The organism is Rhodanobacter sp. T12-5 (assembly GCF_008329435.1).
Taxonomy (GTDB): Bacteria; Pseudomonadota; Gammaproteobacteria; order Xanthomonadales; family Rhodanobacteraceae; genus Rhodanobacter.
Window position 1 is genome coordinate 228,369 of sequence record NZ_NPKN01000004.1, and the last position, 57,671, is coordinate 286,039.

Genomic DNA, 57,671 nt, shown 5'->3' on the forward strand with positions numbered 1-57,671 from the left:
GAGCATCCAGCCGGTGTACGCGGTGAACGTGTTCGACACCTGCCAGCTGTTTCCCGCCACATGGATGAATGGCATCGCCGCGATCCATGTCGATGCCGTGCGCCTGCCGCGCAACTTCGCGCTGGCGCACGAGCAGAAGCTCGTGGTGTCGCGCCCGCACGCCAAGCCGTTCGGGGAACTGGTGGTGCGTGCCGACCAGTGCGACGGGCCGGTGCTGGCCAGCCTGCCGTTGCCCGATCCCGCGCACGGTGCGCGCAACTTCGCGCTGGATGCCAAGCTGCCGGCGCAGCAGGGCGAACATGCGCTGTGCCTGATCTACACCGCGCCGGTCGACGGTCCGCTGTATGCATTGGGCCGTGTGACTCTGCTGGACAAACCATGATCGGCGATCGTCGCGGATGAAGTAGCCGCGACATATCCGTGCAAGGCGTCTTTTCCGTCGACGCAATTTACTGCGTATCCGATGTGCCTCTGCCCGAGGCCACATTATGGCGTCTACGAGCTTTTTCTTGTTTTCGGCAAACACCTTGCGCCCGATTCGACGCTGGCGCCATACACGCCCAATGGTCCGCAATTTATTTCGAAAATCATTTGGAAATATTCCTATGGATTTTCCATGCCTGTCTTCCAACAATCGCCGCCTGCTCGGAACCCGTGGAGTGCAGGCGAGTCCGCGTGGCCACCGGGACGGTTTTCGCGAGAAATCATGGACGCCAATCCATGGGGTCGTGATTTCCCGGGCGTGGTTGCAGGAGGCCGAGCCGGGTTGGCCTTGAAACCCGGCGCTTATGAGGAAAGACAAGATGCGGAATCTCATGATGAGTGAACTTGCGGTCGTGTCCGGTGGCGAGTTGATGGCCGACTTCGGTGCGGGCATGGGCGGCTACCTCGGTTCAGAAGCAGGAGCGGAAGAGGGTGCGTTGATCGGCCTGGGCTTTGGTGGTCCCATTGGCGCTGCGATTGGCGCGGGTATCGGTGCGGCGCTGGGAGCCTATGCCGGCTCTCAACTTTCCAAGATGCTGTAAGGGTTTCTGGGTGGCTGTCGGGCAACCGCCAGCTACCCATTGGACAAAGATGGACGCCTTTTCATGAGAGTTGTTGGATGCGGTTTGCGGCGGCAATTTGAAGATGCGTGGAAAATGCGGTTCTACGCGATGCTGGTGGCCGTTCTGGCGACGCTGCAATTCTTGCTGGCCGGCAGATCGGCGATGCACGGGCTGATGATTGGGGGCGTCTTCGGCATTCTTGGCCACTGGCGCGCGACCTGGGTGTCGTCCGCGCGGGTTCAAGGCAATTCGGTCAGGGCAGACCTGGTTCGCCGCCTTGAAACGATGGGCTATTGCATGACTCGTGGACCGGGAGAGTTGACGCCGGATCTTCCGCGCTGGTCACGATTCGATTCCCAGAATGTCCAGCTGAAAACGATCGATGGAGCCGTGGATGTTTCGGGTCCGTACTACGTATTGAAAAGGTTGGCCAGGAACGTGGCTGTAGAAAGCTAGCCCGGTCATCGATCCGCTTTCGACGGTGGTATCGCGGTAAAAGCCGACGGGCATCGGCGCAGGCGGCACGTCTCAGCGCATTGCCATGCGTGCCTGCGATGGCGCCGACGTACGGAGCAACAAGGCGTGCTTCGCCCGTTGCAGCTCGGAGACGGGAAGTTCGGCCAGCGGCACGGTCTTGCCGCCGACCAGCGCGGCGATCGGCATGCCGTCGCGGTACAGCACGCGCGAGCCGGCCAGCGCCGGCACCTTGTCGCCGACCAGCACGGTGCCGACCAGGTTCAGCGGATCGCAGCCGCTGAGGCAGACCAGTTCGCCGTCGTCCGCGCGTGAGCGCACCGCGCGCAACGGCGCGATCGCCTCGGGCAGGGCGAACTGCTCGCCGACCAGGCCTTCGACGAAGCGCCCGCCGCGGATTTCGCCGCGCGCCTCCAGCCGGTGGTACACGCGCAGCAGTTCGCGCCACGACGGCAGCCACGGCGCCTCGCGCTCCAGCAATTTCCAGAACACCACGCCGTAGCGGCGCAGCAGGGTGCGGGCGATGTGCTCGATGGCGTCGGGGTCGGTCTTGCCGTTGCCCGGCGCCGCGGTGCGCGCCAGCGCCCAGCGCCCCGCATCCTCGATGCCGCCGAACTGATGCCGGCGCAACCGTCGATGCCGCCCGCCGTCGCGCTTCGCCGCCGGCAGCAGCAGGGCGCGCAGGCCGGCGAAGCTGTCGGCGCTGGCCCGTCCGGCGGCAACCAGTTCGCCGAGCGCGTCCTCCAGTTCAGTGCGCAGAAGGTGGGCGGTATCCAGCAGTTCGTCGAAGAACAGTGCGCCGTGTTCGCGCAGCGCGTCGGCGACGGCCTGCGCGCGCGACGACAACAGGATCTCCTGCGTAGCGTCGCCGGAAGCAACGGACGTCCAGACGGCCATGTCGCGTCGTGGCAGCAGCACGATCGGTGTGCTGCGTACCGGGCCGCCACCGCCACCGCCGCCGCCGCCGGTGCGCAGGCGCGCCCAGCCGACCCGGCCGGCGCGGCACAATTCATCCAGCCAGCTGATCGAATAGTCCTCGATGCGCGCCGGCAGAAGTTCCGATTCCCAGGCGCCGGCCGCTGCCTCGTAGCCTTCCAGCTGCGCCAGCGTGGCCACCAGCGCGTCCGGTCCGCTCAGCCGGGTGGCCGCCGACACGTGCTGCCAGTCGAACAGGAAGCGCATCAGTGCGCGCCGGCTGACCGGCTCGATCTCGCGACGCAGGCGGCCGATGGTGTAGCGGTGGATGCGCGCCAGCAGGTGCCGCTCGCACCATTCGGTGTCGCTGGCATTGGCCGTGAAGCGGCCCTGCATCACGTAGCCTTCGGACTGCAGCCGCAGCAGCGCCTGCTCGACGTCACCGGCGTCGACGTGGATGGATTGCGCCAGTCCGTTCACGGTGACCGGGCCGAGTCCGCCGAGGCGGTGGCGCACCAGTTCCAGCAGTGCGTCCTCGCGCGTCCAGGACTGCGCGGCGTATTCGGCGGGCGCGGCAATCGGCGGTTGCATGGGGGCGGCGGGGTGCAGCGTCTGCCACAGCGGCAACTGCTCGGCGGAGGTCCACACGCCGCGCGCGAGCTCTTCTGTGGGAGCGGCTTCAGCCGCGGTGCTCTTGCCTTCGGCTTCCAATGCAAAAAGCATCGCGGCTGAAGCCGCTCCCACAGGTGGCATCGCGAACAGGGTGGCGCGCCTTGCCTTGGCCAACACCTGCAACTGCTCGCTCCAGCCCCGGTTTGCTGTCACTTCCCCGGTCGTGACGAAGCCCAGCAAAGTCAGCGCCTCGTGCATCTCGTCGGCGTCGCGCACCTGCGGCCAGGCTTCCTCGCGCACGGCGGCGATCGCGTCGGGATCGAGCCGGCCCAGGTCGTCGGCGCCGTCGGCATTCCAGCGACGGGTCTGCACGGCCTGGGTGCGGCGTTCCTCCAGCGGCGCGTCGTCGAGGAAGGCGTACGGCGCCGCGTTCAACACCTCGGCGGCGAGCGGGCTGGGCGCGGTGAGGTCGCGCGCGACGACGGCGATCTCGCCGCCTTCGAGCTTGCGCAGGATCGCCAGCAGCCCGTCCACGTCCATCGCCTCACGCAGGCAGTCGTGCAGGGTCTGGTTGACCAGCGGGTGATCGGGCACCTCGCGCTCGCCCACGATGTTTTCCAGGCAGGCGACCTGGTCGGGGAAGACCGCGGCGAGCAGGTCCTCGCTCTTCATCCGCTGCAATGGTGGCGGCGTCCTCTTGCCGCCGGTGAAGCGCGGCAGCGCCAGTGCGGTCACCGCGTTCCAGCGCCAGCGCGCCGGGAACAGCGGAGCATCCAGCAGGGCCTGCGTCAATACGTGCTCGGCGGTGTTCGAGTGCAGGTAGTGCGCCACTTCCTCCAGCGGAAAGCTGTGGCTGGTCGACAGCGACAGCACGATCGCGTCCTCGGTCGCCGCCGCCTGCAATTCGAAGTTGAACTGGCGGCAGAAGCGCTTGCGCAGCGCCAGCCCCCAGGCGCGGTTGATGCGGCTGCCCCACGGCGTGTGGATCACCAGCTGGGTGCCGCCGGATTCGTCGAAGAAGCGCTCCAGCACCAGCGTGTGCTGGCTCGGCAGCACGCCGAGCGCGGCTTTCGCGCGGGCGAGGTAGTCGACGAGTTGCTGCGCGGCGGCGTCGGGGAGGCCCAATTCCGCACGGAGCCATTCGAGCGCTCGGGTATTGCTCCCCTCTCCCGTCGGGAGAGGGGTTGAGGGAGAGGGTTCGGGCGAGCCGGAATGTTCGGCGACAACCGTACCCTCACCCCTGCCCCTCTCCGAAGGGGAGAGGGGTTCAAGCCGCGCGGAGATTTCCTCGCGCAGGCGCGATACGCCGAGCGACAGCTCGTCGCTGCGCCCCGGCGCCTCGCCCAGCCAGAACGGAATGCTCGGCGGCGCGCCGTGCGCGTCCTCCACGCGCAGGCGGTCGCGTTCGACGCGCTGGATGCGGTAGCTGGTGTTGCCGAGCTGGAAGATGTCGCCGGCCATGCTCTCGACCGCGAAATCCTCGTTCACCGTGCCGACGATGATCGCCTGCGGTTCCAGCACCACCTTGTAGTCGGCGGTGTCCGGGATGGTGCCGCCGGAGGTCAGCGCGGTGAGCCGCGCGCTGCGCCGCGGGCGCAGCCGCCGGTTCACCGCGTCGCGATGGATGTAGGCCGCGCGCGGTCCCTGCCGGGTGGTGAAGCCCTCGGCCAGCATGCGCACCACCGCGTCGAAATCGGCGCGTGCGAGATCGCGGTACGGGTACGCGCGACGCACCAGTGCGTACAGCGCGTCCTCGTCCCATTCGGCGCAGGCGACTTCGGCGACGATCTGCTGCGCCAGCACGTCCAGCGGCTGCGGCGGCATGACCAGCGCGTCGAGTTCGCCGCGGCGCACGCAGTCGAGCAGGGCGGTGCATTCGATCAGGTCGTCGCGGGTCGCCGGGAACAGCCGCGCCTTCGGCGTGCCGTCGATGCTGTGGCCGGAGCGGCCGGCGCGCTGCAGGAACGCGGCGATCGAGCGCGGCGAGCCGAGCTGGCAGACCAGGTCGACTTCGCCGATGTCGATGCCCAGCTCCAGCGACGCGGTGGCCACCAGCACCTTCAGTTCGCCGCGCTTGAGCCGTTGCTCCGCATCCAGCCGCAGTTCCTTCGCCAGGCTGCCGTGATGCGCCGCGACGGCTTCCTTGCCCAGCCGCTCGGACAGGTGCCGCGCCGCCCGCTCGGCCATGCGCCGCGTGTTGACGAAGACCAGCGTGGTGCGGTGCGCCTGCACCAGCTGGGCGAGGCGGTCGTAGACCAGCTCCCAGCTGTCGTTCGACATCACCGCTTCGAGCGGTACCGGTGGCACTTCGATGGCGAGGTCGCGCGGGCGGCTGTGGCCCGTGTTGATGATGGTGCACGGATCTTCCTTCTCCCCCTCGGGGAGAAGGTGGCCCGAAGGGTCGGATGAGGGGTGGGTGCTCGCGGGGGAGTCACATTCGTTAGCCGCTTTGTTGTGGCTCTTTCGCGACTCCGAACCCTCATCCGCCCTTCGGGCACCTTCTCCCGGAGGGAGAAGGGAGTGTTGAGCGCCGACCAGAAAGTCGGCGACTTTTTCTATGGGCTTCTGCGTCGCCGACAAGCCGATCCGCAGCAGGCGCCGCTGGCACAGCGACTCCAGCCGCTCCAGCGACAGCGCCAGGTGCGAGCCGCGCTTGCTGCCGGCGATGGCATGGATCTCGTCGACGATCACCGAGCGCACGCCCGCCAGCATGGAGCGACCCGAAGCCGAGCCGAGCAGCACGTACAGCGACTCCGGCGTGGTCACCAGGATGTGCGGCGGCTGCTTGCGCAGCAGGTTGCGTTCGACCTGCGGGGTATCGCCGGTGCGCACCGCGGTGCGGATCGCCACGTCGGGCAGGCCGAGCTTTTCGAGCTCGGCGCGGATGCCTTCCAGCGGCGCTTCCAGGTTGATGTGGATGTCGTTCGACAAGGCCTTCAGCGGCGACACGTAGACCACGCTGGTGGCGTCGGCCAGCACGCCGCCGTGCGCCACGCCTTCGCGCACCAGCGCATCGATCGCGGCGAGGAAGGCGGTGAGCGTCTTGCCCGAACCGGTCGGCGCGGCGACCAGGGTGTGCTGGCCGGCACGGATCGATGGCCATGCGGCCGCCTGCGCCGCGGTGGGCGCTGGAAAGGTCCGGCGAAACCATGCGGCGACGGCCGAATGGAAATCGTCCAGCGGGCTGGGTTTCTCGCGCATCGACGGGGTTTCGTGCGGCGGCGGGGATGGCCTCATCCGATCATATATGGGGGGCCTCGGCGGACGCTCAATCCGCGGCGCCGGCCGGGTGCGCCGTGGAGGGGTGCCATGTCAGTATTCAGCTTCCACCGGCACGCGCCGGCAAAAGGAGGATCGGGTGCAACAGCGGCGGCAAGCGATGGATCACGACGTCAGCGGCGAAACCACCGGCTGGCTGAACATGGCCGACGGCCAGCGGCTGTTTCTGCGCAGTTGGCCGCTGGCAAGGCAGGCACGCGGCGCGGTGCTGATCGTGCATGGGCTGGGCGAACACAGCGGCCGGTACGAACGCCTCGCGCAGTGGTTCAACCAGCGCGGCTACGCGGTGCGCAGCTACGACCAGCGCGGCCATGGGCTGACGCCGGGTCCGCGCGGCGCGCTGCGCCATGGCGACGATCTGCTGGAAGATCTGGCGACGGTTTATCTCGACTACGCTGCCGGCCTGGCGCATCCGCCGCTGCTGCTCGGCCACAGCATGGGCGGCATGGTTGCCGCGCGCACGGTGCTCGACGGCCGCATCACGCCGCCGGCGCTGCTCCTGTCCTCGCCCGCGCTGCGCAGTTGGGAGCCGGCGTGGTTGCGCCGGTTGGCGCGGGTGCTGGCACGGGTCACGCCGTGGCTGCCGCTGCGCAATGGCCTGAACTTCGACAAGCTTTCGCACGATCCCCGCGTGGTCGCCGCCTACCGTGACGATCCGCTGCGCACCGGCTGGATCACGCCGCGGCTGGCCGATTTCATCTTCCGCGCCGGTGCCGCCTGCATCGCCGATGCGGCCGACCTGTCCGTGCCGACGCTGCTGCTGGTGGCGGACAGCGACGACCTGGTCGATCCCGCCGGCAGCCGTGCCTTCGCACGAAAGGCGGCATCGACCGGGCTGCTGACCACGCGTTTCTTCTCGACGCTTTATCACGAGCTGTTCAACGAGAACGACCCCGGTCGCGCGCAGGTGCTGATGCAGCTCGCCGACTGGCTCGGTCGGCACGCTGTCCCTCCGCGTAGCTAGCCACGGCAGCGCGACGCCTGGCCGGTTTCGGCGACGCCGCGGCGGGTGTCCCGGCACTGCGTCACAGGGCGACGGGCGCGCGCCCGATCCCCGCCAGCAAGTTGCCATGAATTGCAGCGATACTTGGGGCGAACTCAGGGAGAGACTCATGTCACGTCGGTCGATCGTGTGCATTTCGCGCGCCGCGCTCTCGCGCGTCGCTGTTTCGTTGTTGCTGTGCCTGTCCGTCGGCGCCTGTCACCGCGGCAGCGACACCGGCAAACCCGCCTTGCAGGGTGCGCCGGCTGTGGCGGCGTCGACCCGGGATGCCGTCGTGAAGCAGGCGTTCGGGCTCGAATCGGCCAGCTCGAAAGCCGCCGACTCGCGCACCGCGCTGACCCTGCGCTTCAACGCCACGCTGGCCTCGGCGCAGGCGTTCGACGCGCTGATCGCGGTGACCGGCCCGAACGGCGAAGTGGTCAGCGGCAGCTGGAGCCTCGACAACGACGGCAAGACGCTGAGCTTCCCGTTCGTGCAGGCGAACACGCGCTATGTGGTGCAGCTGAAGGCCGGCCTGCTCGCCGCCGACGGCCGCACCCTCGGCCACGAGGTGAAGCACGACGTGTACTCCGGCAACCTGCCCGCGGCGGTCGGCTTCGCCTCGCACGGCAGCGTGCTGCCGGCGCGCGGCACCCGCGGCCTGCCGCTGGTGTCAATGAACGTGCACGACGCCGACGTGGAGTTCTTCCGCGTGCGCGACGACGCGCTGTCGGACCTGTTCTGCAGCTACCCGCGCAACGGCCACCGCGACAGCTACGAACTCGACCACGACGTCGCCTACTACAACAGCTGCGGCGAGGGCGACGAGCGGCGCAGCCGCATGCCGATCACCGAGATCGCCGATTCGGTCTACGCCAACCACTACACGCTGGGCGGCGAGCCGAACGAGCGCACCGTGACCTATCTGCCGGTGCAGAACATCAAGGAACTGGCCCAGCCGGGCGTGTACATGGCGGTGGTCAAGGCCGGCGGCACGTTCAAGGACGGCTACGACACCGCCACCTTCTTCGTCAGCGACCTCGGCCTGCACCTGCGCGTGTACCGCGACAACGTGCTGCTGCACGTGGCCTCGCTGCGCGACGGCACGCCGGTGAATGCGGTGGACATCGAGATCCGCGATGCGGCCGGGCGCAGCAAGTTCAAGGCCTCGACCGGCGCCGACGGCAACGCGCTGCTCGCGTACAAGATCAAGGCCGCCGACGTGCTGGTGGCGCGCCACGGCAAGGACGTCTCGGTGCTGCCGTTCAACCGGCCGGCGCTGGACGTGTCCAACTTCGACATCAGCGGCCGCAGGCAGGCGCCGTTCGAGGTGTACGCCTGGTCCGGCCGCGACCTGTACCGTCCCGGCGAGACGCTGCGCGCCTCGGCGCTGCTGCGCGACGACGACGGCAAGCCGATGAAGGCGCAGTCGCTGTTCGTGCGGGTGAAGCAGCCGGACGGCCGCACCCTGGTGGAAAAGCGGCTGGAGCCGCAGCAGCTCAACTACTTCGAGCTGAGCCAGGCGATCCCCGCCGACGCGCCGACCGGTTTGTGGCAACTGGAGTTCCGCCTCGATCCTTCAGCCAAGGAGACCGTGCAGGCGTTCCCGTTCCATGTCGAGGAGTTCCTGCCCGAGCGGCTCAAGGTGGATCTGTCCAGCCCGCAGCAGCGGCTGGCGCCGGGCGAGCCGCTGAAGCTGAAGGTCGCCTCCAGTTACCTGTACGGCGCGCCGGCCGATGGCAACCGTTTCACCGCGAAACTGCTGGTGGCGCCGGAAGTGCATCCGCTGGAGAAGATGAAGGACACCTTCTTCGGCAACCCGCTGGTCGAGCTGCCGAAGAGCACCGACGACGTGGTCGATGCGAAGCTCGACGCGCAAGGCGTGCTGGAGCAGGACGTGGCGCTGCCCGACGACGTGAAACCGGTCGCGCCGCTGGCGGTGACCCTGTCCGGCAGCGTGTACGAAAGCGGCGGCCGCGCGGTGACCCGCCTGCTCAAGCGCACCTACTGGCCGGCCGACGCGCTGGTCGGCGTGCGCCCGCTGTTCGATCCGAAGCAGGGCGCGGAAAGCGAAAGCCCCGTCGGTTTCGAGATCGTGCGCGCGAACGCGGACGGCGAGCTGGTCGCAGGCAGCCACCTGAAAGTGCGCCTGCAGCGTGAACTACGCGACTTCTACTGGCTGTATGAGCGCGACGGCGGCTGGCAGTCGAATGCGAACCAGCGCCTGCAGCTGATCGAGGAAAAGGACGTCGACGTCGCCGCCGGCAAGTCGGCCCAGGTGGAATTCCCGGTGCAGTGGGGCAGCTACCGCGTCGAGGTGTACGACCCGGCCACGAAACTCACCACGGTGTTCCCGTTCTTCGCCGGCTACAGCTGGGACGACGAGAACCTCGGCAAGGAGGCGCGCCCGGACAAGGTCAAGCTGCAATTGGACAAGGCCCGTTACCGCGCGGGCGACACCATGAAGGTCATGGTGACGCCGCCGCACGACGGCCCCGGCGTGCTGCTGGTGGAATCGGACCACCTGCTCTACACGAAGAACATCGACGCGAAAGCCGGTGCCACCTTCGAGATCCCGGTGACCAAGGAGTGGGAGCGCCACGACGTCTACGTGACGGCGCTGGTGTTCCGCGGCGGCGAGGCCGCCGAACACACCACGCCGGCGCGCGCGATGGGCGTGGAATACGTGGCGATGGACCGCAACGACCGGCGCATCCCGCTGAAGCTCGACGCGCCCGCGCTGATGCGCCCGGGCAATCCGCTCGAGGTCGGCGTGCAGGCCACCGGTCTGGCCGGGCAGAAGGCCTTCGTCACGCTGTCCGCGGTCGACCAGGGCGTGCTCAACATCACCGACTACCCGGTGCCCGACGCGTGGGCGTGGCTGTTCGCCAAGCGTGCCTTGAGCGTGGATGCGTACGACCTGTACAGCCGCATCATCGAGGCGATGGACGGCGCCGAGGCGAAACTGCGCTACGGCGGCGACATGAGCGGTGCGGCGTTGCCGAAGGCCACCCGGCTCAACCCGAAGGTGCAGATCGTCGACCTGTTCACCGGCCCGGTGGCGTTCGACGCGCAGGGCAGGGCCACGCTGCACGTCGACGTACCCGACTTCAACGGCAGCCTGCGCCTGGCCGCGCTGGCGTACACCGACAGCCGCTACGGCAACGCCGACGGCGCGGTCACCGTGCGCGCGCCGCTGGTGGTCGAGCCGAGCACGCCGCGGGTGATGGCCGCGGGCGACCAGGCGATGATCAGCCTCGATCTGAAGAACCTGTCCGGCAAGGACGGCACCGCGAAAGTGAGCGTCAAGGGCGGCGGCCCGATCACGGTGGACAAGGCTGCGCAAAGCGCGGCGTTGAAGGATGGCGCCGGCACCACCCTGCACATGCCGGTCACCGCCGGCGCGGGCGCCGCGGTGGCGACGGTGGACATCCACGCCGAGCTCAACGATTACAGCGTGGACCGCCACTTCGAATTCGCGGTGCGCCCGGCCTGGCCGGAAACGGTGAGCACCACGCCCATGGCGCTGGAGGCGGGCAAGCCCGAGCACCTCGGCGCCGCCGCGATCGCCGGCCTGCTGCCGGCCACGGTGAACGCGCGGATCACCCTGAGCACCTTGCCGCCGCTGCCGTACGCGGCTGCGCTGCGCGACATGCTGCGCTACCCGTACGGCTGCATCGAGCAGACCACCAGCAAGGGCTACGCCGCGCTGATCCTGGACGGCCCCACGGCCAAGGCGCTGGGTGCGCAAGTGATGAGCGACGACGTGCGCAAGGCCGCGGTGGACGGCGCACTGTCGCGGATCGCCTCGTTCCAGGCCAGCAACGGCCACTTCAGCTTCTGGGGCGGCAGCAGTCCGATCGTCACCTTCACCACGCCGTACGTGGTCGACTTCATGCTGGACGCGCGCGACGCCGGCTTCGCGGTACCGCAGGACGTGCTGCAGAAAGCGCTGCAGCGGCTCAACGACGACCTGCTCGCCGGCGGCCACCCGTACTACGAGTACGAGCAGCACGACCACCTGCGCATCGCCGACGAGGCGTACTCCGGCTTCGTGCTGGCCCGCGTCAACCGCGCGCCGCTGGGCACGCTGCGCGCGATCTTCGACAACGAACGGCAGAAGCTGGTCGCCCCGCTGCCGCTGGTGCACCTGGGCATCGCGCTGAAGCTGATGGGCGACACCGAGCGCGCACAGAAAGCCGTGGACGAGGCGTTCGCGTGGAGCAAGGAGCGCCCGTGGTACGTCGGCGACTACGGCTCGGACCTGCGCGACCTGGCGCTGATGGTCGCGCTCACCCACACTTACGGCATGAGCAAGCCCGCCTACGACGCCAAGCTGGTCGACTGGGCGCGCAACGCCAGCGCGAACGTGCGGGTGCGCCAGCAGCAGGACAAGGATTACCGCTGGTCGTGGTCGTACCTGAGCACGCAGGAGCAGGCGGCGATCGCCCGCGTGGCGGCGACATTCGATGCGAAAAGCAATGCGCCGCTGGCCGCCACGCTCACGGTGAACGGCAAGACCGAATCTGCCCCGGACCAGCGCGTGTGGAGCCGCGCGCTCAGCGTGGCCGAGCTCAACGCCGGGGTCAGCGTGCAGCCGACCAGCGACGCGGCGATTTTCGCCACGCTCGACGTGGCCGGCATCCCGCAGCAGGCACCGCCGGCCGACGCCAGCCAGATCGACGTGCGGCGCAGCTACTTCACCACCGACGGCAAGCCGTGGAGCGGCAGCCAGCTGAAGGAGGGCGACACGCTGATCGTCGAACTGAGCATCGAGGCGCGCATGAACGTCCCCGATGCGCTGGTCACCGACCTGCTGCCGGGCGGGCTGGAGGTGGAGAACCTCAACCTCGGCGGCGCGCAGTCGTGGTCCGGCGTGGTGATCGACGGCATCGAGCTGGACGAGCACGCCTCGGCAGCGCAGATCGTGCACGAGGAATACCGCGACGACCGCTACGCCGCCGCGCTGAACCTCAGCCGTGGCGACAAGGCCCGCGTGTTCTACCTGGTGCGCGCGGTGACGCCGGGCACCTACACCGTGCCGCCGCCGCTGGTCGAGGACATGTACCGCCCGGCGATTCGCGGCATCGGCAAGGTGGAGCCCGCGAAGATCACCGTGGTCGAACCGTAACGCCACCGTGCATGCATATGTGTGTGTAGGAGCCCGCTGGCGGGCGATGCCCTTGCTCTGATGTCCGGTTCGGAAATTCAAGACAAGAGCATCGCCCGCCAGCGCGCTCCTACAACAAAGGGCGCATGAACACTCCAGTTTCCACAACCGGTTCCCGCGCATGGCGCTGGCTGCGCGCCAGCGGCATCGCCGTGGCCGTGCTGCTGCTCATGGCGGTGATCCTCGACCGCCTGTTTCCGCTGCATCTGCCCGCCCCCGACACCGGCAGTACGGTGGTGCTTGCGCGCGACGGCACGCCGCTGCGCGCGTTTGCCGACAGCGACGGCGTGTGGCGTTACCCGACCACGGCGAAGCAGGTCTCGCCGCTCTATCTCAAAGCATTGCTCACCTACGAGGACCGCTGGTTCTACCGCCATCCCGGCGTGAATCCCTACGCGCTGCTGCGCGGTCTCGCCGGCGGCCTGCGCCACGGCCGCATCGTCTCGGGCGGTTCCACCTTGACCATGCAGGTGGCGCGGATCATCGAACCGATCCCGCACAGCTTCCGCGGGAAGCTGGTGCAGATCCTGCGCGCGCTGCAGCTGGAGGCGCACCTGAGCAAGGCGCAGATCCTCGACCTCTACCTCAACCACGCACCGTTCGGCGGGCCGATCGAAGGCATCGAGGCGGCCTCGTGGGCGTACCTGGGCAAGCCGGCGACGCGGCTGTCGCACGCCGAGGCGGCGCTGCTCGCCGTATTGCCGCAATCACCGAGCCGGCTGCGGCCGGATCGCCATCCCGAGGCGGCGCGCGCCGCGCGCGACAAGGTGCTGCGTCGCATGCGCGACCTGGGCGTGTGGAGCGCGGATGAAGTGCGCGACGCGGCGATCGAACCGGTGGTGGCGCGTTCGCTGCGCGCGCCGTTGTCCGCGGCCTTGCTGGCCGAACGCCTGCACCGGCAGCAACCGCAGGCGCGACGCATCGCCAGCACCATCGACGCGAACCTGCAGCGCGCGGCCGAGGACCGGGTCAGTGCGTATCTCGCGCGCCTGCCGGCGCACACGTCGGCGGCGCTGCTGGTGGTCGACAACGCGACGCTGGAGGCGCGCATCTACGTCGGCACCAGCGACTTCGCCGATCCGCAGCGGCATGGCTACATCGACATGGTGAACGCGCCGCGCTCGCCCGGCTCGACGCTGAAGCCGTTCCTGTACGGCCTGGCGCTGGACGACGGGCTGATCCACTCGCAGAGCCTGCTGGTCGATGCGCCGCAGGATTTCGGCGGCTACAAGCCGGGCAATTTCGATGAAGCGTTCAGCGGCCCGGTCAGCGCGGCCGAAGCGCTGCAGCGCTCGCTCAACGTGCCGGCGGTGGACGTGCTGGACCGGGTCGGGCCGAACCGCTTCGTGGCGCGGCTGGCCAATGGCGGGGTCGACCTCGGCCTGCCCGCGGGTGCGCAACCGAACCTGTCGATCATCCTCGGCGGCGCGTCCACGCGACTGGAAAACCTGGTCGGCGCGTACACCGCGTTCGCCAACGGCGGCATCGCCGGCACGCCGCGCTACACCACGGAACAACCGGCGCGCCCGCGCCGGCTGCTGTCGCCCGGCGCGGCGTGGATCATCCGCGACATCCTCGCCAGCAATCCGGCCGACGTCGAAGGCGGCCCGCTCGCCGGCGCGATCAACCGGCACGCCACGGTGGCGTGGAAGACCGGCACCAGCTACGGCTACCGCGACGCCTGGTCGATCGGCGTCACCGACCGCTGGACCGTCGGCGTGTGGATCGGCCGCCCGGACGGCACGCCGTCGCCCGGCCAGTACGGCGCGGTGACCGCGTTGCCGCTGCTGTTCCAGATCGTCGACATGCTGCCCTCGCGCGGCGGCCACGCCGGCGCGCAGCCGGCCAGCGTGAAGTCGGTCGAAATCTGCTGGCCGCTCGGCGGCGCGGTCGCCGCCACCGATCCCGCGCTGTGTCGCCAGCACCGCAGCGCATGGGTACTCGACGACGCGCTGCCGCCCACGTTTGCCGAACGCGACCTCGGTGCGTGGTCGTCCGGCCTGCTCACCCTGCGCGTGAACGAAAAAGGCCAGCGCCTGAGCGGTGCCTGCCACGCCGCGCATGAACACACGATCCAGCTGGCGCGGTGGCCGCCGTTGGCCACGCCGTGGCTTGGTCAGGATGACCGGGAAAGCTCCGCGCTGCCGCCGCTTGCCCCCGGTTGCGCCGCCGATTCGCTCGATCGCGCCACGCCGATCCGCATCGCCGGCGTGGCCAACGGCGTGACCCTGCGCAAGGCGCCGAACAGCGACCGCCCGCTGCGCGTGACCCTGCGCGCGCTGGGCGCGCAAGGCAGCGTGCAGTGGCTGCTGGATGGCCGGCTGCAGGGCGACAGCGACGGCGCGGCGCCGCTGAGCTTGACCCTGCAGCAGCCGGGCCACCACACGGTGACCGCGCTGGCGCGCAGCGGTGCCTTCAGCTCATTGCAGCTGAACGTCGCCGATTGACCGTGCCGCGCCGGCGGCGACACGGCAGTCGGAGTCGAACACCATCCGCGGCACATGACGGCATCGACGGCGGCGAACTGCGGGCGAACGGTGTTGTCTGAAGCGCGCGGAGCCGGGATCATCCGGTATTGCCTGCCCACCCATGAACGTGCCCGGCCAAACCGGCCCGGCAGGTTCATGATGTGGCCCATCCACGTGCCGTCGGAAACCCTCATGCGCATCCTGCTGGCCGAGGACGACCCTTCCATCGCCGAGGGCATCTGCGCCTCGTTGCGCCATGGCGGCCATGCGGTGGATCACGTGGCCACCGGCAGCCTTGCCGACGCGGCCATGCGTGATCACTGCTACGACCTGCTGGTGCTGGACCTGGGCCTGCCCGTGCTGGATGGCAGCGAGGTCCTGCAGCGCCTGCGCCAGCGCGGCAAGGGTCTGCTGGTACTGGTGGTGACCGCGCGCGACAGCCTGGCCGAGCGCGTCCGTGTGCTCGATCTGGGCGCCGACGATTATCTGGTCAAGCCCTTTGCGCTGAGCGAATTCGAGGCGCGCGTGCGGGCGTTGTTGCGGCGGATCGGCAGCCAGGGCAAGCCGGAATTCCAGCTGGGTCGATTGCGGCTCGATCTTCCCGGCCACCGTGCCTGGATCGGTCAGGTGCCGCTCGAGCTGACGGCGCGGGAATTCGGCCTGCTGGAGGCCTTGGCGATGCGCGCCGATCGGGTGACCAGTCGCGCACAGTTGATCGAGGCGCTGTGCGACTGGGATCAGGAGCTGACCGACAACGGGCTGGACATTGCCATCCATCGCCTGCGCCGCAAGCTCGAAGGCAGCGGTACCGGCGTGCGTACCATCCGCGGCCTTGGTTACCTGCTGGAAGAAGTGGCCGATTCCGCGAGCGGTTCGGCATGAAACCGTTGTACTCGCCGCCCGCGCGCCCCAGCCTGCGCCGCCGCCTGCTGATTTTCCTGCTCATCCCGATGGCGGCCTTGCTGATGCTCGATGCCTTGCTCACCTATGGCGTGGCCCTGGCCTACGCCAACCGCGTGCACGACCGCGACCTGGGCGACGACGCGCTGACGCTGGCCAAGATGCTCAACAGCGGCCAGTCGGGCGGCGTGCTCTCGCAACAGGCCCGCTTCCTGCTCGAGTACGATCCCGATGGCCGCAGCTACTTCAGCGTGAACAGCTCGCGCTACGGGTTGGTGGCCGGCAGTGCCCGATTGTCGAAACTCGCGCAGGTGCCGAGGCCCGATGCCGCGCCGGGGCTGTACGACGTCCAGCTTGACGGCCACGCCCTTCGCGCCGCCACCGTGCGCACGGCCTCGCTGCGCGACCCGGCCGGCAGCCTGACCGTCACCGTCGCCGAAACCTTGCACGATCGTCGCCAGCAGGCGCAGGAAATCCTCCTGCTGGCGATCCTGATGCAGACGCTGCTGATCGCCAGCGTGTTGTCGCTGGTCTGGTTCGGGGTCAGTCGCGGCCTGCGCGTGCTCGATCCGTTGACCGCCCGGCTGGCCGCGCGCTCGCACGAGCTGACCCCGATCGACGGTGCCGACGTACCGCAGGAAATCCAGCCGCTGACGCGCACCATCGATGCGCTGTTCGGTCGCCTGCGCGGCATGCTGGCCCTGCACGACCGCTTCATCGCCGATGCCGCGCACCAGTTGCGCACGCCGCTGACCGGCCTGAGCCTGCATGTGGATCGCGCGCTTGCCGACCCGCGCCCGGAAACCGTCACCGACGCATTGACCCACATCCAGCGGTTGACCCAGCGCGCCGCGCGCACGTCCTCGCAATTGCTGGCCCTGACCCGCGCGCAGGCGGTGCCGGGGGAAACCGGAGAACTGCGCCTGCTCGACCTGGGCCAACTGATTCCCGAAGCGGTGACACAGCGCGTGCACGAAGCGATCCGCGCGGGAGTCGACCTCGGCTTCGAGGGCAGTCGGCGCCCGCTGCGCATCCTCGGCGATGCGGCCAGCGTGCAGGACCTGCTGGACAACCTGATCGACAACGCCGTGCGCTATGCCGGCCGTGGCAGCACCGTCACCGTCCATCTGCAGGCGCTCGACGATGGTGGCGCCGCGCTCAGCGTCGAGGACGACGGCCCTGGTGTGCCGCCGGCACTGCTGCCGCGGCTCAGCGAGCGCTTTTTTCGCGTCGCCGACAACAGCGAAGGCGGCAGCGGACTGGGGTTGGCGATCGTCCAGCGGATCGTCGAGCGACATCATGCCCAGGTGATCTACCGGCTCGGCGAAGTACACGGATTGCGCGTGGAAGTGCGCTTCCCGCCGCCGCCCCCGACGGCAGCATGAGGGGTGCATGATGCGCCGGGTATCCGCGACGAGTCGAGCGTCCGTGTTTCTGCGTTTCATCACCATCGTTAGACTAAACAAAGATTCCGCCACGACAATGACGCAGATGATCATCCTCGAACCCCGGCAAAGGCATCCACGCCGCATCGTCGCCACGGAAGATTCCACGCCGTGACACGTCGATCGAGCGAGGCCACACCCGGCAACCGACGGCGCGCATGCCTGCTCGGCATCCTGCTGTGCGGGCTGGCCGGTTGCGCCGCGCCGCTGCCCAGGCTGGCACCACCCGTACCGGCCCAATGGCAGCATGCGATGGCCTCGAATCCGGCCAAGCCGACCGACCTGCACGGCTGGTGGCATGCCTTCGCCGACCCCGAACTCGACGCACTCGTCGATCGCGCGCTGGCCGACAATCTCGACGTGGCGCAGGCCGTCGAGCGACTGCGTGCCGTGCGCGCACTGCATGATCGCGCGCACGCCCGCTATCAGCCGGCGCTGCGCGCCAGTACCAATGATGTGGTCGATCCGGACGCCAGCGCCTCGTACCTCCTTGTCGGCTTCGACGCCAGTTGGGAACTGGGCCTGTTCGGCCGCGCCGAAGGCAGTCGGCGCGAAGCGCAAGGGGCACTGGATGCCGGCATCGCCGACCTGCGCAGCGCCCGGGTGTCGCTGGTCGCCGAAGTCGTACGCGAATGGATCGAGTTGCGCACCGCGCAGCAGCAGGAGCAACTGCTGTCGAAAATCAGCAAGGCCCGCCAGCACGAATGGCAACGAATGCAGGTGCGCCGACGGCTGCAACTGGTGTCGTCCGGTGCCGTGGATCAGGCACAGGCAGCCTTTGCACAGTCCGAGGCAGCCATGGCCGCACCACGACAGGCGATCGACGCCAGCGCACAGCGACTGGCGGTGTTGCTCGGCCACAATCGGCCCGACCCGGCGTGGTTGCAACCGGGCACGCCACCCGAACTGGGCGCATGGAAACTCGACAGTGCCCCGGCCGACCTGCTGCGCACGCGCCCCGAAATTGCCCGCGCCGAAGCGGACGTCTTGCAGGCCGCCGGTGCGCAGGCGCTGGCCCATGCCGATCTGTTCCCCCGCATCGGCCTCGGTGGCTCGATCGACTGGTCCACCGACATCGACAACAACCACAAAAAGTCCAGCACGCCCAATGCGATCGACTCGTTCGGGCCGGAAATCAATATTCCGCTGTTCGACTGGGGCATCCGGCAGGCCGCCCTGCAAGCGAAGGATCACGAATTGAAGGCCAGCGTACTGGCGTATCGGCAAGCCGTACTGCAAGGCGTGGCCGAAGTGGAAACCGCGCTCGGCAACCTGCAGCAGCAACAGCAGCGCGAACAGCACAGCACGCTGGCGTGGCAGGCACTGCAGCGCGCCGATCGGGCGATGCACACCCGCGTCGACTTGCATCTGGACAGCCCCTCCGACCGCAGCGACAGCCAGATCGCCCTCGCCCAGGCCGCGATCGAACTGGCCGATGCCCGCGCCGGACGCAACCTCGCTTACGTGGCGTTGTTCAAGGCACTGGGCGGCGCGCCCCTGCCGCCGGTCGACGACACGGCAACCTCGCCACCTGCCTCCGCCACTCCCGACGGAACGCGCCGCTGATGGTCGCCCTCGCACGCAAGACGTTGATCTACGAATGGCGCCGCTTCCTGCCGGCGATGCTGGCGGTGGGCTTCGCCGGTCTGCTGCAACTGCTGCAAATCGCATTGGTGCTGGGCATCTTCGGCAGCACCAGTCTGTACATCACCGGCTCATCGGCGGATGTCTGGGTGGGTTATCCCGGTACCCAGAGCGTGGGTTCGGGCCGCACGATCAGTGCCGACGTGGAATCGCGTGTCCTGATGGATCCGGCGGTGCAGCGGGTCGAGCCGTACATCTGGGTCGACGGCGACTGGCGTGGCGTCGGCGAAACCGGCGGCGTCTCGGTGTTCGTCTCCGGTATCGATCCGGGCGCCAATGGCCTGATGTTCTCCAAGGCATTGCCGCCCAGCCTGCGCGCGCGCCTGGTCGAACCGGATGCTGTCGTCGTCGATCGTTCCGCACTGGATCAACTGGGTGTCGACATCGGCCAGACTGCCACCATCAACGGCCATCCGGTGCGGGTGGTCGGCATCAGCAGTGGCCTGCGGGCGCTGGGCGGCGTGAACGTGCTGTGCTCGCTGGATACCGCGCGGCGGCTGAATGACGATCCTGCCGACAATGGCCCGACCTATCTGGTCGCCAAACTGCGCGACCCGAGCAAGGCCGGGGCGGTTGCTGCGCGCCTGCGCGGCGCCACCGCGTTCGGTCCCTACACGACCTGGAGCGCCGACGATTTCGCCCGCCTCTCGGTGCTCTACTGGCTGTTCGATACCGGCGCCGGCGCCGGCGTGCTGTTCCTGGCCGGCATCGTGTTCCTGGTCGGCGCGGCCATCACCAGCCAGACCCTGATCGCCGCCGTCAACGGCTCGGTGCGCGAATATGCCACCCTCAACGCGCTCGGCGTGGGCGTGGCGGCCTTGCGTCGGGTCGTGCTGGAGCAGGCATTCTGGGTCGGTGCGCTGGGACTGCTCGGAGCCAGCGTGCTCGGCCTGCTGCTGCTGATGCTGGCGCGCAGCCAGGACGTGCCGGTGGTGCTGAACGTGCCGGCCGCGCTGGCCTGCATCGTGCTGGTGATGGGGCTGGCCGCGGTCTCCGGGCTGGCCGCCATGCGCAGCTTGCGCCGCGCCGACCCCGCCACGTTGCTGAGGTAGTCGCGATGCATCCCGCCACCGCCAGCCAACAGATTTCCGGACCCGCCCTGTTTGCCGAAGGGATCAGCAAGGCGTTCGTTTCCGGCCAGCAGCGCACGCAGGTGCTCGACGGTCTCACGCTGGGCATCGAGGCCGGCGAGCTGACCCTGATTTCCGGACCGTCCGGTTGCGGCAAGAGCACCCTGCTGGCGATCCTCAGCGGGCTGCAGAAAGTCGACAGCGGCCGCGTGCACGCGCTCGGCAGCGAACTGGGCCAGCTCGACCCGCGCGCGCTGGAACGCTTCCGCCTGCAGCACACCGGTTTCGTGTTCCAGGGTTTCAACCTGTTTCCGGCACTGAGCGCGTTCGAGCAGGTCGAGTTGCCGCTCAACCACATGGGCCTGTCACGCGACGAGGCGCGCCGTCGCGCCCGGGTCTCGCTGGAGGAGGTCGGCCTGGCGCATCGCATGCGCTTGCGGCCGTCGGAATTGTCCGGTGGCGAGAAGCAGCGCGTGGCGATCGCCCGGGCGCTGGCGAAGGAGCCCGAGCTGCTGTTCGCCGACGAGCCGACCAGTGCGCTGGATGCCGCCAACGGGCAGATGATCATCGACATCCTGCATCGCATCGCGCACGCCCACGGCACCACGGTGTTGTGCGTCAGCCACGATCCGCGCCTGGTGGTGCACGCCGATCGGGTGCTGGCGATGGAGGACGGCCGCATTCTCAGCGACCGACGCACGCATGCGGCGGTCACGCAATCCAAGGAAATTCCCTCATGACATTTCGTCCACCCCGCCGCGCCGGCAGCGCGCGCCTGCTCCGGCTTGGCTGCCTTGCGCTGTCTGCCGCGTGGCTGCTGGCGGCCTGTTCCCGCTCGAACGCTCCGTCGAGCGGCGCGGACGCCGCCCCCGCGTCGTATGCCGCCGTGGCGCGTGGCCGGATCGATATCGAAGGCGGCCTGCTGGCGCTGTCGATGCCGCGCGAGGGCACGCTGGCCAAGGTTGCCGTGCATGAAGGCGATCACGTCAGGCGGGGTCAGTTGCTGGCCGAACTGGACACCGAACCGGCCACGCTGGCCGTGGATGCGGCGCAGGCGCAGTTGGCGCAGGCGCAGGCACAGCTGAAGTTGCTGGGCATCAAGCAGGCTGCGGCGAAACAGCGCGCGCACCGACTGGCTGCCGCGGTCGCCGCCGGTGCCGGCGACGGCCAGAGCGCGGACGACGCTGGCGAGGCGGTCGCCCAGCTCGATGCCGAACAGGCTGCCGCACGCGCGGCCGTGAGCATGGCCAGCCAGAAGCTGGACGAGGCGCGCTACGAGCTGAAGCAACGCAGCCTGCGCGCACCGTTCGACGCCGACGTGGTGCAGGTGTCGGCGCAGCCCGGCGCCACCGTGTCGCCATCCTCCGGAGCGCTGTTCACCCTGCTGCCGCAAAAGCCGCGGATCGTTCGCGCCGAGCTCAACGAGAGTTTCGTCGGCGCGGTCCACCCCGGCATGCCGGCCGACGTGGCCGCCAGTGGCGATGCCGACAGCGCGCATTGGAGTGCCCACGTATTGCGCGTCGGCCAGGTGTATGGGCCGGCGACGCTGGAAAACGATCCGCAGGTGCGCGCCAATGCCCGCACGGTGGAATGCGTGCTGGCGTTGGACCAGCCCAATCCTGATGAAGCCCGGCCTGATGGGGGCCGCTCCGATCAAATCCGGAACCTGCGCATCGGCCAGCGCGTGCTGGTGCGCTTCGGCACGGCGAAGGCCGCGACCCCGGCCGTTTCGAAAGACTGAGGAAACCGCCATCTGCCAAGCTCGACCCTGGCAAGGGCCGTTCCCGATCATGCGATCGGGAGCCCGCATGTACAGGTCAACCGCGTGATCCAGCAAACCGACTTTTTCTTCGAGGGTGGCCGCAGCGGCGTGCTGCTGATCCACGGCCTCACCGGCACGCCAATGGAAATGCGGCTGCTCGGCAAGGGGCTGAACCGCGCCGGTTTCACCGTGCACGGCATGCAGCTGGCCGGGCACTGCGGCGACGTCGAGGATCTGCTCGCCACCGGTTGGCGCGACTGGTACGCCAGCGTGGAACGGGCCGCGGACGAACTGCTGGGCAAGGTCGACCATCTGTTCGTCGCCGGCCTCTCGATGGGCGCGCTGCTGGCACTCAAGCTAGCCGCCGACCGGCCGGGGCAGGTGGCCGGCGTCGGCGTCTACGGCGCCACCTTCCGCTACGACGGCTGGAGCATTCCGTGGCTGGCGCGGCTGTCGTTCCTGTTGCCGCTGTTGAAGCGGTTCGGCATCGGCCGGGCTCGCAGCTTCATGGAGCAGCCGCCCTACGGCATCCGCGACGAACGCCTGCGCGCCCAGGTCAGCACGGCGATGCTCGGCGGCGACAGCGCCGCCGCCGGCCTGCCCGGCAACCCGTGGTATTCGCTGGCGGAGATGCATGGGCTGGCCGCCGACGTGCGCCGCCAGCTTTCGCAGGTGAGTGCGCCGTGCCTGGTCGCGCACGCGAGCGAAGACGACGTCGCCAGCCTGAAAAACGCCGAACTGGTGATGCGTGGCGTGAGCGCGCCCACCGAGCTGCTGCTGCTCGATGACAGCTACCACATGATCACCATCGACAAGGAACGACGCACCCTGATCGAGCGATCGGCCGCGTTCTTCGACAGCATCGCCGCGTCGACCGGCGCGCAACGCGCCGCCGCCTGATGATGCCGGCGGCGGGCGCCATCTCCAGCGTGGTCGTCGGCCTGTGGCTGCTCAACATCGTGCTGGACACCGGCGGCCAGCTGGCCTTCAAGGCCGCGGCCGGCGACGAGCATGCCGGCGACGGCTTCGCGCGCTGGAAACACATGGCGGCGCGGCCATGGCTGTGGCTCGGCATCGGCTGCTACGTCATCGAGTTCCTGGTGTGGATCGCGTTCCTGTCGCTGATCCCGCTCTCCGAAGGCGTGCTGCTGGGGTCGATCAACATCGTCGCGATCATGCTTGCCGGACGCTTCCTGTTCGGCGAAGAACTCACCCGATTGCGGGTGCTCGGCATCGCGCTGGTCACGCTGGGCGTGGCGATCGTGGGGATCGGCGGATGAAACGTTTCTACCTGTTCGGCTTCCTGTTGCTGATGGGGTTCGACACGCTGGCGCAGATCAGTTTCAAATACGCCGGCACGCAGGCGCTGCCGGTGGAGGCGAGCCTGGCATGGCTGCTGCGCGTGTTCGGCCAGCCGTGGGTCTACGGGGCGGTGATCGGCTACGTCGGCGCATTCTTCACCTGGATGGCGCTGCTCAAGCACGCGCCGATCGGGCCCGCCTTTGCCGCTTCGCATCTCGAAGTGGTGTCGGTGATGCTGCTGTCGGTGTGGCTGTTCGGCGAACACCTCAACCTGGCCCGCGTGCTGGGCGCGATGGCGATCATCGCCGGCATCGTTTGCCTGGGCCTGGCCGAAAGCCGCGAGCAGGCGACCGACGCGACGTCCGCTACGGCACAAGCCTGAGCGCCCGGCTACGCTGCGCGCATGTTGCCCCGTCGCCACCACGAACTGCCGCCTACCGCCGGACTGCCGCTGCGGCTGCGCGACCTGCGACCGGGCGCGCCCACGCTGGGCGCCGACATCGCCGCGCAGCTGGGCACGCCGCCGCTGCAGCTGGAATGTTCCGGCACGGCATGTCTGCTGATCGCCCTGATCACGCTGAGCGAATTGCGACCTGCGCGCCGCCGCGTGGTGGTGCCCGCCTTCACCTGTCCGCTGGTGGCCATCGCCGTGCACCAGGCCGGGCTCGAACTGCAGCTGTGCGACACGCGCCCCGGCCACTACGACATGGATCCGGACGCACTGCGCGCCGCCTGCGACGAACGCACGCTGGCGATCATCCCGACCCACCTGGCCGGCCGCGTCGCCGACGTTGCCGGTGCCGTCGCGGTTGCGCAAAGCGTGGGTGCGTACGTGATCGAGGACGCCGCGCAGGCACTTGGCGCACGCCGCGACGGCATCAGCGTGGGGCTTGCCGGCGACATCGGCTTCTTCAGCCTTGCCGCCGGCAAGGGCCTGTCGATCTACGAGGGCGGCCTGCTGCTGGCGCGCGATCCGCCGGTGCGCGAACGCCTCGCGCACACCGCCGCGCGCACCGTGCCGCGCAGCTTCGGCTGGGAATGGAAGCGCTGCCTCGAACTGCTCGGCTACGCCGCGCTGTACCGCCCCTGCGGACTGCGGCTGGCTTACGGCAACCCGCTGTGTCGCGCCCTGCGCCGCGGCGATCCGGTGGCTGCCGTGGGTGACGATTTCCCGCTGACGGTCCCGCTGCACCGCGTCGGCCGCTGGCGCCAGGGTGTCGGCGCGCACGCCGCCGCCCGCCTGCCGGCGTTTCTCGATCGGCTCGCCGCGCAGGCACAACGACGGTTGCCGCGACTGCGCCGGATCGATGGCGTCGAGGTACTCGACGATCCCGTCGGGGCGCGCGGAACCTGGCCGTTTCTGCTGCTGCTGCTGCCCAGCCCGGAACGCCGCGACGCTGCACTGAGCGAGCTTTGGCAAACCGGCCGCGGCGTCAGCCGCCTGTTCATCCACGCGCTGCCCGACTACGCCTATCTCGAAGGCGTGGTTCCCGTGCAGAACGTGCCGCATGCCCGCGATTTCGCCGCGCGCAGCCTCACCATCAGCAACAGCCCATGGCTGGACGACGACGACTTCGAGCTCATTTGCCGCACGCTGGAAGCGGTATTGGCCTGAATCAGGCGGACCGCGCCGAGATGGCGTCCAGCAGTCGCAGGTTCAACGCATGCTGCTGTGCCTGCCAGCCGGCCAGCTGCTCGGGATCGATCGCAGGCTGTTCGTCCATCGCGGAGAGTTTGCGCTTCCACCAGCTGCGGTAGCGGTAATGCGAGACTTCACCGTTGATGTCGCTGCCGAGCAGGCCGTGACGAAGGCCGTCGATCAATGCCAGCGCGTGGGAAACCTGCAGTTGTCCCTGGTCCCAGTTGGTTCGGGCCACCTCGGGCGCGAACGCATCCTTGTCGATGGAGAGGTAGCTCGGCGCCTGCTGCGTGCGTTGCGCTTCGGCGAACGCGTCGACCATCGCATCGGCGGTATCGAAACCATGGAATGCGTGTGCCAGACCCAGCCGCGCGGACCAGCCGGTGTCCACCCCGATGCTCCAGTAGCTCAACTTGCCGCGGCGCAGCGGGGCCAGGTAGTTTTCCCACGCGTGGCCGGCGCCGATGTCGCCGGAGGTGATGCCGAGCACATGCACGTGGCTGACCTGCGGCAGCAGCGCCACCTTGCGCACCCACGAACCGCAATGCACGCCGAACGGAAAGCGCATGTTGTCCGGATGGTTGTCCAGCACCACGACCTGGAAGGGTCGGGATGCGGAAAGCCGCGCTATGAGCGGCCAGCTCAGATGGTGGAAGTCGCCGCTGCCGGTGAACACCGTGCCGTATTCGGCGGGCAGCAGCTGGTCCAGCATCGTGCGGAACCGCCGCATGGTCGCCAGCGAGCAACCGAAACGGATCGATTCCTGCCAGTGTTCCAGTGGCAGCACCAGCCGACCCGGCAGTGCCCCCACCGAACGATCGATGTCGAGCACGACAGGGCGGTTCGCCAGCTCACTCATCGGTGACCTCCGTGCTCGCCTGCCACTGCCGATCGCTTTCGAAATGACCGCCGAGCCGGCGCAGCAGCATGCGCAGCAGCGGGTTGCGCGCATACACGGCGTGGCGGGTGAAGGTCATGCGCGCACCGAGAAAGGATTTCACTTCGGGATCGGTCCAGCCGGCAACGTAGTGGGTGAGGCCGCGTTGCCGCGCATAGTCGAGATTGTGCATCCAGCTGACAAAGTACAGGTTGTGCTCGCGCGCCTGCGGGTAGGCGAAGCCGACGTACTTGTCGATCAATTTCCCGCCGTGTTCGTAGCAGAGGTTCCAGCCGATCATCCGGCCGGCATGGCGATAGACGAACACCACGCCGCCGCTGTCGGCATCCTGCAGCAGCGCGCGGAAGAACGGCGCGGTCAGCCGATCGAAATGGATCTCGCTTTGCGCGTACACGTTGTCGAACAGTGCGTAAAACGTGGCCAGCGTGGCGGCGTCGTCGAAACGCGCGTCGCCGGTGGGCACCGCCTCGATCTCCAGCCCGGCCAGCGAGCGCAACTTGCGCCGGATGTTCTTCCGCCGGCCGGACGACAGTCGCGCCAGATAGTCGTCGGTCGAGGCGAAATCGATCGGCACCCACGCCAGCGCCTGTCCCTCCAGCAGCACATAGCCCTCGTCTTCGCAGGCGCTGGCGAAGGCGCGCGCGTACGCGTTGTCGGCATCGTCGAGCAGCGGCGAATCCTGCGCGATGTCCTTGACGATCAGCAGCCGGCATTCGCGCCCGTAGGCGGCCTTGAGGCCTTGCGCCAGCGCGGCCGGCGATACGTCCGCCGGCAACGGCGCGTATTCGGAGACGGTGGTGCCGGCAAAGCGCGTGCGCCAGCGCAGCAGGCAGCTCCATCGACGATACAGCGGCAGGCCGGCCACACGCCGGCGCAGCGCATCGTCCGCCGTGGTCAGCAGGTCGAACGGCGCCACGAAGCCCGGCATGCCTTGCGGCGAACGATCCACCACAAAGCCGGCTGGCGGCTCCGCCATGAATGCCGCGAGCAGCGCGTCCGGTTCCAGTTGTGAAATGAAAGGCATGAGTAAGCGAGTGTGCCTAGACTATAAGGGCCAGCTTGCGCGAGGCACCTTGCGTGAGCCTTCCATTGTCGCCTGCCACCAAGGACCCTGTCATGACCGCAACGATCCAGCAACAAGTGTTCGAGATCATCGCCAAGCAGGCCAAGATCGAAGTGGCGACGATCCGGCCCGAATCCACGCTGAAGGATCTGGGCGTCGCCTCGCTGGAGGCGATCGAGATGATCTTCGACATCGAGGAGCACTTCGATATCAACTTCCCGGAGCAGCAGGGCGCCAACTTCGATACCGACACCGCGCAGAGCCTGGTGGACGCGGTGCAGAAGGCGCTGGACGACAAGGCCGCCGGCGAAGGAAGCAAGTAATGCCCACCGTGTCGACGCGCCGGGTAGTGATCACCGGCATGGGCGCGATCAGCCCGCAGGGCGTGGGCGCCGCGGCGCTGTGGCAGGGTCTGTGCGAGGGCCGCAGCGCGATCGGCCCGCTGCGTCATCCGGATGCCGCGCGCCTGCGAGTGAAGGTCGCCGCCCAGGTACCGGCGGACTTCGATCCCGCTGCGCACATCGACGAACGCGTCCTGCCCCTGCTCGACCGCACCTCGGAATTCGCACTGCATGCGGCGCGCGAGGCCGTGACCCAATCCGGCCTGGACTTCGCCAGCGGCGGACTGGGCCTGCGCACCGCAGTGATCGTGGGCACCGGCGTCGGCGGCGAGACCACCCAGGACGAACAGAGCCGGCGCCTGTACGGCGAGAACGCGCAGCGCGCGCACCCGCTCACCATCGTGCGGCTGATGACCAACGCCTCGGCCAGCCAGATCAGCATCGCCTGGGGTCTGCGCGGGGCCACCTATGCCGTGGCCAGCGCCTGCGCCTCGGCCAATCACGCGATCATCCAGGCCGCGCAGCAGATCCGCTACGGCCTGGCCGACGCCGCGGTCACCGGCGGCACCGAAGCCTGCATTACCTACGGCGCGCTGAAAGCGTGGGAAGCGATGCGCGTGCTGGCCGACGACACCTGCCGGCCATTCAGCGCGAACCGGCGCGGTCTGGTGCTGGGCGAGGGCGCCGGCATCTTCGTGCTGGAGTCGCTGGAACACGCCCAGGCACGCGGCGCCACCATCCTCGCCGAGCTCGCCGGCACCGGCATGAGCGCGGACGCCAGCGACATCGTGATGCCCAGCGCCGAAGGTGCTGCCTCCGCGATGCGCCAGGCGCTGGCCGAAGCCGGACTGAACCCGCAAGACGTCGACTACATCAACGCCCATGGCACCGGCACGCCGGCCAACGACGCCACCGAAACCCGCGCGATCCGCCTCGCCTTCGGCATCCACGCCGACCGCCTCGCAGTGTCTTCCACCAAGTCCATGCACGGCCACGCCCTGGGCGCCTCCGGCGCGCTGGAACTGGTCGCCGCCATCGGCGCGCTGCGCGACGGCGTAGTGCCGCCGACCGCGAACCTGGACAAACCTGATCCGGCTTGCGATCTCGATTACGTGCCGAACGTGGCGCGCGAGATGCCGGTGCGGGCGGTGCTCAGCAATTCGTTTGCGTTCGGCGGGTTGAACGCGGTGCTGGCGTTGAAGCGGGCGCCGTAATCGGGAAATCTCGATCTCGTTTGCCCGTCATTCCTGCGAAGGCAGGAATCGCACTTCAGTCGTCGCGCAAGACAACGCATGCCCTGTAGGAGCGCGCTTGCGCGCGATGCTCTTGCTTGGCGCTTGCCGCCCATCGGGCAACCGCTCCTGCGTTGCCTCAACTCCGGCATCCATGCCGTCGCCTGCCCTGGCGAAAAGGAGCCGACATCCCTGTCGTCTCCCGCTGCGCGGCCTGTCGTCCCCGCCTCACCGCCGCACAGGGGCCCCGGTAGAGCAGCGGGCCTTCCTGGCCCGCACTTTCAGAAAAAGCCGGTGTTGATTGATCGAGGAGATTCGTGGGGAAACCTCAGACTCTGCCTCCTGTTTCCGAGGCAAGGACGCCGAACGGGACGCGATTCAACTTCCTCCGTCCCGCATTCGCGTGAACAGCCGTTCGACCTTGGGCGCCAGCAGCGCGGTGTACCTGAGGGCATCGGCGTGTGACAGATGCGACCACTCCGGCGGCTTGAAACCCTGCAAATCCGGATAGTCGCTGAAGACGAGACCCGGCGAACCGCTGCGCTTGAGCAACACGTCCCAGGTGCTGGCGGGCGGTTCGGCATGATCCTCGAAGGCGCGATACGGCCCGATCACCGGCTGGCGCACAAACACCACCCGCGCACCACGCGCGCGCAATGTCTGCACCGCCTTCACGGCCCTGTCGATCTGCGCATCGGCGATCTTCTGGCGCTTGGCCGACGTCTCCATTCCCGGTCGCGGCGGACCGCTCCACTGCTGCGCCCAGATGCGGCGAGCCGTGTCCCGGTACGCCTGATCGTCGACCACTTTGGGCCACATGTAGGTATTGCGGTCCCGATCCGACAGCGACAACTTGCGCACGTCCTCGTAGGGATGCGTGCCGGGTCGCACCGGCCAGGCCTGACGCGCCAGCACGGTTCTCAGCGCGTAGTCCTCATCGTAGAAGGCCAGGTACGGCTCGATGAAATGCATCGACAGCGCGGTACCCATGCGATCGTTCGGCGACTGCTTGCGCCAGTTACTGATCGCCGCGGCGCGACCGGCATAGCCGCTGAAGAACAGCGAGGTAGTCACGCCTACCAGCACGCGGCCGTGGAACTTGGGATCGGCGGCCAGGTCCTCCAGCGCCGGCAGCGAGGAGGTGCCCTCCAGCGACAACTGGATCGGCTGCTCGCCGGTGACCTGCTTCCACACCGGCAACTGCATGTCGAACAACGTGCGCGAGGAACCGATCAGCACCAGCGCGTCACCCTCGCCGTGGTCGATGCGGCGGCGCTGCTGCGCCCACTGACCGTCGCTGTTGCGGTAGCTGGGAGTGACCCCGTACGCGCGCCAGTGCCATTCCCAGGCGCCGGTCAGCAGCACTGCCAGCAGCACGGCGCTGATCCAGATCGGCCCCCAGGCGCGGTCCGGGATATCGCGCTCGGGTACCGGCTGGGCCACGCCTGGCCGGTCTGCCGCGGTCTGGCGCACGAAGCCCGGCCGAGTGGCGATCGGCTCACTGTATTCGTCAGAACTGGAAGTAGATGAACGCACTGCCTTCCCCCTGTGCAATGACGATCAGGAAGGCCATCAGGCCCATGCCCAGCGACAGCGGGATCACCGGCACTCTGAGCAGCACCGACTCCAACGTGCGCGTGCGCATCCACCAGTGCGCCGCCACGATGCCCGTCACGATCAGCAGCGTGGTGGTGACCAGCATGGTCGACAGGATCGGATCGGCGCCGCCGTGCGCGCCGAACATGCCGGTCAGTACGTCCCACGCCTTGCCGAAGGTCCTGGCGCGAAAGAACACCCAGGTCACGTTGACCAGCATCCAGGTCAGCATGCCCAGGGCAAACAGCATCAAGGGGCCGGGACGATAGCCGGCGAAACGACAGCGCAGGACGCGCTCGACCGCCAGATAGGTGCCGTGCAGGCCACCCCACACCACGAAGGTCCAGCCGGCCCCGTGCCACAGGCCACCCAACAGCATGGTGCCCATCAACGCCGCGTAGGTTCGGGCCGGTCCGTGTCGGCTACCACCCAGCGGGATATACAGGTAATCGCGCAGCCACGACGACAGCGTGATGTGCCAGCGGCGCCAGAAATCAGAAAAGCCCACCGCCGCATACGGAAAGCGGAAATTGTCGGGCATGGCAAAGCCCAGGCACATCGCCACGCCGATGGCGATGGTCGAGTAGCCGGCGAAGTCGCAGAAGATCTGCCCACTGAAGGCCAGCGTGCCCATCCAGGCATCCAGCGCGCCGGTCGCCTGGCCGGCGTTGTAGACCGCCTCGGCCGCCTTGGACAGGAAGGTATCGGCCAGCACCACCTTCTGGAACATGCCCACCAAAACCAGCACCAGGCCGAACTGCAGTTGCCGGCGCGAGGCGCGGTGCGCGTGCTCGAACTGCGGCACCAGCTCGGTCGGACGCATGATCGGGCCGGCCACCAGATGCGGGAAGAACGTCACGAACAGCGCGTAGTCGAGGAACTTGCGCGCCGGCAGCGCGCGCTTGTGGTAGATGTCCAGCGTGTAGGACAGCGTGGCGAAGGTATAGAAGGAGATGCCCACCGGAAGCACGATGTCCCACTTCGGTGGAACGTAGTGCACGCCGTAGACCGACACGATGTCGCTGAAGTTCTCCATCAGGAAATGGCCGTACTTGAAGTAGCTGAGCATGCCCAGGTTGGCCACCACCGACAGCAGCATCCAGGCGCGGCGCACCGCAAGGCGCTCGGCATGCACCAGCTTCTGCGCGGCAAACCAGTCCACCACCGTGGAGATCCACAACAGGATCACGAACGGCGGGTTCCACGCCATGTAGAACAGGTAGCTGGCGATCAGCAGGTTGATCTTGCGCGTACGCCAGGCGAACGGCATCGCGTGCATCACGAGCACGAGCGAGAAGAACACCAGGAATGCCAGTGAATTGAAAACCACGACTCCCCCTCGTGGTCTTGGCCAATCCTGCGCTTATACGCCCGGTCGCTCAGGCATGACAAGAAGTTTCGCGTAGCCGAGACGGAGGGAAGTTGAGCAGAAACATTCCGGCCGCCCGGTGAGCTGGCGAGACACCGGACGCACCAGGTGCAAGGTCGCCGGGCAGGACGCGATTCAACTTTCTCCCTCCCGTGTTGGCGCTCGCGCCGGATTGACCGGAAAAGTGCTGATATTTTCGTTTGTGGATGAGCATCTACATGATTAATAGATCGAACCTGGCAGGCTGCTGAAATATTGTTTGACAGGTCCAGGAAAATTAATCCGCGACCATAGAAGCAGACGCAAGTGATTGATGGTTCGTTTACCTGGCTGCCGAAATGGTGAAGAAAAAAAACCAATTTTGGAGCGAAGCAGGAGTATTTCAGCAGCCTGCCAGGCCTTAACTTCCTGCCTTCGCGACCTGGTCATTCGAGAACGAGCAGCACTGGTCAACTTTGAACGAGCGGCAACACGTCAGCTTTGCCCCGCGCATTTGAAGAGGTCGAACGGCAGCTCTTGACCGGTCACCGACCGTGGGGGCGATCCTGCCTTCGCAGGCATGACGGGGAGAGTTAGAAAGTCGCGGGCACGAAAAAAGGCCCGGCGGTCTCCTGACGGGCCTTCGATTCACACCGCGCGAATCAACCCTTCTTCGCTTTCGTCAGCAGCTGATCCAGCAGCGCGATCGCCAGATCAATCTCCTCGTGCGTGATCTCCAGCGACGGCGCGAAGGTGATCACGTTCTTGTACCAGCCGCCCACGTCGAGCACGAGGCCGATCTTCTTGCCGTTGTGTTCGAGGTCGCCGGCCAGGCCGATGTCGACCATCCTGTCGAGCAGCGCCTTGTTCGGGGTGAAGCCGTCGTCGGTGCAGATCTCGGCGCGCAGCGCGAGGCCGAGGCCGTCGACGTCGCCGATTTCCTTGTGGCGCTTCTGCAGGTCGCGCAGGCCTTCGAGGAAGTGCGCGCCTTTCTTCGGTACGCTGGTCTCGTAGTCCAGCTCGTAACCCATCTTGATCACTTCAAGGCCCAGCGAGGTGCCCAGCGGATTGGAATTGAACGTGCTGTGGGTCGAGCCCGGCGGGAACACGGTCGGGTTAATCAGCTCCTCGCGCGCCCACAGCCCGGACAGCGGGTTGAGGCCGTTGGTGAGTGCCTTGCCGAACACCACGATGTCGGGCGTCACGCCGAAGTTCTCGATCGACCACAGCTTGCCGGTGCGCCAGAAACCCATCTGGATTTCGTCGGAGACCATCAGGATGCCGTACTGGTCGAGCACCTTCTTCAGGCCCTTGAAGAAGCCCGCCGGCGGGATCACGTAGCCGCCGGTGCCCTGGATCGGCTCGACGTAGAACGCGGCGTACTCGCACTGGTTCGTCTTCGGGTCCCACACGCCGTTGTATTCGGTCTCGAACAGGCGGGCGAACTGGTTCACGCAGCTGTCCGAATATTCTTCGGCCGTCATGCCCTTCGGGCGTCGGAACGGATACGGGAACGGCAGGAACATCGCGCGCTCGCCGAAGTGGCCGAAGCGGCGGCGATAGCGGTAGCTGGAGGTGATCGACGAGGCGCCCAGGGTGCGGCCGTGGTAGCCGCCCTCGAAGGCGAACATCAGGCTCTTGCCGTTGCGCGCGTTGCGCACGATCTTCAGCGAATCCTCGATCGCCTGCGCGCCGCCGACGTTGAAGTGCACGCGGCCGTCGAGGCCGAACTTCTTCTTCGCGTCCAGCGCCACCGTCTTGGCCAGCTCGATGCGGCTCTGGTGCAGGTACTGGCTGGCCACTTGCGGCAGCAGGTCGATCTGGTTCTTCAGCACGTTGTTGAGGCGCGGGTTGGCGTAGCCGAAATTGACCGCCGAGTACCACATCTGCAGATCGAGAAACGGCGTGCCGGCCGTGTCGTACATGTAGCTGCCTTCGCAGGTACGGAAGATCTTCGGCGGGTCCACGTAGTGCACGGTGTCGCCGAACGAGCTGTACTTTGCCTCGTCGGCGAGCAACTGGGCGTCATCGATCACCACGGAGGTGTTCTTGTCGAAAGCATTCATCGGAAGTCCGGAATCGGGAAGTGGGAAACAGGAAGAGCGTGCAAAGCAGTGCCGATCAGGGCGTCGCCGCCGCCACGGGCATCGCGGGGCGATCGAGCAGGCTGCCGTCGAGCAGCTGCGGCAGGAACTCGAGCGCATCCTCGAAACCGGTGATCGGCACGTAGGGAATGCCGGCGGCACGGCAATGCTCGATGAGCCGATGTTTGGCAAACACGAAATCGACGGTATCGGCGGCGCAGAAATCCGACGCGCCATCGCCGATCAGCAGCGTCTTCGCGCCGCCCTCGCGGGCCTGCGCCACGCAGGCGCACTTGCAGGTGCCGCTGCGGCAGCCGTCTGCCTGGAACGGCGAGGTCAGTTGCCATTGTTTCGGCGGCTCGGCCGGCGCCAGGTGATTGGCCGCCAGCGGCAGGTCGTCCAGGCCGTAACGGCCGAGGATCCGGTGGATCGCGTAGTCGAGGCCGTCGCTGACGACCCGGATCGGCACGTTCAGTTCGCGCGCCCTGGCGACGAAACCGGGAAAGGCGTGGTCGATCCACACCTCGCTCAGGTGCGTGTCCAGTTCCGCGCGGGTCATCTGCAGCAGGTCGACCTGGCCGGCCATGCATTCGCGCGAGCCGATGCGGCCGGCGCGCCAGTCCTGCTCCAGCACCTCCCAGCCCGGGCGGCCGAAGCGGTCGAGCAGCGAGTCGATCACGTCCTCGACGGAAATGGTGCCGTCGAAGTCACACAGGATGGTCCAGCCAGGCACGGGCATCGCGAACTCGGGTCGATAATGGTCGAACCCAGCTTAGGAAGGCTGCCTTTCCAGCTCCTTTCCGGCGGGTCGCGCGCGCGACATTGCGCCGGCCACACCCCGCGTCTAAGCAAACCGAAAGCTGACATGCGTAGCTTCAGGCGGTATCCGCCGGCCACTCGGGAGAGACAGACATGCGCGCGCTGTCGTCACTGTTGCTTTGCATCGCCATTCTCGCACCGGCCGACGCGCTTGCATCGGGCGGGCCGCTGGGCATCGACCATCGCATCCACTACGACAACAGCGGCATCTGGAAGCGCTCGAACCAGACCGTTCTGATCTACGGCACGATCACCACGGTGGTCGGCGGTGCGCTGGCCTTCGGCGACCAGGACAAGCTGGGCGACACGTTCTGGCGCTCGGTGGACGCCCTCGCGGTGACCAGCATCGGCACGGAGGGCCTGAAGCTCGCCTTCCAGCGCGAGCGTCCCTCGCAGACCGCCAACCCCAACCACTTCTTTGCCGGCACCCATGCGCAGAGTTTTCCCAGTGGGGAGGTCGCGGCGATGTCGGCGGCGGTCACGCCGTTCATCGTGAACTACGGGCCGGACCACCCGGCCGTCTACGCTCTGGCGCTGCTGCCGGTCTACGACGCCTTCGCGAGGGTCAAAACCCGCGGCCACTGGCAAAGCGATGTCCTGGTGGGCGCGGCGATCGGAACCGGAGTGGGCTTGTGGGCGACGCGTCGAAATTCCCCGCTGATCATCGGCTGGCTGCCAGGCGGCTTCCAGGTCGGCTTCATCCACCATTTCAAGTGATGCGAGGCAAGCGTCCGGCCAGCGATCATCCGGCTCCGTTCCCGCGTCGCGGCCTTGCGTCCTGCATGCTCGCCGCGATCGTCAGCTTGGCCGGCTGCGCCACCTATACCGACCTGCCGCTGGACACCGGCGCCGGCGCCGCCGGCGTGTCGCAGCTCACCGCGCCGACATCGGTCATGCCGCTGCCGGCGCTGTCCACGCATCGCTTCGATCCGGCCGATGGCCTGGACGTCACCGAGGTGGCGATGCTGGCCGTTGCCAACAGTCCCGATCTGCGACTGAAGCGCGACGAGCTCGGCATCGCCCGGGCGCAGGCGTTTGCCGCCGGCTTGCTGCCCGATCCGCAGTTGGGCTTGTCGGGGGATTTTCCGCGCCGGTCCGGCGCCGGTCTCGTCACCGGCTACAGCCTTGGCCTCAGCGAAGACATCAGCGCCTTGCTGACGCGTTCCTCGCGCCGGGCGGCAGCGCGCAGCCAGGCCAGCCAGGTCAACCTCGACCTGCTGTGGGCCGAGTGGCAGACGGTGGCGCAGGCGCGGCTGCTGTTCGATCAGGTAGTGAACCTGCACGCGCAGCAGGCCCGGCTCGCGCGCGAGCAGGAGGCCCTGGCCACGGTCAGCGGCTACATCCATGCCGCGCTGCAGGCGGGCAACCTCACCTACGACAGCGCCAGTGCCGGCTTGAACGCCGAGGCCGACGTGCACAAGCGGTTGGCCGATACCGCGATCGCACTGCATCAGGCGCAGAGCGATCTGCACCGCCTGCTGGGCCTGGCGCCGACGGCCCGGCTCGACCTGGTCGGTGCGCCCTATGCCAGCCAGCCCACGCCGGCGCAGGTGCAGACGGCGCTCGATGACCTGCCGCGGCGGCGCCCGGATCTGCTCGCCCTGCAGGCCGGCTACCAGTCGCAGCAGGCCAGGCTGCGCAGCGCGATCCTGGCGCAGTTCCCGGCGCTGAACATCGGCTTCAACACCGCGCGCGACACCAGCGCGGTGTATACCAACGGCCTCGACATCGGCATCACCCTGCCGCTGTTCGACCGCAACCGCGGCAACATCGCGATCGAACGGGCGACCCGCCAGCAACTGCATGACGACTACACGGCGCGCCTGCTCGACACGCGCAGCGACATGCAGAGGATCAGCCGCGACCTGGCCACGCTGGATGACCAACTCGCCACGCTCGCCGCACATGCGCAGCAACTCGACCAGGCCCGCGCATCCGCCGAACGCGCCTGGCAGGCCGGCACGCTGGACTGGCCGACCTATCTGGCGATCCGCGGAAACGCCCTTGGCGCCGATCTCGACCTGCTGAGCACACGGCAGCAACGCGCCATGCAGTCGATCGCGCTGGAAGCGCTGCTCGGCAACACCGACCTGGTCAGTGCCCCTCCCGCCTCCACGCAAGCATCCACGCCATGAATCGTTCCTCCATCCTGCTCGTGCCGTGCGTCGTCCTGCTGTGCAGCCTGTTGTCCGGCTGCGGCAAGTCCGCGCCGGACGACGACGAGGCCGCCACGCCGGCAGGCGAGGTGGCGGTCACCACCGCCGTGCCGATCCAGCGAACCTTCCACGACAGCATCGAAGCCTGGGGCAGCGCGGCCGGCGACCCGCAGCACGCGCGGTCGATCAGCCTCGCCCACGGCGGCCAGGTCACCGCGCTGCAGGTGACGGCAGGTCAGAGCGTGAAGCGCGGGCAGCCGTTGCTGACGATCGCCCCGGACCCGGCCGCGCGCAGCGCGTATCAGCAGGCGCAGACCGCGTCGAACCTGGCTGCCGGTGAACTCAAGCGCACCGAACAACTGGCATCGCAGCGGCTGGCCACCCAATCGCAGCTGGCGACCGCGCGCAAGGCGCTCGCCGATGCGCAGTCGGCGCTCGCGGCGCAGCGCGCACTCGGCGGCGCCGCCACCGAAACCATCGACGCACCGGCCGATGGCGTGGTCACCGGCTTGCAGGTCGGGCTCGGCGAACGGGTCGCCGCGAATGCGCCCCTGCTCAGCTTCACCCCGGCCCACGCCCTGCTCGCCGTGCTCGGCGTGCAGCCGGAAGATGGTGCGCGGCTGCGTCCGGGCATGCCGGTGCAATTGCAGCCGGTGTATGGCGCGCGGCGCACCTTTGCCGGCACGCTGCGCATGGTCGGCCAGTCGATCGATCCGCAGACCCATCTGCTCAACGCCCAGGTCGAGTTGCCGGCCGACGCCAGCGCCAGCCTGGTCGCAGGCGCGCCGCTGGATGCGCAGATCCGCACCGCGGATTTCACCGCATGGTCGGTGCCGCGCGCGGCCGTGCTGCATGACGAACATGGCGACTACCTGTTCCAGCTCGAACAAGGCCACGCCAGACGGGTCGAGGTGAAACTGCGCAGCGCCCAGGGCGACCCGGTCGGCGTCGACGGTCCGCTCGACGCGAAGGCGAAGGTCATCGTGCTCGGCGTATACGAACTCAACGACGGCGACGCGGTGCGGGAGTCGGCCAAGTGAGTCTCACCGCATGGATGCAACGGCATCGTCGCTCGCTGCTGTTCCTGGCCCTGATGCTGGCGCTCGGCGGCATCGCCAGCGCGTTCCTGATGCCGGTGGCGCTGTTCCCCAACGTGTCGTTCCCGCGCGTGCAGCTGACCCTCGACGCGGGCGACCGGCCGGCCGACCAGATGGCGATCGCGGTGACCACGCCGGTGGAGGAGGCGGTGCGCCGGGTGCGCGGCGTGCGCGACGTGCGTTCCACCACCAGTCGCGGCAGCGCGGACATCGCGATCACGTTCGACTGGGGCGCGGACATGGCCGCCGCGCTGCAGGAGGTCAACGGCGCGGCGAGCCAGGTGCTGCCGCAGCTGCCGCCCGATACCCGGCTGTCGACCCGGCGCATGGATCCGACCACCTTTCCCGTGCTGGCCTACAGCCTGCGTTCGCACACGCTGTCGCCGGGCGCGCTGCACGACCTCGCCGAATACCAGTTGCGCCCGCTGCTGAGCGGCATCGACGGCGTCGCCCACGTCGACGTGCAGGGCGGCGACGTGGCCGAATTCCACGCGGACGTCGACCCGGGCAAGCTGCGCGCGCTCGACCTGAGCCTGGCCGAGGTGTCGGCCGCGGTCAGCCACGCCGCCACGATCCAGGCGATGGGGCGGGTCTCCGATCACTACAAGCTCTACCTGTTGCTGGCCGACAACCAGCCGAAAACCGTCGCCACGCTGCGCGACATCGTGTTGCGCGCCGGCCCGGCCGGCGTGGTGCGACTGGGTGACGTGGCACGGGTCAGCCTGAGCCACGTGCCGCAGTGGGTCCGGGTCAACGCCGACGGCCAGGACGCGGTGCTGCTGCAGGTCTACCAGCAGCCGGCCGGCAACAGCGTGCAGATCGCCAGGGATGTGAAACAGCGCCTCGCCGATTTCGCGCCGCAGATGCCGGCGGGGGTGCGGGTCGCCAACTGGTACGACCAGACCCAACTGGTCACCGGCGCGGCCAGCAGCGTGCGCGACGCGATCCTGATCGGCATCGTGCTCGCCGGCCTGGTGCTGTTCGTGTTTCTGCGCAATACACGGGTGATCCTGATCGCATTGATCGTGGTGCCGGCGGTGCTGGCGATCACCGTGCTGCTGCTGCGCGTGCTCGGGATGAGCTTCAACATGATGACGCTGGGCGGCATGGCCGCGGCGGTCGGGTTGATCATCGACGACGTGATCGTGATGCTCGAGCACATCATGCGCCGGCTCAACCAGGGCGAGGGCCAGGTGCATGAACGCATCGCGGCGGCGGCGTGGGAGTTCACCCGTCCGTTGACCGGCTCGAGCGCCGCTACCGTGGTGATCTTCCTGCCGCTGGCGTTTTTGACCGGCGTCACCGGCGCGTTCTTCAAGGCGCTGTCGCTGACCATGGCCAGCGCGCTGATCATTTCGTATCTGCTGACCTGGGTGGCCGTGCCGCTGCTGGGCGAGCGCTTTCTCGATCGGCGTCACCTCGCCGAACATCCGCCCTCGCGCTTCACCACGCGCATGATGGACGGCTATCAGCGCGTGCTCGATCGCTGGCTCAAGCGCCCCGCACTGGTGTTGCTGCTGGTGGTGCCGCTGCTGCTGGTTGGCGGCTTTGCGTATACCCGAGTGGCCACCGGCTTCATGCCGCAAATGGATGAGGGCGGTTTCATCCTCGACTACCTGTCCAGGCCTGGCACCTCGCTGGAGGAAACCAACCGCCTGCTCAACCAGGTCGAGACGATCATCCGCGCCAATCCCTACGTCGACACCTATTCGCGGCGCACCGGCCTGCAGCTCGGCGGCGGCCTCACCGAGGCGAACCAGGGTGATTTCTTCGTGCGCCTGAAGAGCGGTTCGCGACCCTCGACCGAAGAAGTGATGACCCAGGTGCGCACGGCGGTGGAGCAACAGGTGCCGGGCCTGGACATCGACCTGGCGCAATTGATGGAGGACCTGATCGGCGACCTGGTGGCAGTACCGCAACCGATCGAGATCCAGCTGTACGGTGACGACCCGGAACAACTGAATGCCACCGCCACCAAGGTTGCCGCGACGATCGGCAAGATCGCCGGCGTGGTCGGCGTGCTCGATGGCATCAACCCGGCGGGCGACGCGCTGACCGTGCAGGTCGACCCGGCCAGGGCGGCGCTGCAAGGGCTCGATCCGACCGCGGTCACCGACCAGGTCGCCGCTGCGATCGACGGTACCGTCGCCGCGCAGCTTCCGGTCGCCGGCAAGGTGGTTGGCGTACGCGTGCGCCTGCCGGATGGTGCGCACCAGCGGCTCGACCAGGTGGCGGCCTTGCCGATCCGCGCCGCGGACGGCCATCTGTTTCCGCTGTCGCAGGTGGCGACGCTGAAGCAGGTGCAGGGCCAGCCGGAAATCACCCGCGACAATCTCAAGCGCATGGTGGCGGTGACCGGACGCATCAGCGGGCGCAGCCTCGGCGCGGTGATCGGCGACGTCAAGCATGCGCTGGCGCAACCGGGCCTGTTGCCGAAGGGCATGTACTTCCAGCTCGGCGGTGTCTATCAGCAACAGCAGCAGGCATTTCGCGGCTTGACCATCGTGATGCTGGCGGCGATCGCGCTGGTGTTCACCCTGCTGCTGTTCCTGTACGAAAGCTTCCGCGTGGCGCTGGCGATCCTGGCGATGCCGCTGCTGGCGCTGCCCGGGGTGTTCGCCGGGCTGTGGCTGACCGGCATCGAACTGAACATCTCCTCGATGATGGGCATGACGATGATCGTGGGCATCGTCACCGAGGTGGCGATCTTCTACTTCTCGGAACTCCAGCAGACCGAATTGGAGCAGGCCGAGCAGAACGTCGCCCTGCACGATGCCTTGCACGAGGCCGGCAAGCACCGCACCCGACCGATCCTGATGTCCACCCTCGCCGCGATCCTGACCCTGCTGCCGTTGGCGCTGGCACTCGGCCAGGGCTCGCAGATGCAGCAGCCGCTGGCGGTGGCGATCATCTCCGGCATGTTGCTGCAGTTGCCGCTGGTGCTGCTGGTGATGCCGGTGCTGTACGCGCTGTTGCGTCGTCGCGACAAGGCGACTGCCAGTCAAAGTTCAACCGGACCTGCACTGCCAGGCTGATTCTTCCTGCCCTCGCTCCAAGGTGGCTGCCATGAAAAAACTGATTTGCTCGCTCCTGCCGGCCTCGCTGTTGCTGCTGACCCTCCCCGTGGCCGGCCACGCCGCTGCGCCGGCCCATGCACCGCGCCTGCTGTCGAGCCTGCCGCTGGGCGGCGCGGGCGGCTGGGATTACCTCAGCTTCGATGCGCCCCATCGACACCTGTTCGTCAGCCATGGCGATCGCGTGCTGGTGATCGATGTCGATCGACACAAGCAGGTCGGCACGATTGCCGACACGCAGGGTGTGCATGGCATCGCGATCGCCGACGATCTGCAGCGCGGCTTCACCAGCAACGGCAAAAGTGCCTCGGTGACCGAATTCGACCTGGGCAGTTTCAAGACGGTGGCGACCATCGGCGGCACCGGCGAAAATCCCGATGCCATCGTCTATGACAAACCCTCGCACCACGTATTGACGTTCAACGGCAAGAGCCACTCGGCCAGCGTGATCGATCCGGCGAAGGCCGCGGTGGTCGCCACGATCGACCTGCCTGGCAAACCCGAGTTCGCGGTGTCCGACGGTGCCGGCCACGTCTACGCCAACATCGAGGACAAATCCGAGCTGGTCGAGATCGACACCGCCAGCAACAAGGTGCTGCACGTGTGGCCACTGGCCCCGTGCGAGTCGCCCAGCGGGCTGGCCATCGATACCCGTCACCATCGCCTGTTCTCGGTCTGCGACAACCGGCGGATGGCTGTCACCGATGCCATCGACGGCCACCAGGTCGCCAGCGTGCCGATCGGCGACGGTCCGGATGCGGTGGTGTTCGATGATGCCGAGTCGATGATCTACAGCTCCAACGGCGAAAGCGGAACGATCACCGCGGTGCATCAGGACGATGCCGATCACTACCGGGTCAGCGCGACCATCCCCACCCGGGTCAGCGCCCGCACCGAGGCACTGGATCCGAAGCTGCACCGGCTTTACCTCTCCGCCGCGCGCTTCGGCGCCACCCGTCAGCCGAATGGCCGACACACGATCGTGCCAAACAGCTTCGGCATTCTGACGGTGGGGCGACCCTGATCATCGCGACCCATGGCCCGGACCGACTGGGCCAGATCGAACGCAGACAGTTCATGGAACCCACTCACGCCATGCGTGAGATGGGTCATGGCACGGGGCCCCGCCAGTCAACCCGCGCGGTACCACGCGGCGAGATGTGCAGGGACCCACCCTGCGGGCGATGCCTTTGCCATTGGCGCAAACAGCCTTCGCCCACGGGGGGGCTCCTACAAAATGCGCGAGGACAACATGTTGCTGCACCATTGTGCAGCCGCCGTCGCCACGCCCACGGCATCCATCCCGCGCGTATCCAGCGCGGCATTGGCGCCGCCATAGGGAGCGTACTTGGCCGGGTCGGTGACCGAAAACAACCCCAGCGTGGGCGTACCGCTGGCGGCAGCCAGATGCATGACGCCGCAGTCGGCGCTGATGACGCCATCCATGCAGGCGGTCATGGCCGCCATCCGATGTAAATTGCGTGAATAGTACGGAGTCAGTCGCGAGCCCAGTTGCGAGCGGCCATGGGCCGCCAGCAGATCAATCAACCGCACCTGCGGACACAACAAACTGAAGGTATCCACGAAACTTTGCCACCAGTCCTCGCTGTAGCACTTGGCGCCGGTCGCATTGGGGAAGATCGCCAGCGTTGCCCCGCACTGTTCGCGCGAGCCCCCGCACAGCCTTGCCAGGACCTGGGCCGCCGCGTGCTTTTCATCGGGCGTCAGATCGAGATTGAGTGGTGGATAGTCCGGTTGCGACGCTCGGCCACAAGCCTGACGCAGCAGGAACACACTGCGATGCGCCAGATGGTCGGGCCACGTCAGCGCGAACCACGCGGAGGCGGGATTCAACTTCGGGTCGGGAAATCCCAGCTTGTAACGGGCCTGCGCCAGCGCCAGCACGATGCGACCGGACTGCGATCCGTTGCAGGCATCGATGGCCAGGTCGTAACGGCATCGCCGCATGGCGCGCAGCACGCCAATCGACAGCCACAGATGGCGGGCGATCTTTCCCGGCAGCACGAACACGGTGCGGACGCTGAACCGATGGGCATACAGGCAGTCGGTCGCGTAGCTTCCCAGGATGTCGATTTCGGCACCAGGGTAGAGCGCCTCGATTTCCGCAATCAACGGACTGATCAGCACGCTGTTGCCGAGCCGGTGGTTGGGCCGGCACACCAGGACCCGGTGAATGCCGGCTTGCGGCAACCCGCCAGGTTCGCACAAGGCGTGGCCGACCCGACGAAACCTGCGGCGCAGGATCGAGGCCGCCCAGGCACGCCCCCGCGCATCCCATGAAATGGACGCTTTCCGGTTGTCGTCATCCGGCAGTGGCGCGGCGACGAGAGAACGGAGGGTGTCGAGGATGCTCATGGCAACAGCATGGCGCTCGTCGCTTTCAGCACGCTTATCGACTCGTAAGCATATGGTTAACCGGCTGGCAGCAGGCACTGCCGGTTCCTCATGCGATGGCACGAGCGCTCAGCGCCGCCAAGGCTCGCCGGCAACCTCATGCGCAGCGGTAGCAGCCGTGCAAGGCGGACCCGGGCAAGCCGGTCAGGCTTCCCGTGGAATGCTCACTTTCACCCGCAACCCGCGGCCGAACGGCGAATCGAGCAACTCGATGCTGGCGTCATGCAACTCGGCGGCGCGTTGCACGATCGACAGACCCAGGCCGTAGCCTTCGCCGCGACCGGTGGGCTCGCGGTGGAAGCGGGCAAACACCGTGGCACGCCGCTCCGGCGGGATACCCGGGCCGTCGTCGGCCACATCGATGAAGGTGAACTGCGCGTCCTGCGACAGCGTCAGTTGCACCTGGCCGCCCGCCGGCACATGACGCATGGCGTTTTCGATGAGATTGCGCAGCAGGGCCCCGAGCGCCGCCTCGTGACCACGCACCCAGATCGCCTGGTTGTCGTGGGTGAACCCCAGCTCCGCGCCGCTCTCGGCGATGACCGGCGTCAACTCCTCGATCACATCAATGGCCACGCCGACCAGGTCGATCGAACGGCACTGCTCCGAAGCCATGCCCGATTCCAGCCGGGCCAAGGCCAGCAACTGCTCGACCCGCCGCGCTAGCGCCGCCACGTTGTGTCGCGCACCGGCCAGACTCGTGGTGGCTTCCGCCGGATCGCTGGTCGCGGTGGCGCTTTCGATGTTCAACATGATCGAGGCCAGCGGCGTGCGCAGCTCATGGGCGACATCGGCACTGAAACGGTGCTCGCGTTCCAGCGCATCGGCCAGGCGTTGCAGCTGTCCGTTCAGTGCGTCCAGTACGGGCCGCAATTCCAGCGGCGCGTGTTCCAGCTCGATCGGCTTGCGGCTGCCCAGCGGGCGCGAGCCCAGCGCTCCCGTCAGCGATTCCAGCGGCCGCAGTCCGCGCTTGACCGCCCACCCCACCAGCAAGCCCAGCAGCGGCAGGCCGATCAGCAAGGACAAGGCATGGTCGAACCACAGCGCCCGCAGGATGTCGTGACGGCTGTCGTAGCGTTCGCCGGTGCGGATCACCACGCCATCGGGCTGGTCCTTGAGGGTGAACAGACGCCAGCGATATCCGCTGGCGTCGATGTCCCGAAAATTCGCATCGTCGGCCTGGGGAGGCGGCAACGCGGAAAGATTGGTGGTGGCCATGATCAACCGGCCAGAGGCATCGAACACCTGAAATCCGACTTCGGACTCGAACGAATACCGGCGCCGCTGCACGGCCGGAGCTTCCGGCACTTCGATCGGCACCAGCTTGTCGTCCTGATCGCGGCCGTGCAGCGCTTCGGTTCCTTCCTGCCCGATGATGACCTGCAGCGTGCGGGCGGACTGCGCCAGTCTTCCGTCGGACAGCTCATTGACCTCCTGCATGGTGCGCCGGAAGCTGAGCACCGCCAGCGGCAACAGCACCGCGATCATCACCAGGATGATCAACCAGCGCAGCCGGCCGCGCAGGCTCGACCTGATCATTCAACCTCCCGCGGGATCATGTAGCCGAATCCGCGCACCGTGCGCACGGTGTCGTAACTGAGCTTTCTGCGCAGCGTATGGACCAGTACCTCAAGCGCGTTGTCGCCGACCACGTTGTCCAGACCATACAGCGAATTGATCAGGCTTTCGCGACGCACCAGTTTTCCGGCGCGTTCCATCAGGATCTGCAACAGCGAGAACTCGCGCTTGGTCAGCTCGATCCGCTCGCCGCGAAACAGCACTTCGGACGTGCCCAGGTCGAGACTCAGCGCGCCGATTTCGATGCGATTGACGGCCAGGCCCTGCGCGCGGCGGGTCAGCGAGCGGATACGCGCCCCCAGCTCCTCCAGATGGAACGGCTTGATCAGGTAATCGTCGGCCCCCGCATCGAGCCCCCGCACGCGCGCATCCAGCCCGTCGCGCGCGGTCATCACGATCACCGGCGTCTTGACGTGGGTGCGTCGCGCCTCGACCAGCACCTCGAGGCCGTCCTTGCCGGGCAGGCCCAGGTCAAGCAGCACCAGGTCGGCGGTCTCGTCGCGCAGGGCGATCAGCGCCTCGCGGCCGTCGCGCAGCCAGCTGACCGTATAGGCGAGGCGCTCCAGTGCGCGCTGGATTGCCGCGCCGAGTTGCGGATCGTCCTCGACCAGGATGATGTGCACGGGCGGTTTCCCTCGATCGTGGATACAACAACGTGGGGCCCGAATGGCCATAACCTCTCGGCGTGCCGGGATTATCCATTCCTCCGCTTACGAAGTGCTTAAGCCCGTCGGAGTCGAAATGCACGCGATGGCTTGCCCGGAATCATGGCGCATCCGGCGCGCGCACCACCAGGATGTCGCCGGGCACCTTCACGATGCGCGACGAGTAGCGTGGCGCTGCGGTTCCGGCAGCCCGCGCACCGGGGGATCATTCCGCCGTCTTCGGTTGCTGCGGCACCTTGCGGATCTTGTCCAGCGGATAGCCCAGCGCCTGCACCCGGGCCAGCAGCGCGTCGTAGTCGGCCTGCGGGATGGTCGGCGTGCGCGCCATCACCCAGGTGTAGTCGCGTGCATCGCGGGCCACGATGACCTGGCTGTAGTCGTCCTTGAGGTAGGCCACGACGTACTGTGCCTTCAGCGGCCAGAACACCTGCACGCCCCACACCGCGTTGCCGCTGTCGGGCTCGACGATGCCGGTGGAGTGGATCTCCTTCTTTTTGCCGTCGAAGCTGCCTTCGCGGAAATGGAACGAAGTGGCGACGTCGCCATTGGGCTTGAGCGTGTAGACCTCGACAGCGTCGTACGCATTCTTTTCGAAGCGGGTCGGGATGGTCGCGATCACATACCAGTTGCCCATGAAACGGGGCAGGTCGACGTGCGCCACCGGTTTGATCGGCGGCAGCCGGCTGGCACAGGCGTTGGCACTCAGCAGCACGGCACAGGCCATCAGCAGGGTCTTGGAAAGTTTCATGGTCGTTCCGGACGAAGGTGGTGGTAAGGAACGTGGAGTCATGGCCGCACGAAGCGGTAGTGCGCGACCAGCCACTCCTGGCCGTCGGCGTAGCCGAACAGTTCGGCGCAGGACATCCAGAACATGCGCCAGCGCTGGAACCACAGTGGTGCGGCCCTGGCGCCATAAGCCTGGCCCAGCACCTGCATCACCTGCTCGCGATGGGCATCCTGGTTGGCCAGCCAGTGGTTGGCGGTGCGCTGGTAATGCGTGCCGTCGACCAGCCAGCGCTGCTCGATGTTCAGCGCCGACTGGAACCACAGCAGCGTGTCCGAGGCCGGCATCAGGCCGCCGGTGAAGAAGTGCCGGCCCATCCAGTTGTCGTCGCCGGTGGTCTCGAACGGGTACATCGCGGTCTTGTGCGCGAAGATGTGCACGAACAGCTTGCCGCCCGGTCGCAGCCACAGAGCGATGCGTTTCATCAGCACGTCGTAGTTGCGCATGTGCTCGAACATCTCGATCGACACGCAGCGGTCGAACTGCGCCGCTTCCAGTTCCAGCGCATTCACGTCGCAGGTGAGCACGCGCACGTTGAACAGTCCGCGCCGGCGGCACTGCGCCTCGATGTGTTCGCGCTGCGGCCTGGAGTTGGACACCGCGGTGATCCGCGCGCCGGGATAGCGCTCGGCCATCCACAAGGTCAGCGAACCCCAGCCGCAACCGAGTTCCAGGATCGACTGGCCGTTGGCCAGTTCGGCGCGCTCGCCGTACAGCCGCAGCATTGCCTCTTCGGCCTCCTGCAGCGACTCGTCGCCGCGCGGGTAGTAGCAGCTGGAGTATTTCAGGCGTTTGCCCAGGCACAGTTCGAAGAACGCCGGCGGCAGCTCGTAATGCTGCGCGTTGGCGGCATCGGTATGGATCGCCACCGGGCTGTGCCGCAGCATCGCGATGCGCTCGGCATAGCGCGCGGCCTGGGCGTCGAGGCCGCCGGCCTGTTCCTCGCGCAGGCGTTGCGCGCACAGCCGGCGAATGCCCTGGCGCAGCAGGGCATCGGGAAGTCGGCCGCGTTCGGCCATGCCCAGCAGGCCGGGCGCAGGGCGCTCGCTGGCCAGTTCATGGGAAGCAACGGTGTTCATCGTTCAGTCCTCTTTGGAAACCATGGAATCAGCGTCGGCGTGCTGCGCTGGTAGTCGCGATAGTCGTCGCCGCGGCTGCGCAACGCCTGCGCCTCGGTGTACGGCACGCCGCTGATCCAGCGCAGGAACACGTACATCACCAGCGGGCCGGACCAGGCCAGCCAGGCGATCGGCGAACCGACGACAAGGCAGACATAGGCAAACCAGTGCAGCCACTCGAAGAAATAATTCGGGTGGCGCGAGTAACGCCACAGACCTTCGCGACAGGTGCGACCCTTGTTGGCCGGGTTGTTGCGGAAACCGGCCAGCTGCGCATCGGCGATCGCCTCGCCGATCACGCTGAGCAGCCAGATCGCGGCTGCCGCGGACAGCCACCATCCGGACAGGTGCGGGTTGCGCGCCACTGCCACGAACGGCAGCGCGAACAGCACGATCAGCAAGGCCTGGAACTGGAAGAAGGCGAAGAACTTCCACTGGCTGCCGTGCCAGTGGGCGCGCAGGTTCTGGTAGCGGCCATCCTCCGGCTCGCCGCGCACCCGTCGCCACAAATGGACGGCCAGACGGCTGCCCCACAGGCCACCGAGAACGGCCAGCAGCAGCCGCGCCCACGGCGTGCCGCTGCCGGTGATCGCCAGCAGCACGGCGCTGCCACCCACGCCCGCGGCCCACAGCACGTCGACGATGCCGGCATTGGCGCGGCTGCGCTGCCAGCGCCAGCCCAGGCTCATCATGGCCGCCGCGAGCGCCCACACGATCAGCAGTTGCCAGCAGGCATTCATGCGGCATGCCCCCGTGCCGGCCGGGACGAAGCGGTCGTGCGCGACGACATCGAGACGCGCTTCGCCAGCCAGGCCAGCGCGGGGGTCGCCAGCGCCCAGCCGATGGCCAGCGCCAGCAAGCCGCGCCACGTCGGATCGGCAAAAGTCACCACGTGCCAGCCGCGTGCCGCGCCGAGATAGGCCAGCGGACCGCCGAGAAGCCCCAGCAACGCCGCCAGCCACAGGCGGTTCTGCAGGTGGCGCAGCGACTGGCTGAAGGTCAGCGCAAAAGTCACCCACAATGCCAGGATCCATGCCGGTGCCAGCGCCAGCCCGGGCCAACCGCTGGCGTAGCTGGCCAGGCCGCAGCGGATCAGCGCGCTGTCGAACAGGAAGCCGAGCACCAGTGCGGCCGCGATCAGGCTGAGGTCGACGCGGACGTTGCGCGCCAGCAGCAGTTGCGCCCCGGCGTACACCAGCATGCCGAGCACGCCCGGCCAGACCAGGCCGTGGCCGGCACCGATCACCGCGGCGAACCAGACCGCCTGGTAGCCGAGCAGGCTGAGCCAGAAACTCATACCGGCAGCTCCACGTGGCGGCTGATCTCCGGCAGCAGCGCGGCGCGACGATTGCCGGGCTTGGCCAGCAGCAGTTGCGCCACGCCGATCGAGCGCTCGCGGAAGCCGCCCTCGCAGTAGGCCAGGTAGAACTCCCACAGGCGAATGAAGTGCTCGTCGAAACCCTGCGCGCGCACCTGCGCCAGTTCCGCCATGAAGCGTTCGCGCCAGGCCTGCAGCGTCAACGCGTACGAACTGGCGAAGTCCTCCAGCTGGATCAGGGCCAGGTCGCTGGTGCGGGTCTTCGCCGCCAGCAGGGCGTTGATCGACGGGATGAAGCTGCCGGGAAACACATGACGCTTGATGAAGTCGACCGACTTCAGCGCCTGCGCGTAGCGATGATCCTCGATGGTGATCGCCTGCAGCAGGGCCAGCCCGTCGGGTTTCAGCAGGGCACCCAATTTTTCGAAATAGACGTCCAGATACGGCGCACCGATCGCCTCGACCATCTCGATCGAGACCAGCTTGTCGTACTGCCCGTCGAGGTCGCGGTAATCCTCCAGCAGCAGTTCCACGTGCGCGCGCATGCCGGCGGCCGCGACGCGTTTGCTGGCCAGCGCATGCTGTTCGCGCGAGATCGTGGTGGTGGTGACATGGCAACCGTAATGCGTCGCCGCGTACAGCGCGAAGCCGCCCCAGCCGGTACCGATCTCGATCACCCGGTCGGTGGGCTGCAGGTCCAGCTTGCGGCAGATCCGTTCCAGCTTGCGCGCCGAGGCGGTCTCCAGCGTGTCGGCCGGATCGGTCCAGATCGCCGACGAGTACATCAGGTCGCTCGACAGGAACAGGCCGAAGAAATCGTTGCCGAGGTCGTAGTGCGCTGCGATGTTGCGGCGGCTGCCGTTGCGGGTATTGCGGCGCAGCGCATGCCAGCCGCGCATCGCCATGCCGCCGAGGCGGGCCAGCCCGCTTTCCAGCCCGTCGAGCAGGTCGCGGTTGCGCAGCAGCAGCTGGATCAGGCCGACCAGGGCTTGCCCCGGACTTGATCCGGGGGCGTCGCACCGCCAGTGGCCGTCCATGTACGACTCGCCGGCACCGACGCTGCCGTTGCGCGCCACCGCGCGATAGAACTCGGGGTCCAGCACGTGCAGGTGGATCTGCAGGTCGGGATGCGCGCTGGCCGGATCGCCCAGCTCGACCGTGCCGCAGGCGTCCTTGAGCACCAGCCGGCCGTGGCGCAGTCCGCTCATCCGGTCGAGCAGTCGCTGGCGCAGGAAGCGGTCGATGGCGCCGAAGGGGGCGTTCCCGCCCGGGAGGGTGCTGCCGATGTCGTTCATGTCAGGTCTCGGGACTCTTCAGTCCGGATCATGGGAATGCAGGGACGGATGGTCGTGGACGGGGTTGCGCTTCAGCCACAGGCGCAGCGCCTGCCAGTGGATCGCAGCCACCACCTGCGCGGTCATCAGCGGATAGCGCCACAGCACGCGCGCCAGCGACGCGCCGGTGAGCGGACGGCGTTGCAGGGTCAAGGTGGCGTCGAACGTGCGCTGGCCGCCGCGGCTCACGTCCATGTGCACGCGCAGGTCGTCGCCCGGCACGGTGAAGCGCCAGTCGTATTCGCAGTCCATCGGCATGAACGGCGACACGTGGAAGGTCTTGGGAAAGCTCCAGTGAAGGCCGCGACCGAGTACCTGCGCGTTTTCGATCGGCAGCACGTACGCGTGGCGCTCCTTCCACGGCGTGTTGGTGATCTCGGCCACGACGGCCACCAGGGTCACGCCGTCTTCGGCGAAGCAGTAGTAGAAGCTGACCGGGTTGAACACCAGGCCGACATAACGCAGGTGGGTGAGCAGCCGGATCGGCCCGACCGGGCGATGGCCGGTGGCCTGTTCGACGCGCCGGCGTACCGCCTCGGCCAGCGGCAATTCGGTCGGGCCGAGATAATCGCTGCGGCGGAACTGCGCCACGTTGCGATGTTCGCTGGACCACAGCCAGCGGTTCGCGAACACCTGCTCGACTTCGGCCAGGTCCAGATAGAGCTGGGCCATGCGGTAGTCGAACGCGTGCGCGTGCGGCGCATGCCGGCGATGGCGCACCACGCCCTCGTAAACCGCGCTGGCCAGTTGCAGTTTCGTGCTGGCGGGTTTCACGGTCATGCCGCCAGCTCCTGCTTGTGCATTTCGAGCGGTTCGAGCGGGCCCCCGCCCAGCGGCCAGTGCACGCCGAGCGCCGCGGCCACTTCCACCGCGCTGCGCATGCCGTCTTCGTGGAAGCCCCAGCCCCAGTACGCGCCGGCAAACCAGGTGCGGCGCCAGCCCTGGATTTCGGCCTTGCGCACCTGCGCGTTGACCGCGGCCTGGGTGTAGACCGGATGCTGGTAGCGCATGCGCGCCAGCACCTTTTCCGGGTCGATTGCCGCTGTGCGGTTGAGCGTGACCACGAACGGTTCGGGCGAGTCGATGCCCTGCAGCAGGTTCATGCAGTAGCTGACCGTGCAAGCGGCATCGGGATCGCGCGGCAGCCAGGCGTTCCACGCGGCCCACGCCTTGCGCCGGCGCGGCAGCACGCTGGCGTCGGTATGCAGCACGGTGTCGTTGGCCTGGTAGGTCATCGCGCCGAGGATCGTTTTCTCGCGCTCGTTCGCGTCGGCGAGCAGGGCCAGCGACTGGTCGCTGTGGCAGGCCAGCACGATCTGCTCGAAGCGCTCGCTGCCGGCGGCGCTGTCCACCTCGACCCCGTCGTGGTGGCGGCGAATCGAGAACACCGGGCAGTTCAGCCGCTCGTGCACCGGCCAGTGCGCGCGCAACGCGGCCACATAGGTCGACGAGCCGCCCTGAACCACGCGCCACTGTGGCCGGTCGCTGAGCTGCAGCATCTGGTGGTTGGCCATGAACTGCACCAGGTAGCGCGCCGGAAACTTGAGGATCTGCGTGGGCGGCGACGACCACAGCGCCGACGCCATCGGGATCAGGTGCTCGTCGCGAAACGCCGCGCCGTAGCCATGCTGGCCGAGGTAGTCGCCCAGCGTGGTCATGTCGTCACGCTGCAGCAGCAGCGCCGGGGCCTCGCGGTAGAAGCGGGCGAGGTCGCGCACCATGCCCAGGAAGCGCGGCGACAGCAGGTTGCGGCGCTGGCAGAACAGCGTATCCAGCGTGGCTGCGTTGTACTCCAGCCCGCTCGCTTCGCTGTGCACCGAGAAGCTCATCGTGGTCGGCTGCGAGGCCACGCCCAGCTGCGCGAACATCCGCGTCAGCAGCGGGTAGTGCGCCGGGTTGTGCACGATGAAGCCGCTGTCGATGCGATGGCGCCGGTCGGCCTGTTCCACCTCATGCGTATGCGTGTGCCCGCCGAAATAGCTGTTCGCCTCGAACAGGGTCACGTCATGCTTGCGCGACAGCAGCCACGCCGAGGCCAGCCCCGCGATGCCCGATCCGACCACGGCGATGCGCATGGCCTAGCTCCTCGCCCTGGCCAGCACCCAGGCGGGCACCGGCTTCAGCCCGCGCACCAGACCCAGCATCGACATCAGTTTCAGGCCGTACCAGGTCAGGTCCACTTCCCACCAACGGAAACCCTGGCGGCTGGAGCCGGGGAAGAAGTGATGGTTGTTGTGCCAGCCTTCGCCGAACGTGAGCAGGGCCAGCCACACGTTGTTGCGGCTGTCGTCCTTCGTCTCGAAACGGCGCCTGCCGAACCGGTGCGCCAGCGAGTTGATCGTCACGGTGGCGTGGAACAGCACGATGGTGGAGACGAAGAACCCCCACACCAGCATCTGCCCGCCCGAGGTACCCAGCTGCGGCGCCACGCGCTGCAGCAGCGCGCCGAGCCCGTACATGGCTACGGCCAGCAGTACCGGCACCAGCGTGTCGTAGCGATCCAGCACGCGCAGCTCCGGATACTTGGCCAGATCAGGCACCCGCGACAGGTCGGTGCGGAAATTGCGCGGGGTGAGGAACCAGCCGACATGGCTCCACAGGAAGCCGTGTACCCCCGGCGAATGCGGATCGGCAGGCGTGTCGGTGACGCGATGATGATGGCGATGATGTGCCGCCCACCACAACGGCCCGCGCTGCACGCAGGAGGCGCCGATGGTGGCGAACACGAACTGCACCGCGCGCGAGGTCTGGAACGTGCGATGCGAGAAGTAGCGGTGATAGAAACCGGTGAGCGCGAACATGCGCAGCGCGTACAGCGCGGCCGCAACGATCAGCGCGACCGGCGATACGCCCACCAGGATCACGCCCAGGCAGGCCAGGTGCATCGCCACGAACGGCGCCGCGCGCAGCCAGTCGATGCGGTCCTCGCGCGCCTCGTCCACTTCCACCGCGGCGCTGGTGTCGAACCAGCGCCGCACGCCGCGCATCAGCCACGAACGCCGCGGACTGGCACGATCGGCCATGCCGAGGGTCGAGGTGTCGAGCCGCTCAGGCGTTGCAATCACGGGTGGATCGGGGAGGGTCATGGCAACCTGGCTGTCAGCGGTTCAGTGAGAGATACGCAGGAAGCGGCCCGCTGGATGCATGCGCCGGCAGCGCGCCGGCTTCACGTCGAATCACCGTCGTCCGTGCGATGAAGCGGATCCGGAACGCCGCCGTCCACGTACCCGGTCACACCAGCAGGAGATACGCATGTCAGGCACCAGACAGATCATCGGACTGCTCGGCTGGCTGCTGCTCAGCTTCGCCGCCGCCGCGATCGGCGCGGCCGCCTCGATACAGGCCGCCGCCTTCTACCGGCAGATGGCGCAACCTTCCTGGGCACCGCCCTCGTCGGTGTTCGGCCCGGTGTGGTCGCTGCTGTACGCGCTGATGGGTATCGCCGCATGGCTGGCCTGGCGCGAAGGCGGCTGGCGCCGCCAGCGCGGTGCGCTCGGGCTGTTCGTGCTCCAGCTGGCGGTCAATGCACTGTGGAGCTGGCTGTTCTTCGGCTGGCGGCAGGGCGCATGGGCGTTCGCCGACATCGTGCTGTTGTGGCTGTTGATCGCGGCCACCGTGGTCGCCTCCTGGCGCGTGCGGCCCTTGGCGGGCGCCCTGCTGCTGCCGTACCTGGCCTGGGTGAGTTTCGCCGCGGCGCTGAATTTCGCCGTATGGAAACTCAACCCGGGCTGGCTGGGCTGAGTTGCCCGGAGCCGTGCCCATGCACCGCAAGCCGCTTCGGATGCGCGCCGAAGAACCATCCGGCTGGTCAGCGGAGCCGGCGACAAGACCATCGAACGAGCGGGACATCTTCGGGAAGGACCCACTGCCCGCGCCCTTTTCCGCGATGCTCCTGCCAGGGCAAGAGGTTGAGCAACAGGTGTGGACCACACCTGCATGGTGAACGGATTCGCCTCGTCGTCGGAAAACTTTCACGCAGGCGCACGCATGCTGGGCTGATGTGAGCACTTCATGTTCACCGCAAGGCGAGTCGCGCGACAACCGCGGCTATTGAATTGCGCAACGAGTGAAAAATCGCAAAATGGGTCATCAATCGAGTCGTTGCCGCATCCATGCGGCACACGCCCTGGGTGAGCCAAGGAGTTCGCATGTTCAGTACCGATCTCGCCTTGCCCGAGCGGCAGTCCATTGCCGACCCATCGTCGACGCTGGAAACCGTGTCTCGCCCTCTGCTGCGCGTGATCCAGCATCACCGGCATGGAAACCAGTTTCGTGACCGCGATTGCCTGGGAAGCGCAGCGGCAGGACGTGCTGTTCAGCCTGAACACCGGGGAGTTGCAGATCGTCGAGAAAAGCCAGACCGACTGGCGTGACTCGATTTGCCGCTCCATGTTCCTCGCAAGCCAGGCGGCCAGCATGGACGTGGGCGGCGACGTGGTGGCGACGGGCGACGCGCAGACAGCGGGCATCAAGAGCTTCGTGGCCGTGCCGATACTGAATTGCGCAACGAGTGAAAAATCGCACAATGGGTCATCAATCGAGTCGTTGCCGCATCCATGCAGCACACGCCTTGGGTGAGCCAAGGAGTTCGCATGTCCAGTACCGATCTCGCCTTGCCCGAGCCGCAGTCCAGCGCCGACCCATCGTCGGCGCTGGAAACCGTGTCTCGCCCTCTGCTGCGCGTGATCCAGCACATCACCGGCATGGAAACCAGTTTCGTGACCGCGATTGACTGGGAGGCGCAGCGGCAGGACGTGCTGTTCAGCCTGAACACCGGGGAGTTGCAGATCGTCGAGAAAAGCCAGACCGACTGGCGTGACTCGATGTGCCGCTCCATGTTCCTCGCCGGCCAGGCGGCCAGCATGGACGTGGGCGGCGACGTGGTGGCGACCGGCGCCGCGCAGGCAGCGGGCATCAAGAGCTTCGTGGCCGTGCCGATCCTGGCTGGCGACATCCCGATCGGCACGGTGTGCGGCGCCAGCCGCCGCCCGCTCGAGTTGAGCGAGGACCAGGTCGATGCCTTGCAATGCATTGCCGACGCCGTGCGGCAGCTGCTGCAGGTCGAGCTCGAGAAGACCCTTGCGCTGACGCGGGCAGTCGCTGCCGAGCAGGAGGCGCGAGAAGCACGCAAAAAGGCCAGCCGGAACGCGATCGAAGTCGAGCGCATGGCCCACCTGGCGCATACCGACGACCTCACCGGCCTGCCGAACCGGCGCGCGTTCGTCGCCCGCTGGGAGGACACGCTGGCGCGCTCCGGCCGCCTTCGTTACGGCATCGGCGTGCTGCTGATCGATGCCGATCGCTTCAAGACGATCAACGACACGATGGGTCACCAGATGGGCAACGAGGTGCTTGCCGCCATCGGTGCATCGCTTCGTCAGGCGGTGCGCGGCGAGGACTTGATTGCCCGCCTGGGTGGTGACGAGTTTGCCATGGCCATCTGCACTGCCAGTGGCGAGGAACTGATCAGTCGGGCGCAGTTGATCCGGCAATATTTTGCGACGATTACCGCCGGCCTGGGCGTCGATACCACACTCAGCATTGGCATCGCCCACAGCAAGAACGGTTCGCGTCACCAGTTGCTCGCTGCCGCCGACAGGGCGCTGTACCGCAGCAAGGCCGCCGGTGGCGACCGCGCGACACTCTCGGGCGGGGACGACACCTGAGCAGCCGACCCTGCCTCAGCGGGTGAGCGCGCCGTAGGCATCCAGCGCCTGCTGGCGTGACTGGCCCAGCTCGACCATCGGTGCCGGGTAGCGGCTGCGCCGGAGCAGCGCGGTATCCTTCCAGGGCTCATGCAGCAACCCCAACGGCGCCTCCGCCAGCTCCGGCAACCAGCGCCGCAGATAGACGCCATCCGGATCGAAACGCTTCGCCTGCGTCACCGGATTGAACACCCGGAAATACGGCGCGGCATCGGCGCCGCAGCCGGCCACCCATTGCCAGCCCAGCGTGTTGTTGGCCAGGTCGGCATCGACCAGGGTGTCCCAGAACCAGCGCGCGCCGTGCTGCCAGTGCTGGCGCAGGTTCTTGGTGAGGAAGCTGCCCACGATCATGCGCACGCGGTTGTGCATCCAGCCGGTGTGCCACAGCTCGCGCATGCCGGCGTCGACCAGCGGGATGCCGGTGCGGCCGCGCTGCCAGCGCTCGAGCAAGGCCTGATCCGCAGAGGCCCACGGGAAACCGTCGAAGCGCGGATTGAAGTTGCCGGTCGGCGTATGCGGAAAGTGATACAGCAGGTGATGGGCAAACTCGCGCCAGCCCAGCTCGCGCAGGTACGGCTCGATGTCGGGTCGGCGTTTGGCGTCGATGGCGCGGGCGCGACGATCGAGTTCGAAGTGAATTTGCCGCGGCGAGATCTCGCCGAAGTGCAGGTGCGGCGACAGCCGCGAGGTGCCATGGCGCGCGGGCAGGTCGCGTGCGTGCGCGTAGTCGCCGACGGCGTCGTCGGCGAAGATCTCCAGCAACTCCTGCGCGCCGGCTTCGCCCGGTTGCCAGCTGGCGGCCAGGCCATCGGCCCAGGCGATGCGCGGCAGCAGCTCGAGTGCCGCCAGCGGAACGCTGCCGGGCAATTCGCGCCAGCCCGGCACGCGTGGCGACGGCAGCGGCCCGGTCGCCTGCAGCTGCGGGCGCAGGTTGCGCCAGTACGGCGTGAACACCTTGTACGGCTGGCCTTGCTGGGTGGCGATCTGCCACGGCTCGCACCACAGCGCGGCGTTGTGGCTGTGCACCGCGATGCCGTCACCCTGCAGCGCGCTCTTGATCTGCGTGTCACGGGCGATCGAGGCCGGCTCGTACAACCGGTTCCAGTACACCGCGCTGGCGCCGCTGCTTGCGATCAGCGCCCGCAGAATATCCAGCGGCTCGCCACGACGCAGGTGCAGGCCGGCACCTGCGTCATGCAGTTGCCGAGCGAGGGCGGCCAGTGAATGGTGCAGCCACCAGCGACTGGCGGCACCGGCCGACCACAGGCCTTCGTCGCCGCCGTGGATGAAAACCGGCAGCACCTGCGCGTGGCTCGCACACGCCGCACTCCACGCCGGGTTGTCGGCCACACGCAGGTCGCGCCGGAACAGCACCAGCGCGGTGCTCATCGGCTCGCGCTCCGTCGAAAAAGCACGGCGCTCAGAAACCGAACAGCGGTTGCAGCGTGCGGGCGAACCAGCCGGAGAACACCAGCGGTGCATCGGTGGCCGCCACGCAGATGCACGGCACGCCGGGCGAGGTCACCGGCTGGTGGTTGATCTCGCCATCGAGATCGGCCACGTCACCGGGGCCGAAATGGCCGAGCATGTCGTCGTAGGCGCCGTCCAGGATCATCGTCAGCTCGTTGCCGCCATGGCTGTGCAGCGGCAGCTTGCTGCCCGGTGCGATGCGCAGCAGCATCAGGGTTCCGCCGCCGATGCCGCTGGCTCGGATGCGCTGCACGCCGGGCGCCACGCGTTTCCAGCGCAGCGCGCGCAGCGAGTTGCCGAACCACGGATGCAGCGCGCCCGGCAGTCGATCCGGATCGTCCTGTTCGACGATGTCGGCCGGCTGTGCCGGGTGTTCGAGCACAGGTTCGGCATCGAGCAGCGCCAGCATTGCCGCGCGGGCGTCGTCGGTGGGCGCGTCGACGCGTTGCTGTTGCATCAGCACGCCACCGATCCGGTCGGCGGCGTCCAGGCCTTCGCGGCACTGGGCGCAGCGTTCCAGGTGGGCGGAAGCGACCACGGCGAGCGCGGACGGCAGCGCGCCGGCGGAGTAGCTGAGCAGGGTGGCGTCGTCGAGATGGTGATGCGGTTTCATCGCGGCGACCTCATGCTGCCCTGCAGCTTCGCAAACGCGCGCCGCAGCGAGGATTTGACCGAACCCAGCGGCATGGCCAGCTCACCGGAGATCTCGCTGTGGCTTTTGCTTTCGAGGTAACACATGCGCACCAGCTTGGCCTGCGTTGGCGGGAGGCGATCGATTGCCTGTCTCAGAAGGTCCTGGTCGAAGGACGACTCCGGTTGCGAGTCGAGCCGGGCGGACTCGAGGTGGTCGAGCCGGTCCAGGCCTTCC

General features: G+C 67.8%; 47 protein-coding genes (2 of these 47 cut by a window edge). 26 read left to right on the forward strand and 21 right to left on the reverse strand.

Annotated elements, in window-relative coordinates:
* From CIW53_RS10685 to CIW53_RS10695, 3 genes are all read left to right on the forward strand, one after another.
* Positions 1 to 382: the end of a family 20 glycosylhydrolase gene (locus tag CIW53_RS10685; protein ID WP_149364699.1), read on the forward strand. Its footprint begins 1,940 nt before the window's first position; only the last 382 of its 2,322 coding nucleotides appear in the window; its start codon lies off the left edge, out of view; its stop codon occupies positions 380 to 382.
* Between the two features lie 436 nt (positions 383 to 818).
* The gene (locus CIW53_RS10690; RefSeq protein ID WP_242451853.1) at positions 819 to 1,025 is read left to right on the forward strand and encodes a hypothetical protein; all 207 of its coding nucleotides are present in this window, start codon (positions 819 to 821) and stop codon (positions 1,023 to 1,025) included.
* Between the two features lie 63 nt (positions 1,026 to 1,088).
* Positions 1,089 to 1,502 carry a hypothetical protein gene (locus tag CIW53_RS10695; protein ID WP_149364701.1) on the forward strand — a complete coding sequence of 138 codons (414 nt, stop codon included), beginning with the start codon at positions 1,089 to 1,091 and terminating at the stop codon, positions 1,500 to 1,502.
* 72 nt (positions 1,503 to 1,574) lie between these two features.
* On the opposite strand, the gene CIW53_RS10700 is transcribed toward CIW53_RS10695, so the two are convergent.
* The gene (locus CIW53_RS10700) at positions 1,575 to 6,248 is read right to left on the reverse strand and encodes a DEAD/DEAH box helicase (protein ID WP_149364702.1); all 4,674 of its coding nucleotides are present in this window, start codon (positions 6,246 to 6,248) and stop codon (positions 1,575 to 1,577) included.
* 178 nt (positions 6,249 to 6,426) lie between these two features.
* On the opposite strand from CIW53_RS10700, the gene CIW53_RS10705 reads away from it, so the two are divergent.
* The 13 genes from CIW53_RS10705 (at position 6,427) to CIW53_RS10765 (ending at position 24,684) form a co-directional block, all read left to right on the forward strand.
* Positions 6,427 to 7,290, forward strand: coding sequence for an alpha/beta hydrolase (locus CIW53_RS10705; RefSeq protein WP_149364794.1), 864 nt, complete (start codon positions 6,427 to 6,429; stop codon positions 7,288 to 7,290).
* A 148-nt stretch (positions 7,291 to 7,438) separates the two neighbouring features.
* Positions 7,439 to 12,439 (forward strand): alpha-2-macroglobulin, encoded by a 5,001-nt coding sequence (locus CIW53_RS10710; RefSeq protein ID WP_149364703.1) that lies wholly within the window; start codon positions 7,439 to 7,441, stop codon positions 12,437 to 12,439.
* A gap of 125 nt (positions 12,440 to 12,564) precedes the next feature.
* Positions 12,565 to 14,925, forward strand: coding sequence for a penicillin-binding protein 1C (pbpC, locus tag CIW53_RS10715; RefSeq protein WP_242451854.1), 2,361 nt, complete (start codon positions 12,565 to 12,567; stop codon positions 14,923 to 14,925).
* A gap of 213 nt (positions 14,926 to 15,138) precedes the next feature.
* Entirely contained in the window at positions 15,139 to 15,828 is a 690-nt protein-coding gene (locus tag CIW53_RS10720; protein ID WP_149364704.1) for a response regulator transcription factor, read from the forward strand.
* Positions 15,825 to 17,231 carry a sensor histidine kinase gene (locus tag CIW53_RS10725; protein WP_149364705.1) on the forward strand — a complete coding sequence of 469 codons (1,407 nt, stop codon included), beginning with the start codon at positions 15,825 to 15,827 and terminating at the stop codon, positions 17,229 to 17,231. Before CIW53_RS10720 ends, CIW53_RS10725 begins: the two co-directional genes overlap by 4 nt.
* A gap of 171 nt (positions 17,232 to 17,402) precedes the next feature.
* Positions 17,403 to 18,857, forward strand: a complete 1,455-nt coding sequence (locus CIW53_RS10730; RefSeq protein WP_242451855.1) for an efflux transporter outer membrane subunit — start codon at positions 17,403 to 17,405, stop codon at positions 18,855 to 18,857.
* Entirely contained in the window at positions 18,857 to 19,987 is a 1,131-nt protein-coding gene (locus CIW53_RS10735) for an ABC transporter permease (RefSeq protein WP_149364706.1), read from the forward strand. The genes CIW53_RS10730 and CIW53_RS10735 overlap by 1 nt, the downstream gene beginning before the upstream one ends.
* 5 nt (positions 19,988 to 19,992) lie before the next feature.
* A complete protein-coding gene (locus tag CIW53_RS10740) occupies positions 19,993 to 20,745 on the forward strand; it encodes an ABC transporter ATP-binding protein (RefSeq protein ID WP_149364707.1) in 753 nt (250 codons plus the stop codon).
* Complete coding sequence (locus tag CIW53_RS10745; protein ID WP_149364708.1) at positions 20,742 to 21,746, forward strand: HlyD family efflux transporter periplasmic adaptor subunit; 1,005 nt, start codon at positions 20,742 to 20,744, stop codon at positions 21,744 to 21,746. Before CIW53_RS10740 ends, CIW53_RS10745 begins: the two co-directional genes overlap by 4 nt.
* Positions 21,747 to 21,830: 84 nt before the next feature.
* A complete protein-coding gene (locus tag CIW53_RS10750; protein ID WP_149364709.1) occupies positions 21,831 to 22,667 on the forward strand; it encodes an alpha/beta fold hydrolase in 837 nt (278 codons plus the stop codon).
* Positions 22,667 to 23,047, forward strand: coding sequence for an EamA family transporter (locus tag CIW53_RS10755; RefSeq protein ID WP_149364710.1), 381 nt, complete (start codon positions 22,667 to 22,669; stop codon positions 23,045 to 23,047). The genes CIW53_RS10750 and CIW53_RS10755 overlap by 1 nt, the downstream gene beginning before the upstream one ends.
* Entirely contained in the window at positions 23,044 to 23,451 is a 408-nt protein-coding gene (locus CIW53_RS10760; protein WP_149364711.1) for an EamA family transporter, read from the forward strand. The genes CIW53_RS10755 and CIW53_RS10760 overlap by 4 nt, the downstream gene beginning before the upstream one ends.
* A 21-nt stretch (positions 23,452 to 23,472) precedes the next feature.
* On the forward strand, positions 23,473 to 24,684 hold the full coding sequence (locus tag CIW53_RS10765) for a DegT/DnrJ/EryC1/StrS family aminotransferase (RefSeq protein ID WP_149364712.1): 1,212 nt from the start codon (positions 23,473 to 23,475) through the stop codon (positions 24,682 to 24,684).
* Position 24,685: 1 nt separating this feature from the next.
* Here the strand turns inward: CIW53_RS10765 and CIW53_RS10770 are convergent, their stop codons facing one another.
* Both CIW53_RS10770 and CIW53_RS10775 read right to left on the reverse strand, forming a co-directional pair.
* Positions 24,686 to 25,567, reverse strand: coding sequence for an arginase family protein (locus CIW53_RS10770; protein ID WP_149364713.1), 882 nt, complete (start codon positions 25,565 to 25,567; stop codon positions 24,686 to 24,688).
* The gene (locus CIW53_RS10775) at positions 25,560 to 26,630 is read right to left on the reverse strand and encodes a GNAT family N-acetyltransferase (RefSeq protein ID WP_149364714.1); all 1,071 of its coding nucleotides are present in this window, start codon (positions 26,628 to 26,630) and stop codon (positions 25,560 to 25,562) included. The genes CIW53_RS10770 and CIW53_RS10775 overlap by 8 nt, the downstream gene beginning before the upstream one ends.
* Before the next feature lie 92 nt (positions 26,631 to 26,722).
* Here CIW53_RS10775 and CIW53_RS10780 point away from each other — a divergent pair, with 92 nt between their 5' ends.
* A complete protein-coding gene (locus CIW53_RS10780; RefSeq protein WP_149364715.1) occupies positions 26,723 to 26,992 on the forward strand; it encodes a phosphopantetheine-binding protein in 270 nt (89 codons plus the stop codon).
* Positions 26,992 to 28,224 (forward strand): beta-ketoacyl-[acyl-carrier-protein] synthase family protein, encoded by a 1,233-nt coding sequence (locus CIW53_RS10785; protein ID WP_149364716.1) that lies wholly within the window; start codon positions 26,992 to 26,994, stop codon positions 28,222 to 28,224. The genes CIW53_RS10780 and CIW53_RS10785 overlap by 1 nt, the downstream gene beginning before the upstream one ends.
* Before the next feature lie 396 nt (positions 28,225 to 28,620).
* On the opposite strand, the gene CIW53_RS10790 is transcribed toward CIW53_RS10785, so the two are convergent.
* From CIW53_RS10790 to CIW53_RS10805, 4 genes are all read right to left on the reverse strand, one after another.
* Positions 28,621 to 29,778 carry a hypothetical protein gene (locus tag CIW53_RS10790; RefSeq protein ID WP_242451856.1) on the reverse strand — a complete coding sequence of 386 codons (1,158 nt, stop codon included), beginning with the start codon at positions 29,776 to 29,778 and terminating at the stop codon, positions 28,621 to 28,623.
* Positions 29,753 to 31,168, reverse strand: coding sequence for an MBOAT family protein (locus tag CIW53_RS10795; protein ID WP_149364717.1), 1,416 nt, complete (start codon positions 31,166 to 31,168; stop codon positions 29,753 to 29,755). The genes CIW53_RS10790 and CIW53_RS10795 overlap by 26 nt, the downstream gene beginning before the upstream one ends.
* Positions 31,169 to 31,848: 680 nt before the next feature.
* Positions 31,849 to 33,252 (reverse strand): aminotransferase class III-fold pyridoxal phosphate-dependent enzyme, encoded by a 1,404-nt coding sequence (locus tag CIW53_RS10800; RefSeq protein ID WP_149364718.1) that lies wholly within the window; start codon positions 33,250 to 33,252, stop codon positions 31,849 to 31,851.
* A gap of 55 nt (positions 33,253 to 33,307) precedes the next feature.
* The gene (locus tag CIW53_RS10805) at positions 33,308 to 34,009 is read right to left on the reverse strand and encodes an MtnX-like HAD-IB family phosphatase (protein ID WP_149364719.1); all 702 of its coding nucleotides are present in this window, start codon (positions 34,007 to 34,009) and stop codon (positions 33,308 to 33,310) included.
* A 173-nt stretch (positions 34,010 to 34,182) separates the two neighbouring features.
* Here CIW53_RS10805 and CIW53_RS10810 point away from each other — a divergent pair, with 173 nt between their 5' ends.
* The 5 genes from CIW53_RS10810 (at position 34,183) to CIW53_RS10830 (ending at position 41,440) form a co-directional block, all read left to right on the forward strand.
* Entirely contained in the window at positions 34,183 to 34,806 is a 624-nt protein-coding gene (locus CIW53_RS10810; RefSeq protein WP_149364720.1) for a phosphatase PAP2 family protein, read from the forward strand.
* A 65-nt stretch (positions 34,807 to 34,871) separates the two neighbouring features.
* On the forward strand, positions 34,872 to 36,224 hold the full coding sequence (locus CIW53_RS10815) for a TolC family protein (RefSeq protein WP_242451857.1): 1,353 nt from the start codon (positions 34,872 to 34,874) through the stop codon (positions 36,222 to 36,224).
* On the forward strand, positions 36,221 to 37,285 hold the full coding sequence (locus CIW53_RS10820; protein WP_149364722.1) for an efflux RND transporter periplasmic adaptor subunit: 1,065 nt from the start codon (positions 36,221 to 36,223) through the stop codon (positions 37,283 to 37,285). The genes CIW53_RS10815 and CIW53_RS10820 overlap by 4 nt, the downstream gene beginning before the upstream one ends.
* Positions 37,282 to 40,377 carry an efflux RND transporter permease subunit gene (locus CIW53_RS10825; protein ID WP_149364723.1) on the forward strand — a complete coding sequence of 1,032 codons (3,096 nt, stop codon included), beginning with the start codon at positions 37,282 to 37,284 and terminating at the stop codon, positions 40,375 to 40,377. The genes CIW53_RS10820 and CIW53_RS10825 overlap by 4 nt, the downstream gene beginning before the upstream one ends.
* A 31-nt stretch (positions 40,378 to 40,408) precedes the next feature.
* A complete protein-coding gene (locus CIW53_RS10830; protein ID WP_149364724.1) occupies positions 40,409 to 41,440 on the forward strand; it encodes a YncE family protein in 1,032 nt (343 codons plus the stop codon).
* A 206-nt stretch (positions 41,441 to 41,646) separates the two neighbouring features.
* Here CIW53_RS10830 and CIW53_RS10835 read toward each other — a convergent pair whose 3' ends face one another.
* The 11 genes from CIW53_RS10835 to CIW53_RS10885 form a co-directional block, all read right to left on the reverse strand.
* On the reverse strand, positions 41,647 to 42,870 hold the full coding sequence (locus CIW53_RS10835) for a glycosyltransferase family 9 protein (protein ID WP_242451858.1): 1,224 nt from the start codon (positions 42,868 to 42,870) through the stop codon (positions 41,647 to 41,649).
* Between the two features lie 105 nt (positions 42,871 to 42,975).
* Positions 42,976 to 44,370 carry an ATP-binding protein gene (locus tag CIW53_RS10840; RefSeq protein ID WP_149364725.1) on the reverse strand — a complete coding sequence of 465 codons (1,395 nt, stop codon included), beginning with the start codon at positions 44,368 to 44,370 and terminating at the stop codon, positions 42,976 to 42,978.
* Complete coding sequence (locus CIW53_RS10845; RefSeq protein WP_149364726.1) at positions 44,367 to 45,032, reverse strand: response regulator; 666 nt, start codon at positions 45,030 to 45,032, stop codon at positions 44,367 to 44,369. Before CIW53_RS10845 ends, CIW53_RS10840 begins: the two co-directional genes overlap by 4 nt.
* Positions 45,033 to 45,279: 247 nt before the next feature.
* Positions 45,280 to 45,822, reverse strand: a complete 543-nt coding sequence (locus tag CIW53_RS10850; RefSeq protein ID WP_149364727.1) for a lipocalin family protein — start codon at positions 45,820 to 45,822, stop codon at positions 45,280 to 45,282.
* A 38-nt stretch (positions 45,823 to 45,860) separates the two neighbouring features.
* Entirely contained in the window at positions 45,861 to 46,937 is a 1,077-nt protein-coding gene (locus CIW53_RS10855; protein WP_149364728.1) for a cyclopropane-fatty-acyl-phospholipid synthase family protein, read from the reverse strand.
* Entirely contained in the window at positions 46,934 to 47,716 is a 783-nt protein-coding gene (locus CIW53_RS10860; protein WP_149364729.1) for a DUF1295 domain-containing protein, read from the reverse strand. Before CIW53_RS10860 ends, CIW53_RS10855 begins: the two co-directional genes overlap by 4 nt.
* Complete coding sequence (locus tag CIW53_RS10865; RefSeq protein WP_149364730.1) at positions 47,713 to 48,273, reverse strand: DUF2878 domain-containing protein; 561 nt, start codon at positions 48,271 to 48,273, stop codon at positions 47,713 to 47,715. Before CIW53_RS10865 ends, CIW53_RS10860 begins: the two co-directional genes overlap by 4 nt.
* Positions 48,270 to 49,589, reverse strand: coding sequence for a cyclopropane-fatty-acyl-phospholipid synthase family protein (locus CIW53_RS10870; protein ID WP_149364731.1), 1,320 nt, complete (start codon positions 49,587 to 49,589; stop codon positions 48,270 to 48,272). Before CIW53_RS10870 ends, CIW53_RS10865 begins: the two co-directional genes overlap by 4 nt.
* Positions 49,590 to 49,607: 18 nt before the next feature.
* On the reverse strand, positions 49,608 to 50,408 hold the full coding sequence (locus CIW53_RS10875) for a DUF1365 domain-containing protein (protein WP_149364732.1): 801 nt from the start codon (positions 50,406 to 50,408) through the stop codon (positions 49,608 to 49,610).
* Entirely contained in the window at positions 50,405 to 51,703 is a 1,299-nt protein-coding gene (locus CIW53_RS10880) for an FAD-dependent oxidoreductase (protein WP_149364733.1), read from the reverse strand. The genes CIW53_RS10875 and CIW53_RS10880 overlap by 4 nt, the downstream gene beginning before the upstream one ends.
* Before the next feature lie 3 nt (positions 51,704 to 51,706).
* On the reverse strand, positions 51,707 to 52,651 hold the full coding sequence (locus CIW53_RS10885; protein WP_149364799.1) for an acyl-CoA desaturase: 945 nt from the start codon (positions 52,649 to 52,651) through the stop codon (positions 51,707 to 51,709).
* Positions 52,652 to 52,880: 229 nt separating this feature from the next.
* On the opposite strand from CIW53_RS10885, the gene CIW53_RS10890 reads away from it, so the two are divergent.
* From CIW53_RS10890 to CIW53_RS10900, 3 genes are all read left to right on the forward strand, one after another.
* Positions 52,881 to 53,369 carry a TspO/MBR family protein gene (locus tag CIW53_RS10890; RefSeq protein WP_149364734.1) on the forward strand — a complete coding sequence of 163 codons (489 nt, stop codon included), beginning with the start codon at positions 52,881 to 52,883 and terminating at the stop codon, positions 53,367 to 53,369.
* Between the two features lie 516 nt (positions 53,370 to 53,885).
* Positions 53,886 to 54,206, forward strand: a complete 321-nt coding sequence (locus CIW53_RS10895; protein ID WP_149364735.1) for a hypothetical protein — start codon at positions 53,886 to 53,888, stop codon at positions 54,204 to 54,206.
* Between the two features lie 14 nt (positions 54,207 to 54,220).
* Complete coding sequence (locus CIW53_RS10900) at positions 54,221 to 55,294, forward strand: sensor domain-containing diguanylate cyclase (RefSeq protein WP_172969640.1); 1,074 nt, start codon at positions 54,221 to 54,223, stop codon at positions 55,292 to 55,294.
* A gap of 15 nt (positions 55,295 to 55,309) precedes the next feature.
* On the opposite strand, the gene CIW53_RS10905 is transcribed toward CIW53_RS10900, so the two are convergent.
* The 3 genes in view from CIW53_RS10905 to CIW53_RS10915 are tightly spaced (at most 31 nt apart) and all read right to left on the reverse strand, a layout consistent with a single transcriptional unit that may run on beyond the window.
* Complete coding sequence (locus CIW53_RS10905) at positions 55,310 to 56,722, reverse strand: deoxyribodipyrimidine photo-lyase (protein WP_149364737.1); 1,413 nt, start codon at positions 56,720 to 56,722, stop codon at positions 55,310 to 55,312.
* Between the two features lie 31 nt (positions 56,723 to 56,753).
* Positions 56,754 to 57,416, reverse strand: a complete 663-nt coding sequence (locus CIW53_RS10910) for a ChrR family anti-sigma-E factor (RefSeq protein ID WP_149364738.1) — start codon at positions 57,414 to 57,416, stop codon at positions 56,754 to 56,756.
* A protein-coding gene (locus tag CIW53_RS10915; RefSeq protein ID WP_242451859.1) for a sigma-70 family RNA polymerase sigma factor crosses the window boundary here: on the reverse strand, positions 57,413 to 57,671 show its 3' portion. 308 nt of this gene lie beyond the right edge of the window; 259 of the gene's 567 nt are visible here — the last part of the coding sequence; its start codon lies beyond the right edge, outside the window; its stop codon occupies positions 57,413 to 57,415. Before CIW53_RS10915 ends, CIW53_RS10910 begins: the two co-directional genes overlap by 4 nt.

Bases quoted from the DNA above. Each gene is read 5' to 3' on its own strand.
- CIW53_RS10690 (WP_242451853.1), top strand. From the start codon at position 819: ATGAGTGAACTTGCGGTCGTGTCCGGTGGCGAGTTGATGGCCGACTTC.
- CIW53_RS10695 (WP_149364701.1), top strand. From the start codon at position 1,089: ATGAGAGTTGTTGGATGCGGTTTGCGGCGGCAATTTGAAGATGCGTGG.
- CIW53_RS10700 (WP_149364702.1), bottom strand. From the start codon at position 6,248: ATGCGCGAGAAACCCAGCCCGCTGGACGATTTCCATTCGGCCGTCGCC.
- CIW53_RS10705 (WP_149364794.1), top strand. From the start codon at position 6,427: ATGGATCACGACGTCAGCGGCGAAACCACCGGCTGGCTGAACATGGCC.
- CIW53_RS10710 (WP_149364703.1), top strand. From the start codon at position 7,439: ATGTCACGTCGGTCGATCGTGTGCATTTCGCGCGCCGCGCTCTCGCGC.
- pbpC (WP_242451854.1), top strand. From the start codon at position 12,565: ATGAACACTCCAGTTTCCACAACCGGTTCCCGCGCATGGCGCTGGCTG.
- CIW53_RS10720 (WP_149364704.1), top strand. From the start codon at position 15,139: ATGCGCATCCTGCTGGCCGAGGACGACCCTTCCATCGCCGAGGGCATC.
- CIW53_RS10725 (WP_149364705.1), top strand. From the start codon at position 15,825: ATGAAACCGTTGTACTCGCCGCCCGCGCGCCCCAGCCTGCGCCGCCGC.
- CIW53_RS10735 (WP_149364706.1), top strand. From the start codon at position 18,857: ATGGTCGCCCTCGCACGCAAGACGTTGATCTACGAATGGCGCCGCTTC.
- CIW53_RS10740 (WP_149364707.1), top strand. From the start codon at position 19,993: ATGCATCCCGCCACCGCCAGCCAACAGATTTCCGGACCCGCCCTGTTT.
- CIW53_RS10745 (WP_149364708.1), top strand. From the start codon at position 20,742: ATGACATTTCGTCCACCCCGCCGCGCCGGCAGCGCGCGCCTGCTCCGG.
- CIW53_RS10755 (WP_149364710.1), top strand. From the start codon at position 22,667: ATGATGCCGGCGGCGGGCGCCATCTCCAGCGTGGTCGTCGGCCTGTGG.
- CIW53_RS10760 (WP_149364711.1), top strand. From the start codon at position 23,044: ATGAAACGTTTCTACCTGTTCGGCTTCCTGTTGCTGATGGGGTTCGAC.
- CIW53_RS10765 (WP_149364712.1), top strand. From the start codon at position 23,473: ATGTTGCCCCGTCGCCACCACGAACTGCCGCCTACCGCCGGACTGCCG.
- CIW53_RS10770 (WP_149364713.1), bottom strand. From the start codon at position 25,567: ATGAGTGAGCTGGCGAACCGCCCTGTCGTGCTCGACATCGATCGTTCG.
- CIW53_RS10775 (WP_149364714.1), bottom strand. From the start codon at position 26,630: ATGCCTTTCATTTCACAACTGGAACCGGACGCGCTGCTCGCGGCATTC.
- CIW53_RS10780 (WP_149364715.1), top strand. From the start codon at position 26,723: ATGACCGCAACGATCCAGCAACAAGTGTTCGAGATCATCGCCAAGCAG.
- CIW53_RS10785 (WP_149364716.1), top strand. From the start codon at position 26,992: ATGCCCACCGTGTCGACGCGCCGGGTAGTGATCACCGGCATGGGCGCG.
- CIW53_RS10800 (WP_149364718.1), bottom strand. From the start codon at position 33,252: ATGAATGCTTTCGACAAGAACACCTCCGTGGTGATCGATGACGCCCAG.
- CIW53_RS10805 (WP_149364719.1), bottom strand. From the start codon at position 34,009: ATGCCCGTGCCTGGCTGGACCATCCTGTGTGACTTCGACGGCACCATT.
- CIW53_RS10810 (WP_149364720.1), top strand. From the start codon at position 34,183: ATGCGCGCGCTGTCGTCACTGTTGCTTTGCATCGCCATTCTCGCACCG.
- CIW53_RS10815 (WP_242451857.1), top strand. From the start codon at position 34,872: ATGCTCGCCGCGATCGTCAGCTTGGCCGGCTGCGCCACCTATACCGAC.
- CIW53_RS10820 (WP_149364722.1), top strand. From the start codon at position 36,221: ATGAATCGTTCCTCCATCCTGCTCGTGCCGTGCGTCGTCCTGCTGTGC.
- CIW53_RS10830 (WP_149364724.1), top strand. From the start codon at position 40,409: ATGAAAAAACTGATTTGCTCGCTCCTGCCGGCCTCGCTGTTGCTGCTG.
- CIW53_RS10840 (WP_149364725.1), bottom strand. From the start codon at position 44,370: ATGATCAGGTCGAGCCTGCGCGGCCGGCTGCGCTGGTTGATCATCCTG.
- CIW53_RS10850 (WP_149364727.1), bottom strand. From the start codon at position 45,822: ATGAAACTTTCCAAGACCCTGCTGATGGCCTGTGCCGTGCTGCTGAGT.
- CIW53_RS10855 (WP_149364728.1), bottom strand. From the start codon at position 46,937: ATGAACACCGTTGCTTCCCATGAACTGGCCAGCGAGCGCCCTGCGCCC.
- CIW53_RS10860 (WP_149364729.1), bottom strand. From the start codon at position 47,716: ATGAATGCCTGCTGGCAACTGCTGATCGTGTGGGCGCTCGCGGCGGCC.
- CIW53_RS10865 (WP_149364730.1), bottom strand. From the start codon at position 48,273: ATGAGTTTCTGGCTCAGCCTGCTCGGCTACCAGGCGGTCTGGTTCGCC.
- CIW53_RS10870 (WP_149364731.1), bottom strand. From the start codon at position 49,589: ATGAACGACATCGGCAGCACCCTCCCGGGCGGGAACGCCCCCTTCGGC.
- CIW53_RS10875 (WP_149364732.1), bottom strand. From the start codon at position 50,408: ATGACCGTGAAACCCGCCAGCACGAAACTGCAACTGGCCAGCGCGGTT.
- CIW53_RS10880 (WP_149364733.1), bottom strand. From the start codon at position 51,703: ATGCGCATCGCCGTGGTCGGATCGGGCATCGCGGGGCTGGCCTCGGCG.
- CIW53_RS10885 (WP_149364799.1), bottom strand. From the start codon at position 52,651: ATGGCCGATCGTGCCAGTCCGCGGCGTTCGTGGCTGATGCGCGGCGTG.
- CIW53_RS10890 (WP_149364734.1), top strand. From the start codon at position 52,881: ATGTCAGGCACCAGACAGATCATCGGACTGCTCGGCTGGCTGCTGCTC.
- CIW53_RS10895 (WP_149364735.1), top strand. From the start codon at position 53,886: ATGGAAACCAGTTTCGTGACCGCGATTGCCTGGGAAGCGCAGCGGCAG.
- CIW53_RS10900 (WP_172969640.1), top strand. From the start codon at position 54,221: ATGTCCAGTACCGATCTCGCCTTGCCCGAGCCGCAGTCCAGCGCCGAC.
- CIW53_RS10905 (WP_149364737.1), bottom strand. From the start codon at position 56,722: ATGAGCACCGCGCTGGTGCTGTTCCGGCGCGACCTGCGTGTGGCCGAC.
- CIW53_RS10910 (WP_149364738.1), bottom strand. From the start codon at position 57,416: ATGAAACCGCATCACCATCTCGACGACGCCACCCTGCTCAGCTACTCC.